This window comes from Amycolatopsis sp. NPDC050768 (assembly GCF_040654155.1).
Taxonomy (GTDB): Bacteria; Actinomycetota; Actinomycetes; order Mycobacteriales; family Pseudonocardiaceae; genus Amycolatopsis.
The window spans coordinates 111,179-166,768 of record NZ_JBFAHL010000013.1; the positions used below are offsets into that span (position 1 = coordinate 111,179).

Genomic DNA, 55,590 nt, shown 5'->3' on the forward strand with positions numbered 1-55,590 from the left:
CGCTGCCGACGGACGACTCCGGCAGCAGAACCGGCGGCGTCTGGTTCGGCTGCGGTTCGGCGCGCAGCATGTTCGTGCCCAGCGCCGTCAGCTTGTCCAGCAGCGCGGCCTGGCTGGAGGCGGGAATCCCCGTGACCACGATCATCGTCGCGATGCCGAGCGAAATCCCGAGCGCCGACAGCGCCGCGCGCAGCCGCCGAGTGCTGATCCCGAGCAGGCCGAGACGCAGGACGTCGCGCAGGCCCAGGCGCACCGGGCGCGTGTCGAGTGCCGTGCTCACGCGGCACTCACCACGAGGTCCTGCACGATCCGGCCGTCGCGGAACTCGATGCGCCGCGGCAGGCTCGCCGCGATGTCGCGGTCGTGCGTGATGATCGCGATGGTCGTTCCTTCGGCGTTGAGGCCGTGGAGCAACTCCAGGACGGCGTGGCCGTTGGCGGTGTCGAGCGCGCCCGTCGGCTCGTCGGCGAGCACGAGCGCGGGGTCGTTCACCACGGCCCGCGCGATGGCGACCCGCTGGCGTTCACCACCGGAAAGCTCGTGCGGCCGGTGGTCCACGCGGTGCGCGAGCCCGACCCGGCCCAAAGCCTCCAAAGCGAGGGGACGACGTTGCTTGCGCGGCACCCCGGCGTACAGCAGGCCGGTGGCCACGTTCTCCGCCGCGCTGAGGCCGTCGGTGAGGTGGAACTGCTGGAACACGAACCCGAGCCACCGCCCGCGCAGCGCGGACAGCCGCCGGTCGCTCAGCTGCGTCACATCCTGGCCGCCGAGCTCGACGGTGCCGGAAGTCGGGAGGTCGAGCGTGCCGACGATGTTCAGCAGCGTCGACTTGCCCGAACCGGACGGTCCCACGATCGCCAGCAGCTCACCCTCGGCGACGGCCAGCGACACGTCGTCGAGCGCCTTCACACCCCCGGGGTAGTGCTTGCTCACCCCGTGCAGAGCCAGCACCGGCGTCACGAGGTCGTCACCACCCGCAGGCCCTCGGTGATACCCGGGCCGCTGATCTCCACCTGGTCGCGGGCGAACATGCCCGTCTTCACCGGCACGAGCTTCCCGCCCTGCAGCTGCACGGCGTAGCCGCCTTCGCGCAAGGCGACCAGCGCACCGAGCGGCACGGCCAGCACGCCGGCGTGGGTCTCGGTGGCCACCTGGACCTGCACCGACGCCGAGTCGAGGTCGCCGACGTCCGAGGCGTTCACGGGCACCACGGTCACGTTGATCTTCGGCGGCCCCTGCGCCGGGTCGCCGCCCGACGGGTCGCCGCCGGTCACGGCGGTGCTCACCGAAGTGACCTTCGCCGGGATCTCCTTGCCGTCCGGGCGCACCATCGTCACGGCCATGCCGGTCTTGACCGAGCCGACCTCGGCCGCGTCCACAGGCGCGATCACGACCTTCGCCGTCGGCGTCGTGGTGAGCAGCGGGCCTGCGGCGGGGTCGCCGAGCTGGGCCGTCACGCTGTTCACGCGCGCCTCGCCGGGCAGCACCGCGACCTGGCCGACGTCGAGCGTGCCCGTGTCCGGCAGGCCGGCCTTCTTCTCCCACTTCTTCAGCGCGTCGGCGAACGTGAACTTCGCCTTCTGCGGATCCTTCGCGCGCGTGCCGACGGAGTAGCCGAGGCGGGCGAGGTTGTCGGCCACCGTGGCGACGTCCGGGCCGGTCAGGTCGGGGTTGTCGAGCTTGCGGAACAGCGGGGTGTCGCCGAAGAACACCGGCACTCGCACGCCGTTCACGGAGTACAGCGGCTTCCCGCGCTGGGCCACGGTGCCGACGTCCGGCAGCTGCGTGACCACGCCGGCGCCCGCGCCCTTGAGCGGCTCGGGCGTGCCGAAGCCGAGGGTGCCGGTGAACGTCCGGGTGTTCGACAGGTCGGTCCTGGCCACGGCGACGGTGGTCACGGCGGGCGGGGGAGCCGCGGCTTCCGCCGTGCCGCGGCCGTGGTCGATGGCCACGTACGCGCCGACGCCGAGCAGCACCACAACGGCGGCCGAGGCTGAGACGGCGATCGCGCGCCGCCGGGACTTACCGGCCACTGACGGCCTCCATCATCGTTTCTCCGCTTCCACTCACCCGGCGCGTCCGAAGTGGACTGATCCGGCGGGTCCGGAGGCCACTATCGCGGCGAATTGTCAGGAAGCCGTCAGGAAGCGGTGCTGATCCGGTGTTCCCGCGGCGCTGGGTCGCCTGCGTCGGCGGAGATCCTTATGCTCGCAGCATGTGCGCAGACATCGTGCTCGCGGAGGACGACCCGAAGCAAGCGGAGCTCGTCCGCCGCTACCTCGAGCGGGAACGCCACTCGGTGGTGGTCGTGCCCGACGGCCGCGAGACGCTCGACCTCGTCCGCCGCCGCCCGCCGGACCTGCTCGTGCTCGACGTCATGCTGCCCGGCATGGACGGGCTCGAGGTGTGCCGGATCCTGCGCGCGGAGTCCGACGTGCCCGTGCTGATGCTGACCGCACGGTCCACAGAGGACGATCTGCTGCGTGGTCTGGACCTCGGGGCCGACGACTACATCACCAAACCGTACAGCCCCCGCGAGCTGATGGCTCGGGTGCGGACTTTGTTGCGCCGCACCAAAACTGCCGTTCCCCCGGATGGCCCGCTGCGCGTCGGCGCGCTGACCGTGGACGTCGGCCGGCACGAGGTGGTCGTGTCCGGGCAGCTGATCGAGACCACTCCGGGTGAGTTCCGGCTGCTCGAGGTGATGGCCGCGCACCCGGACCAGGTGTTCACGCGCGGGCAGCTGCTGGAGCACTTGCACGGCTTCGACCGCTACATCACCCAGCGCGCGATCGACGTCCACGTGATGAACCTGCGCAAGAAGATCGAGGCGGCGCCGCGCAAACCCAAGCGGCTGCTGACCGTGTACGGCGTCGGCTACAAGCTTACGGCTGGGCCGCCCGATGCGGCGTAGCCTGCTGGTCCGCCTCATCGCGGTGTCGGCGCTGGTCGCGGTGTGCGCGATCGCGGCCACGGCGTGGCTCGCCGCGCGCACCACCACGGGCGCGATCCGGCAGGAGCAGGGCCAGGTCTTCGCCGACGACGGCACCATCTACCAGGGCCTGCTCGGCTACGCAGCCACGCACCCGAACTGGGACGGCGTCGGCAAGGTCGTGACCACCTACGCCGAGAGCACCGGCCGCCGCGTGGTGCTGGCGACCCCGCAGGGCAAGGTGATCGCGAGCTCCGACCCCGACCCCGGACGGTTGCCGCCGCAGCCTTCGGTGGTGGTCGACCCGTTGTCGGTCGATCCGGGGCTGGGCGTGCAGTCCACACCGGACCGGATCGACCCGGAGGCGGTGGGGCCGTATGCGTTGCCGCAGGACGAAAAGGCGAGGCTGACGGGCGTCGCGCAGCGCGTGCTGCGGTGCGTGCAAGAGCGCGGGAGCGTCGGCAGCATCGAGGTGTCGCCCGGTGGGCACCCGCGAGTGGTGGCCGACGACCCGTACGCGCTGACGCGGTGCAACGGCACGAGCCTCGAGCAACCCACCGACACCGAACAGGCCGCGCTCGACAAGCTGCAGGACCTCGTGAACGCCTGCCTCGGCCGCAGCGCGCAGAGCGCTCCGGCGGCGCAGCTGTCGCTGTCGTGGACGTTCATCGGGCCCGAGACCGGCGCGACAGACGCGACGGACACGACGGCGCAGAACTGCGTGACGTCCGCGCGTCATGAGCAGCTGGCGTCGTACGTCGCGCCCCCCGCGTGGCTCTACATCACGGAGAAGGGCAGTGACCAGCCGCCGAGCGGGTTCACGCTGTCGTCGGACAACCAGGTGCGCCTGGCCGAGGTGGCGGGCGCGATCCTCGTGCTCACGGTCGTGGCCACCGGGCTCGCGTCGATCCGGCTCATCCGGCCGCTGCACGCGCTCACGGGCGCCGCGCAGCGCATGGAGGCGGGCGAGGCCGGGGCGCGCGTGAAGGTCAAGGGCAAGGACGAGATCGCGCGGCTGGCGCGGGCGTTCAACGACATGTCCGAGGCGCGCGAGAAGCTGGAGATAGCGCGCAAGGCCATGGTCAGCGACATCGCGCACGAGCTGCGCACGCCGCTGTCCAACATCCGCGGCTGGCTGGAGGCCACGCAGGACGGCGTGAGCCGGCTCGACGACGAGCTCGTCGTGTCGCTGCTCGAAGAGGCGCTGCACCTGCAGCACATCGTCGACGACCTGCAGGACCTCGCCCTCGCCGACGCCGGCGCGCTGCGCGTGCACCCCGAGCCCATCGATGCCAACTCCCTGCTCACCCAGCTCGCCGCGGCCCACGCCGCCCGCGCCGACGCGGCGGGCGTTCAGCTGGTGGTGCGGTCGATGGCCGACCCGGCCGTCACGGCGGACCCCGTACGCCTGCGGCAGGCCATCGACAACCTCGTGTCCAACGCCGTCCGCCACACCCCCCGCGGCGGCTCCGTCACGGTCAGCGCCACGCGTGCCGATTCGGACGTCGTCTTCTCCGTGGCCGACACCGGCGTCGGCATCGCCGCCGACGATCTGCCCCACGTCTTCGACCGCTTCTGGCGCGCGGACAAGGCCCGCACCCGCGGCGCGAGCGGCGGCAGCGGCCTGGGCCTCGCCATCGTCCGCAACCTGGCGGCCGCCCACGGCGGCACGGTCTCCGTGCGCAGCACGCTGGGCGAGGGCTCGACGTTCACGCTGCGCTTCCCCGCCGCCGGCCCGCCCGAGTGAACCGCTCACCCGGGCGGCGGGCTTCGTGGCTCAGGCGGCGATGCCGAGGTCGCGGATCAGCTTCGCGACGTGACCGGTCGCGCGGACGTTGTAGAAGGCGTTCGCGATCTTGCCCTCCGCGTCGACGATGAAGGTCGAGCGGATCACGCCCTGGTAGACGCGGCCGTAGTTTTTCTTCTCGCCGAAGGCGCCCCATGCAGTGAGGACGTGCTTGTCCTCGTCGGAGAGCAGGGGGAAGGTCAGCTGCTCGTTCTCGACGAACTTCGCGAGCTTCGCCGGCTTGTCCGGGGAGATGCCGAGGACCTGGTAGCCGGCGTCGTTGAGCTGGGCGAGGCTGTCGCGGAAGTCGCAGGCCTGCTTGGTGCACCCGGGGGTGCCGGCGGCCGGGTAGAAGTACACGACGACGGCCTGGCCGCGGAAGTCGCTGAGGGAGACGCTCTTGCCCGTGCTGTCGGGCAGGGTGAAGTCGGGGGCGGCGTCGCCGGAGGAGAGTCGCTGCTCGGTCATGAACGCAGCGTACTGTGCCGATCGTTACCAATCCGACCACAGTCACGGCCGAATGGCTTCGTAGCAACGGTTACGTGCCGCGCGGGGGTCGGCCTGCTTTTGGCCGGATTAGTAATTCAGACGGCCCCGCAGTACGTGGCCACGGCGGGCTCGCTCGCGCTGGGTCGCAGCTGAACCGTGAGCTGCGTGGTGCCGTCGGGCACGGCGAACGCGAGCGTCAGCTGCGCGGAGCGGCCCTGCTGCAGGTCTTTGCCCGCGTCGGTGATGCCGCCGAGGCCCTGGGTGGCGTCGACGACCTGTTTGGTCGGGCGTCCGTCGATCATCGCGGCGACCGTGAAGCCGGAAAGCCGGTAGGAATCCGCGCCGTTGTTGGTGATCTCGATGCCGAACGACGCTGCACGCGAGCTGCGCGGGTACGCGGCGGGGCTGGGCTGGAACGACTGCGGGGCGGAAACCGAGATCGTGATGCCGCTGGCGAACCGGTGTTCCGCGCCGAACTGCAGGTCACGCGACGTCTGCGCGGCCGCGGCCTTCGCAGGGCCGCCACCACCGCCGAGCGTCGCTGTGCCTTCCTGCGCGTCGACCCCGCAGGCCGCCACCGCCATCAGCAAACAGGCGGAAAGCAACAGCTTGGGGGTGCGCGCGGGCGCCATCTCGGTTTACTCCAGTCGGGGCGGGGGCTCAGGCCGTTCGGCGTAGTGACCGAAGGCGACCCGCTCCACTGTCCCTGCATGTGCACGTGCGCGCGCACGAAGACGCGGACCTGGTGTACAGCCGTGGCCGATCCGTGACCGAAAGGGCACTCCGGGTGACAGTCGTCACCGATGTGCCACTTAAACGGCGAAGGCGAACAACAGGATGAAGATCGCCACGCCGGCGCCCCACGCGACCATCAGCCACCCGAAGTCACGCACCGGGTCGACCGCGCGGCTCTCCTCGCCCGGGATGTACACGCCGCGGTTTTCGAACCAGTCCGTCCACTTGCGCAGCAAGCGCAGCGGATTGCGTGACGGCACGACTCACCTCCCGGATCGGCTTCGCTCCTGCCAGCCTACGGGGGACTCGCCCACCCGGTGAAGGAGCGTCGAGCGTGCGGAAAAGCGTGATCCTGCTGGCTCTCACGACCGTGTTCGGCCTCGCGGCCGCCGTCCCGGCCGTCGCCGCGCCTGGTGTCGCCCCGCCGGGCACGGCGCCGCTCGACCACCCGGTGTGGGTGTGCCTGCCCGGCATGGCCGCGAACCCGTGCAACCAGAACCTGGCGGGTGACCCGCAGATCGCGACGCCCGGTGGCGGCTTCACCGTCGGCTACCCCGCGTCGCCGGGTCGGGTGACGTTCGACACCACTCGGGTGGAGTCGGGCGCGAGTGTGGTGGAACCGTTCGAGCCGCCGGCGGCCCCTCCGGTGGACTGCTTCTTCGTCTACCCGACCGTCGACCTGCTCTCGAATCCGACGCTGCAGATCGGCTCGCTGCCACCCGGCCCGGACGACGCCGCGCCCGCCGTGACCTACGCCCAGGTCGGTCCGTTGCTCAACCACTGCCGCGTGTTCGTGCCCGCGTACCGGCAGGCGCCGCTGGCCGCGCACATCGTCGGCGTGCTCACCGGAACGGCACCCGACTACGCGCTGGGCCTCGAAGACGTCGAACAGGCGTGGGACACGTACTGGCGCGACTACAACATCGACCCGGTCACGCACCGTCGCCGCGGGGTGGTCGTGATCGGCCACTCGCAGGGCGCCGCCGACGCGGCCTCGCTCTTGCGCGACCGCGTGGACGGCCACCCCGACGTGCAGCCCTCCTTGGTGAGCGCGCTGCTTCTCGGCGGCAACGTCCAGGTCCCCACCGACCGCCCGGCCGGCGGCGGCTCCGATCCGGACGCGGCTTTCCAGCACCTGCCCGTGTGCGCTCGCGCTTCGGCCGCGGCGCCCGTGCCGGTCGGCTGCGTGGCCGGTTACTCGTCGTACAAGCAACCGGCCGGAACGGTCCCGCCGCCCGGCTCCACCTTCGGCCTCTCTTCGACGCCCGGCCACCGCATCCTCTGCACCAACCCGGCCGCCCTGCTGACCGGCGCCGCGCCCGACGCGACGACCCCGCTCGACACCCGGCTCCCCACCCGGACTTTGGTGCAGGGCAACGCTCTTCTCCCCAACGGCCACCTCACCGCCGTCCTCCTCGGCACCTCGCTGCCGGTGTTCCCCACCGGCTTCGCCCGCTATCCCGACGAGTTCACCGGCGCGTGCGAGTTCCGCACCGTCCCCGGCGGCACCGCGTCCTGGCTCCAGCTCTCCGGCGGCGACGCCCTGGTGGGCCCTCCGAGCAGCGGCGGCCTCGGCCTCCATGTCGACGACTTCTCCCTGACGTTGGGCGACTTGACGGCTCTGGTCGACGCGCAAACGGCACAGTGGGAGGCGGTTTCGCGGTGAGACTTCCGCGAATCCGCCTGGCTGCAGGGGCAGGGTTTCGTTCGACCGAGAGGGTTCGGTCCCGCTCATGAGTCGGGCACGGCTGCTTCGTGCCTGCCTCGCGGAGCTCCTGCCTTCGGGCCGATGGGCGACGTCGGTGACTTGCTCGGCGAGACGTTGCCGGGCGGCTAGGCGAAGTCGGCCAGGCGTGCGGCGATGCGGGGCAGGTCGAGGTGGCCCTGGACGACGTCGTGGACGAAGGGTTCGGCGGCGTCCTCGTCGAGGGGCGTGCGGAGGGGTTTGTCGTTGAGGCCGAGGAAGAACCAGGTGGCGGTCCAGGCGAGGCGTTTGTTGCCGTCGATGAGGGGGTGGCCGCGGCCGAGCGACTCCATGAGCGCGGCGGCCTTCTCCCACACGCCGGGATAGGCGTCCTCGCCGAAGACCGACGTGCGCGGGCGCGCCGCGGCGGCCGCGAGGATGCCCGTGTCGCGCACCGCGAGCTCACCCCGCACCACCCGGCGCGCGACGACCATCAAGTCGTGGATCGTCAGGTACTCGGTCATCGCGCCAGCCGCTCGTTGAGGCCGGCGCTCGCTTCCAGCACGTGGTCGAGCACCGTCGCGCGCTGGCGGGCCCGCGAAGTCACGGCAGTCATCAGCGTCTCCCGCACGTACTCCTGAAGGCTCCGCCCCTCGGCGGCCGCCTGTCGCTCGAGCTCCCGCACCTCGCCGTCACTGAATTCGACGGGCAGCACCTGACCCATGTCCTGAACCTTAAGGCCTCACTCCGCTTGGCGAACCCCGGTTTTCCCGCCCCCGACCGGACATCGCTCAGTGGGGCGCCGGCGGATACGGCCCTGCCGGTGGGTACTGCTGCTGCGGAGCCCCCGGCGCATCGGAACCCGGCATCGGCTGTCCTGGCGGCATCGAACCCGGCCAAGGCTGTCCGGGCTGACCGTGCGCCGGGACGGCACCGGACCACGCCTGAGCGGGTGCCACAGACCCCTGCGACGCCGGCCCGGGCGGCGCTGCGCCGGCTTGCCAGGCTTGGCCGGGTTCACCGGCGCCCGGCCATTGTTGCGCGGGAACGGACCCTGGCATCGGCTGTCCGGGGTTCTGTCCTGGCACTGCGCTGCCCTGCCAGGCTTGGCCGGCCCCGCCAGCGCCCGGCCACTGCTGCCCGGGAACGGACCCTGGCATCGCCTGTCCAGGAACCTGCCCCGGCACCGCGCCGCCCTGCCAGGCTTGGCCGGGGTCAACGGCAGCAGGCCACTGCTGTCCGAGAGCTAGGCCCGACATCGCGGCTCCGGGAATCTGTCCCGGAACCGCGCCCTGCCAGGCTTGGCCGGCCCCGCCAGCGCCCGGCCACTGCTGCCCAGGCACCGGCCCGGCCATCCCCGGAACCCCTTGCCACTGCTGCCCAGGAACCGCCCCCGGCATCCCCGCACCCTGCCAACCGGCCGGCCCGCCGTATCCCGGCTGCCAACCCGGCCCACCGGCGAACCGCGGCATCACCTCCGGCAAAGCCACCGCCACCGCGGGCAGCCACAGCAGTACCGCGATCACCGCCGCCAAGCCGGCCGGCAGGAACACGTCCTCGAAAGCACTCGACCGCCGAATCCCCAAGAGCAGCATCGACCCGGGCACCGCGAGAACCACCTGCGCAACCGCACCCAGCATCAACACTCGAGCCACCCGTGGCCGTCGCGCGGCCAGCAGCGCCGCGCCCACGAGCACGCCGAGGCCGAGCAAAGCGATCACCAGGTGGAAATACGGGCCGGGATTCAGATCGAAACGCCGGCTCAGCTCAGCGACCTCATTCCACACCAGCAGCACTTCGCACACCCCGGCAACACCCGCGAGCACAAAAGCCAGCACGCGCCCCTGCGGCGTCGGTGAGTGAACCACGCCCGATCCCCCTCCGTCATCAACCGGACACGCACAGCATAGAGGCCACCCCCGACAATCCAGCGCGATCACGAGGCGGTCGCGGCCGGGAGAACTCTCGCCGCGGCCCGCCGGACGCCCGGAAGACGTCCCTACGCTGGGCGAGAACCGACCGGAAGGGCGCCGATGCAGATCGACCTCGTCGACGCCTGGGCGTGGTGGGCCGGCGGCGGCCCGGGCCTGCGCGAGGCGCACCTCTGGGGCCTCGCCGTGAAGTGGTGGGGGCTCCTGGGCAGTCTCGTCCTCCTGACTGTCACCATCGCCCTCGTCGCCGACGTCGCGAAAATCCCCGAGAAGCACCGCCGCAGAAGCCGGGCCACCAAGATCCTCCGACGGCTGACCGCGCTCGCCATCGCCGTCCTGGTCGTCGTCGGCGCCGTCAACGCCGTCCGCGAAGAAGCGCGCGACACCGGTACCTCGACGGCGACCGTCCTCCTCGCCGGCAACGACGGCATCGACTGGGCCGGCGCCCCACGCTGGTTCGTGCTTCTGTTCGCCGGCCTCGTCGTACTGGCACTCCTGTTGTGGCAAGGCCATCGCCTGAGAGACTGGGTGGGCAACACAGTCCAAAAAGGACTGACCGCGATCGCGACAAGGCTGGCGGCCGCGATCGTCGCACTGGCGGCGCTGAGTTTCGCCGTCCTGGCCGGCTGACTCACACCGGCGTCGGCCGCGTCACCCGCTTGCTCTCCTCCAGCAGCAGATCCAGCAGCGGGTTCGAGTTCTCCCGCAGCCAGATCAACGCCAGCCCCAACGGCGTCGCGTCCTCCAACGGCCGCCACACCAGCCGCGGGTACGGGAAGTACGCGGCCGTCGACGCGGGCGCGATCCACGACCCGCGCCCGGCCGCCACGTGGTGCAGGCACTCCTCCGGCGTCCGGCCCTGCGGCCCGTAGACCGCGCGGGTGCCGTCCGGCCGAGGGTCGATGAACCAGAACTTCACCACCGCCTCGGGCATCCCGTCGCGCGGCCCGACGATCGGCTCGCACGCCAGGTCGGACACCTTCAGCGACGCCCGCGTGGCGAGGCGGTGCCCCGGCGGCAGCGCGACCCAGCGTGGCTCGTCGAGCAGCCAGTGCGTGACGAAGCGGCGGTCGTCTCCGATGGGCAGCCACAGGAACGCGGCGTCGGCGGTGCCCGCGGCCAGGGCGTCGAGCTCGTCGGGCAGCGTGTGGACCGCGAGGGCGTCGACCTCCACGTCGGGCGCGACCCGGCGCAGCGACGACTCGACGTCCGGCAGGAAGTGCGCGGTGCTCTGCGCCTTGAACGCGATCCGCAGCCGCCCGGACAGTCCCGAGCCGACGAGCCGCGCTTCCGAGACCATCGCCGAACACGCGGTGAGCAGTTCGCGCCCCTGTTTCAGGAACACCTGCCCCGCCGCGGTGAGCTCGACGCCATTGGACCGGCGCCGGACCAGCGGGGTGCCGGCCACGCGCTCGAGCTGCCGGATCTGCCCGCTGACCGCCTGCTGGGTCATCATGAGCCGCCCGGCCGCGCGGGTCATGCTGCCCTCGTCGGCCACGGCTTCGAGGGCTTTGAGCAGGCGCAGATTCAGGTCCACCGCACGATCCTCGTCACAACGGTTCGTTGTGGCAACCACAAGGATCCGGTGTTTCCCTTTCCCGCACCCCGGCCGGACCATAGCTGTATTGACACAGGGGAGCACCTATGAATCTCAGCGGTAAAGTGGCCCTCGTCACGGGCTCGTCGAAAGGCCTGGGCAGGGCTATCGTGCTGCGGCTGGCGGAACAGGGCGCCGACGTGGTCATCAACTACTCCCGCGACGCGTCCGCCGCGGAAGAGGTGAAAAAGGCGGCCGAGGCCCACGGTGTGAAGGCACTGGTGCACGCCGCCGATGTGTCTCAGGTGGACGGAATCGTCGACCTTTACGACGCGGCCGTCGCCGAGTTCGGCAAGATCGACATCGTCGTCGCCAACGCGGGCATGGAAAAGGTCAACATCCCCGTCACGGACGTCACCGAAGAGGACTTCGACCTCCTCTTCCGGGTGAACACCAAGGGCCCGTACTTCGTGCTGCGAGAGGCCGCCCGCCGCATCGCCGACGGTGGCCGCATCATCACCATCTCGTCGAACACCACGACGGTTCCGCAGCTGGGCGTCGGCCTCTACGGCACCAGCAAAGTGGCCACCGGTTACCTCGTGAAGGTGCTCGCGATGGAGCTCGGCCCGCGCCGCGTCACCGTGAACACGGTGGTGCCCGGCCCGATCGACGGCGCGGGGATTTTCACGGACCCGGCCAACGACGATTACAAGCGCAGTTTGATCGAAATGGTCCCGATCGGGCGACTGGGCACCACGGAAGACGTCGCGGGTGTAACGGCATTTCTCGCCGGAGACGAAGCTGCGTTGATCACCGGACAGCAGCTCGTCTGCGACGGCGGAATGCACTGACCACCGAAAGGAATTGTGGGAAAATGACAGGGACAATGCGCGCGGCTCAGGTTCAGCAAGCGGGCGGCCCGTTCGTGCAGGTCGAACTGCCGATCCCCGAGCCGAAGCCCAACCAGGTGCGGGTGAAGGTGCACACGTGCGGCGTGTGCGGCGGTGAGATCATCCCCCGGATGGCCCTGTTCGGCACCAAGTTGCCGCGGGTGCCCGGGCACGAGATCGCGGGTGTCGTCGACGCGGTCGGCGACGCCGTGACCCTGTGGAAGGTCGGCGACAAGGTCGGGGTCGGCTGGTCCGGTGGCGTCGACTTCACGTGTGAGTACTGCCGCCGCGGTGACTTCGTCAACTGTGACAGCCGCACGATCACGGGCACGTCCTTCGACGGCGGTTACGCCGAGTACATGGTCGCCCCTGAGGACGCGGTCGCCCGTATCCCCGAAGGCCTCTCGTTCGAAGAGGCGTCGCCGCTGATGTGCGCCGGCATCACCGCCTTCAACGCGTTGCGCCATGCAAAGGCCGGCCCCGGCGATCTCGTCGCCGTGCAGGGTGTGGGCGGCGTCGGCCACCTCGCCGTCCAGTTCGCCAACAAAATGGGCTTCCGCACCGTCGCGATCAACCGCGGCCGCACCAAGGAAGAGCTGGCCCGCAAGCTCGGCGCGGACGAGTACATCGACAGCAACGAAGGCAGTGTCGGCGAGTCCCTGAAGAAGATGGGTGGCGCGTCGGTGATCCTCGGCACCGTCGACCGCGCCGAGATGCAGTCGGAGCTGATGAACGGCATCCGCCCCAACGGCCAGGTGATCGTGCTCGAAGGCCAGAACCCGATCCAGGTCACCGGCCACACGCTGGCGGACTACCGGCTGAATCTCTCCGGCTGGTACAGCGGCGTCGCCCGCGACAGCGAGGACACGCTGAACTTCTCCGTGCTGCGCGGCATCCGGCCGGTGTACGAGGTCTTCCCGCTGGAGAAGGCCGAGGAGGCCTACCAGCACATGCCGAAGGCCAACATCCGCGTCGTGCTCAAGATCGCGGACTGACGCCTCGGTCCGAAAACGCGCCCACTCTTCCCCCGGGGGTGGGCGCGTTTTCTCATGCCGGCCTTCTCATGTCAGCCGCAGTGCGACGCCGTCGAGCAGCGAGCGCAGGCCGAGCTCGAACAGCTCGTCGAGATCCAGGTCGTAGCCGTCCTCTTCCAACGTCGTCAGCATCCGCGTGAAGACGGGGTGGCGGCCGCCCGCCATGATCGCCGTGTGGCCGGGCGCCTGAGTGGCCAGCCACTCGTCCTCGGTCAGCCCGGACGTGCCGGCCGCGTGCCGCTCGCGTTCGAGGTGGATGGCGATGCCCTGGATGTAGCTGAAGAACAGCACGTGCAGGTCGCACAGCTGCGTCGCGGACAGGCCGAAGCCGTCGAGCGCCGAAAGCGCCTGCTCCGCGTGCGTGGCCAGGTTGGCCAGCGGCAACGGCCGCGTGATCGGCGACAGCTGCGCGAGCCACGGGTGCCGCCGGTACAGCGACCACAGTGTGCGCCCGGTGAGCTCGAGCCGCGCTCGCCAGTCGCCTGAAAGGCGCGCGGGGTAACCGCGTTCGCCGAACGCCGCGTCGGCCATGAGCAGTACCAGCTCGTCGCGCCCGGCGACGTAGCGGTACGGCGCCATCGCCGCGACACCGAGCCGCGCCGCCACTCCCCGCATGGACAGCGCGGCCAGCCCCTCCTCATCGGCGATCGTGATGGCCGTCCGCACGACCCGCTCGCGCGAGAGGCCCGGCGGCCGCGGGCGGGCCTTCGGCTCGGCCTTCCGGCCTGCGACGACGGTTCCGGACCGCGGTTCGGCTCGCACCAGCCCTTCCTGGCCGAGCGCGGCGAGCGCCTTGGCCGCGGTGGCCGTCGCGACGCCCCACTCGACGGCGATCCGGCGTGTCGACGGCACCTTCGCGCCCGGCACGAGCTCCCCGTCGGTGATCCGGCGGCGCAGCTCCGCGGCGATCTCCAGGTAGCGCTGCTCGGCCATCCCCGGCTCCGATCTGTACCAGTACAGCTGACCATTTGTACTAGGTCAGTTTTGGCATGGTTGCCTGGCCGAAGCCAGTGTGTGGTCCGTGAGGATACGACGAACACCTGGAGGAAACCATGCGTAACGTCCTCGTCTCCGGCGCCGGCATCGGCGGCCCGACGCTGGCCTACTGGCTCCACCGGGCCGGGTTCTCCGTGACCGTGGTCGAGCGCTCGCCCGGCCTGCGGGAGGGCGGGCAGGCGGTCGACGTGCGCGGGGTGGCGCTCGACGTGGTCGACCGGATGGGGCTCGGCGAGCAGGTGCGCGCGATGCGGACGCGGATGCGCGGAATGTCCGTGGTGGACGGTTCCGGCACCGAGCTGTTCCGCTCGGAGGAGCACACCTACAGCAGCGGCCGCCTGGACAGCCCCGACGTGGAGCTGGTCCGCGATGACCTGGTTTCCCTGCTGTACAAGGCAACCGAGCACGACGTCGAGTACATCTTCGACGATTCCGTCACCGCACTGGACCAGGACGAGCACGGCGTGCGCGTGGAGTTCGAGCGCGGCGGCTTCCGCACGTTCGACCTCGTCGTCGGCGCCGACGGTCTGCACTCCGCCATCCGGCGGCTGGCGTTCGGCCCGGAGGAGCGGTTCGCGCAGCACCTCGGGCAGTACCTGGCGATCTTCCCGGCGCCCAACGTCCTCGGCCTCGACAACTGGCAGGTCTGGTTCCGCGACGCGGAGACCGGCGGCGCCGTCTATCCGGTGCGGGACAACACCGAACTGCGGGTCACGCTCGGGTTCGGTTCGCCGCCGCTGTCGTACGACCACCGCGATGTTTTGGCGCAGAAGGAAATTGTCGCGAAGCAGCTGGCCGGCACGGGCTGGGAGGTGCCGCGTCTGCTGTCTGAAATGGCCGGTGCGCCCCACTTCTACTTCGACGCGATGCAGCAGATCCACCTCGACTCTTGGAGTGCCGGCCGGGTGACGCTGCTCGGGGACGCGGGCTACTGCGCGTCGCCGCTCTCGGGCCAGGGCACCAGCCTCGCGCTCGTCGGTGCGTACGTGCTCGCCGACGAGCTCGCCCGCCACGACGACCACACAGCCGCGTTCGCCGCCTACGAGACCCGGTTGCGGCCGTTCGTCGCCGCGAACCAGGCGCTGGCGACGGAGAACCCCGGCGGTCCGGCGGCCGAGGAGTCGGTGGATCGCGCCAAAAACGCGATCAGTCTCACGTACTGTGCCGATCGTTACTAATCCGACCACAGTCACGGCCGAATGGCTTCGCAGCAACGGTTACGTGGCGCGTGGGGGTCGGCCTGCTTTTGGCCGGATCAGTAACACCGACGACGCCGGCAGAGCTTGGTCCGGCGTTCAGCCTCCCCATGTCGGTGCGTCAGATCGGCGTTACCCGAACGGGTGAAGGTTTGAGGGTTCAGCTTCTCGAATGGAGGAACCCGATGGTCGACGAGCCCTGCCGGCACGATGGATTGCACCGAAGGGCGTTTTTCGGGCTCGCCGCGGGGGCGGTGGCGGCTCCGGCGCTGGCCACGTTGCTCGGCGCCGCGCCGGCGGGCGCCACGCCCGGCCGGCCGGGCCGCAAGTTCACGTTCGCCGCCGTGTCGGACACGCACGTGAACACCACGAGCCCTCAGTCGACCACCTGGCTCACGCAGGTGTACGCCTCGATAGCGCGCCGTGACCCCGACCTCGTGCTGCACTGCGGCGACATCACCGACACCGGCCTGCCCGACGAGTACGAGCAGTACGGCAAGGTGCTGCCCGCCGCGCTGCGCGGGAAGATCCACTACTCGCCGGGAAACCACGAGACGCGGTGGGACCCGTCGGCCAAGGAGGAGTTCCACAGCCACTTCGGCCCGACGCCGTACTCGTTCGACGCCGGCGGTGTCCACTTCGTCGGCTTCGACCCGACGCAGGTGCTGCAGGAGCCCGGGCACTACGGGCGCGCCGGCCTCGACTGGCTCGAGCGCGACCTGAGCCGCGTGCACCGGGACACGCCGGTGGTGCTGTTCCAGCACTTCCCGTTCGGCAACCAGTTCTACTACGTCGACGACCAGCCGGCGGTGCTCGACGTGCTGGCGGAGCACAACCTGCGCGGTGTCATCGCGGGCCACGTGCACCGCGAGGACGTCACCCGGTTCAACGGGCTCACGCAGGTGACGCTGAACGCCGTGCGCAACGGCCCGATCTACTACTGGGCCGAGAAAACGACGGCCGCCGACGGCACCGCCGTGCTCGACGTGCGGCGGGTCACCGTCGCTGCGGACGGGACCGACACCGAGGCGCCGTTCGCGACCGTGCCGCTGACCGGCGGCGGGCAGGGTCGCGAGCAGCGGCCGCGATACGTCCACGTGGGCAAGGTTTCCGGCGGCTCGCTGCCGGTCGAGGTGCGCGCGTCGGCCACGCCGCAGGTCGGCGTGCAGCCGTACCCGCAGGCTGTATTCGGCGGCACGAGCCCCGGCGCGTGGCAGCCGCTCGCGGGTTCGGGCGACCGCTGGACCGGCAGCGTCGACGTCTCGGCGCTGGCGCCGGGGCGGCAGCGGCTTCAGGTGCGCGTGAACGCGGCCGACGGCAGCTGGTGGGAGCAGGTCGCGCTGTTCACGGTGCCCGCGGTGGCCGGCGACCCCGTCGACCGGTGGCAGCAGCAGCTCTCGGGTTCGGTGCAGGGCGGCGTGACCCTCGCGGACGCGCGCAGCGGCCTGGTGCTCGCCGCTTCGTCGGCTGGTGAGGTGACCGCGTTGCGGCGCGGCGGCCACCGTGAGTGGCGTACGCAGCTCGGCCCGGTGTACCGGCGTCCGGCGGTACACGGGACGCTGGCTTTCGTCCCTTCGGCCGACCACCACCTGTACGCGCTGGATGTCCGGAATGGACGGCGGGTGTGGGCGTTCGACGCCAAGGCTCCGGTCGTCAGCGCGCCACTGGTCTCCACTGTGGACGGAAACGAACAGATCGTGTTCTCCGCCGGACAGGCGTTGTTCGCGGTCGGGACCGACGGCCGCCGCCGCTGGTCCGTGCCCGCGCGCGGGTTCTCGTCCGGTCAGGCCGCGAGCGACGGCGAGCGCGTGTACACCTCGGCGGCCGACGGTTACGCGCGGGCACACGACGCGCGGACAGGCAAGGAATTGTGGGCTTACCAGATGGTGTCCGGTGTCGAGAACCGGGTCGCGCTGTACAGCGGGTGGGACGCCGTGGTGGCGCTCGGGGGTGACGTGGTCGTCCTGGCCACGGTTTCGAGTGCGATCGCGCTCGACCGGGCCACGGGTGCGCTGCGCTGGACGGTGGCCGGGAGCGCGATGTACGCGCCCGCGCTGATCGTCGGCACCAGTGTGCTGCTGACCACGGAGTGGGGTGTGCTGACCCGCGTGGACCTCGCCACGGGGAAACCGTTGTGGACGACGAACCTCGCGCTGCGCGTGTTCAACGCCGGTGTCGCGATCAGCGACGGCACGGCGTGGGTCCTGACCGTCGACGGCAAGGTGATCGGCGTGCGGCTCGCCGACGGCGCCCGGCTGGGCTGGCTGCAGCAGAGCCTCGTCTACACCTTCGGCCGCCCGGTGATCGACGGCCGCACCCTCGTGGTCGGCGATCAGAACGGTGTCGTGCACGGGATTTCCCTCCCCTGAATTCCCTTGAGTTCCACCGCGCCGAACCATCGGCGCCGGTGCCCGGAAGAAGGACAGAGATGGGCCTCACCCGAAGACAGTTCATGGTGGCGGGCGGCGCGATCGCGGCGTCCGGCCTCGTGGCCACGCCGGCCGTCGCTGCGACCCAGGGACTCCCGCTCGGCGGGTTTCCCTTCGGCAGTGGCGAACCGAAGGGCCAGTGGCTCGTCGGCGACACGCACGTGCACGACGACCACTCGGCCGACGGCAGCCTGCCGCGCCAGACGTCGAAGCAGGCGATGCCGGGCAACCTGCCCGTCGGCGACCAGATCGGCCAGGCCGAGAAGACCGGGCTGGATTTCCTGCCGCTGACCGACCACCGCACGTACGACCAGCACTGGGATCCACAGTGGACGTCGGAACGACTGCTGCTGATTCCCGGCGAAGAGGCCAACGGCTCGCCGCACGCGATCGTGCTCGGCGCGGTGGACAACGTCGTCGACGGTGCGAACCCGCCCGGCTCGGCGGCGTTCCGGCACGTGCAGCAGTCCATTTGGGACGCTCGTTCGCAGGACGCGGTGTGGCACATCGCGCACCCCGACGACGGTGAGTACACCCGTGCGGCGGGGCCGAACGACAACGCCAGCGTGCAGGGCATCCACAACATCGAGGTGCTCAACGTCTCGACGAACCCCGACGCGCAGATGGACTTCGCCGAGACGCGCTGGAACCGCGGTTACGTCACCGGCGTCACCGCCGCCAGCGACTGCCACTTCCGTGAGCTGTGGGACATTGCAGGCCCCGGCCAGCCGGCCACGCGCGTGTTCGCCGGCGACCGCAGCGTCCGCTCGATCCTCGACGCGCTGAAGGCCGGCCGGACCACGGTGTCCTCCGGCGTGTCGGGACCGTTCGTGACGATCGAAGCCGACCTCGACGGCGACGGCCGGTTCGAGGCCATCGGCGGCGACGAGACGGTGGTCGGTTCGCGGAAGCTGCCGCGGCGCGCGGCGCTGCGCGTCCGGGTCCGCCAGGGCGCCGGGACACACCTGCTCGTGTACGGCACGCCGGGCCGCTCGGCCAAGGCCCTGCTGGACACCACCGTGCGCGGCAACGACGACACCCGCACTCTGCCGTTGACCCTGTCCGGCGACCACGTGTGGTTCCGCGCCGAGGTGCGCTCGCCCGGCAGCGCGTCCGGCGCCGACGCCGACCCGACGCTGCCCGACCAGCTGCGCGCGGCGACGTCACCCGTGTTCGTCTCCGTCGGCCGCGTGGCCACGCCCGCGCCGGAGATCCCGTTGCCCGCCATGCAATCCGGGCACGACAACGCGACCGCGGTGCTCGGCGGGACCGGTGAGTTCACGGGGTTCGCCGACGTCGCGGTCGCCGGCAACGACGTGCACGTGGTCGCGCAGCGGCATTCCGACGGCCGCAGCCGGATCGTTTACAAGCGCGTGGACCGGCGCGGCTTCGGTCTCTTCGAGGTCGAGCTCTCCAGCGGTTCGGGCACGGCCACGGCGCCGCGCGTCGCCGCTTCCGGGCGCGACGTGTGGGTGGTCTGGCAGGACGAGCGCGGCCACGAGCAGCCCCACCGTCCCGCGATCTACCTGCGCCACAGCAGCACCGGCGGCCTGCTGTTCGGCCCTGCCGTGCGGCTCGACGCCGGCACCGGCCGCGCCGTGCACCCGGCGATCGCGCTGCTTTCCGGCGGACAGCCCGTCGTCACCTGGGCCGACAACACCGCCGGCGCGTTCGACGTCTACGCCCAGGTGGTCGGCGTCGACCGCAAGCCGGTCAACCTCTCGGCCGCGGGCAAGACGGTCAGCGCCGGCAACCGCGCCGTCGACGCCCGCTCGCCGCGCTACCCGGCCTCGGTGTTCCCGACCGTCGCGGTGGGCCACGGCGACCGCATTCTCGTTGCGTGGCAAGACGACCGCTTCGACCCGGATCCACTGTGGACGGGCCACACTCCGCCCGCAGGCCAGGCCGCGTCCGGCGGCACGGACCCGGACAACTGGCAGATCCTCGCCACCACCCGCGCGGGCACCCGCGGCGGCTGGGGCGCTTCGGCCCAGGTCAGCGCCGCCACCGACCGCGCCGACCGCCACCCGAGCGCGGCCGTCGACCACTCGGGCGCCTTCGTCGTCGCCTGGGACAGCGGCGCTTTGCAGAGCTCGGGAGCGAACCTGTCCCTGCGCTCGGCCCGCTCCGCCGACGGCCGCACCTGGTCGGCCGGCACGCCGTTCGCCCTCGAGTCGGCGGCGATGAGCCAGCGCCCGCGTCTGAGCCACGACCCGGACGGCACCGTCCGCGCCGTCTGGTACGACTCCCGCGCCACGGACTGGCGCTGGAAGGTCTTCACGGCGCGCCTCACGCCGGCCGGCTGGTCGGCTCCGGTACAGCTCACGAAAGCGGGCAACGCGACCTACCCCGCGGTGTCCGCGGGCCTCGTGGCTTTCGTCACGGACCGTAACGCTGTTCGGGGTCAACGCGACACTACGCAGCAGATTTACGTCGTGGACACGGGTGGCCACTGACGTGGTTGCCTGCCCGGCCGCCGTCCGACGGCGGCCGGGTCTGCCACGTCATCCTCGCCGAGCGAGGGGGAGGGGTTCCCTTGTGGTTCTGACGAGACGCGATCAGTCGGCGTGAGTCGCGTTTCCCGGCGGCCCGGTCTGCCGCCGGGATCAGTACCGGACGCGAGTACGCCAGTGCCGCCCGCGTCGCCGGGTCCGCGAGTGCCGCCCGGTCCAAGGGCTGTCGGCGACGTCCAGGCGCCGAGCGGCGAACGCGTCCGCGCCGAGACCCATCAGCACCGGGTACGTGATCTGTCCGTGGAGCGCCTCGGTGTCGCGCACCCGGCCTTCTTCGCGGAACCCGAGCCTGGCGTGCAACGCGAGCGAGGCGAAGTTGCGGCCGTGGACACTGACCTCGCACTTGCGGTAGCCGGCCGGCCCGAACATCGCGGCGAGCAGCGTGGTGACGGCGTCTTCGGCGTACCCGCACCGCCGGTGCTGCGCGCCGATCCCGACGCCGTAGCTGAACCGGCTCGCCGCGGGGTCCGTCCGGACCCAGATCGACCCGACGAGCGCCCGGCCGTGCAGCGTCTCGATCGCCAGGTGGCGATCCCCGCCGGACCCGGCCACCTCCGCCCGGTGCGTCGCCCAGTGCCGGTAACCACCGCCACCGTCGCGATCGAACCCGACCAGGGCCCGCCGGTCGTCGGGGCGGATCTCGCGCAACCGCACCTGCCGGCCGACCCAGTTCTCGCGCACAGCGGCGCGGCTGCCGGACAGCACCGGACGGGCGAGGTTCACGGTCATCGGTACGGCACGGTACCGGGTTGCTCATCGGCGTCTCGAAGGGCCGGCCGCCCGGCGCCCGGGATGGGGAGGTCGGCGTCGCGCAGACCGATCCCGGGCCGCCAGCCCAGGCGGCGCGAGATGCTGAACGCACTGGCGAGCACAGGCGCGACGACCGTGGCCAGGTCGAGCGAGCCCGTGCGCACGACGACCGAGAGCGCCGCGACGACCCGGCCGTGGCCGTCGGTGATGCGGGCGCCCACCGAGTCCGCGTCCTCGGTCATCTCGCCGCGCACCATGGCGCTTCCGGACCGCCGGCACGCCGTCAGCTCGGCCCGCAGGTCCGCCGGGTCGGTCACGGTCCGCGCGGTGAACCGCGCCGGCCCGGCCGCGAGGTAGGCCTCGATCAGCGTCCGGCCGGCGTGCGCGAGCAGCACCTTGCCGACGGCCGAGCTGTGCAGCGGCAACCGGCCGCCGACGTGGGAGGCCAAGTCGACGGCGTCGCGCGCGGAGAAGCGCTCGATCACCACGGCCTCGTGCCCCTCGAGGACGGCGAGCTGCACGTGCTGGTGGAGCGCGGCGTGCAGGTCCTCCAGGAACGGCAGCGCGACCGTGCGCAGCGGAACCGACAGCGGCGCGAGTGTGCCCAGCTGCCACAGGCGCAGGCCGACGGTGAACCGGCCGTCCGGGGTGCGGTCGAGGGCGCCGGCCCTGAGGAGCTCGTGGACGAGCCGCCGGACCGTCGCGTGCGGGAGCCCGGTGCGGCGGGTCAGGTCGGCGAGGGTCAGTGCGCTGTCCTCGGGCGTGAAGGTGAACAGCACCTGCAACAGCCGCGAGCTGACGCTTCGGCCGGGCTCGTTCGTGCGCGGCATGGTGCTCGCAGCCTACGTCGATGTCCATTGGATGAACATCGACGTTCCTCGACGGCCTAGCGTGCGGTCATGCTCATCGACACCCAACGAAGGAGGCAACGCCGGTGCCTGAACTGCGAATCGCCGTCGTCGGAGGGGGAATCGGGGGACTGGCCGCCGCCGCGTTCCTCGGCCGGGCGGGGCTCGCGTGCACGGTCTACGAGCAGGCCGCCGAGCTCGGCGAGGTCGGGGCGGGACTCGTCGCCGGCCCGAACCTCGTGCGCCTGCTGCGCCGTCTCGGTGTCCTGGACGAACTGCTCGCGCGAGCCGTGGCGATCGACGTCGGGTGGGAGTTCCGCCGCTGGGCGGACGGGACCGTGCTGTCGGCGGAGAACCTCGCCGAGTCGTGCGAAAAGCTCTACGGCGAGCGCACATACACGGTGCACCGCGCCGACTTGCTGAGCGTCGTCCGGGCCGCGGTGGCGCCGGACGTGCTCCGGCTCGGCGCGAAGTGCGTGGGCGTCGAGATCGCCGACGACGGCGCGGTCCTGTCGTTCGCCGACGGCACCGCTACGACCGCCGACGTCGTGATCGGTGCCGACGGCGTGCACTCGACCATCCGCAACGCCTTGCTCGGGCCGTCACCCGCGACGTTCTCGGGACACTGCGCCTTCCGCGCCCTCGTGCCGGCCGCCGACGCGCCCGCGTTCGCGCTGCGCAACGCCCACACGCTCTGGCTCGGCCCCGACCACCACCTCGTCCACTACCCGATCTCGGCGGGCAGGCTGATCAACATCGTCGCGTTCGCCCCGGCCGGTGAGGACGTCGTCGAATCCTGGAGCGCCACCGCGACCCACGAGGAGTTCGCCGCCGAGTTCGAGGGCTGGGACCCGCGGCTGCGCGAGCTGATCGACGCGGCCGGCACCCCGGGCCGCTGGGCACTGCTCGACCGCGCCCCGCTCGCGCAGTGGAGCCACGGCCCGGTGACCCTGCTCGGCGACGCCGCGCACCCGATGTTCCCGTTCTTCGCCCAGGGCGCCGCGCAGGCGGTCGAAGACGCGGCCGCTCTCGCGCTGTGCCTGGCGGCCGATGCCACCGCACCGGCCCGCGCGTTGCGCCGCTACGAGTCCGCCCGCCGCGCCCGCACCGCCCGGCTCCAGACGGCGTCGCACGAGCGCGCCCACCTCAACCACCTGCCCGACGGGCCGGACCAGCAAGCCCGCGACGCGTCGTTGTCCGCTCAGGATCCGCTGGCCGCCAACGCTTGGATCTACGGCCACGACGCGGAACTTGTGCCCTGACCCTCCTTTGTGGAGGCTTGAGGCGCGGGTGCGCGCGGGTCGGCCCATGCTCTGTTCAGGAACGCCGGACCGGCCCTCGACAACGCGAAGCGGCGCGGCACCGCCGAGTGTGAGCTCCTCGGCTTCGCGCTCCCGTACCTCGGCTGCTCAGCGCAGCACGGCCGCCAGCAGGTCGGCCCCCAGCGCCGTCAGATCGGGGAGGTTGAGGGTGTAGCGGACGTAACGACCGTGCCGGCGGGTCGTGAGCAGGCCCGCGCGACGCAGGACGGCGAGGTGGCGGGAGACCTCCGGAGGAGAAAGCTCCCAGGCGTGGGCCAGCTCGCCGGTGGTGTGCGGGCCGCGGGCCAGGGTGCGCAGCAGCCGCAGCCGTACCGGATGCGCGAGTGCCTCCAGCCGTAGGGTGACCGTTTCCAGCGATACCGGCTCCGATGGGCTCGCCTCGGCCACGGGGTACTGCACCACCGGCTGCCATCCGGGCGCGTGGATCGCCACCAGGTGCGGGCGGCCGAAGACGCTGGGGAGGAAGGTGATCCCAGTGCCGTGGGCGGTGGTCGTCTTGTCCTGCAGTTTGTCCACGATGATGCAGTTGCCGTCCGGTGCCAGGGTCACGGCGCCGGAGACCGACGCGAGTGCCGCCCCGATGCCCTGGCGCTTCAGCAGGTCGTTCTTCAGGCGCAGGTCGCTGGCGAGCCGCGCGGTGATGCCCGTCCAGGCGGCGTCGAAGAAGGCTTCGCCGCACTGTTCGAGGGTGTGGCGCACCCGCGCCCGGACGGCTGTGGGGTCCGCGAGAAGCCGTTCCGCGAAGGCCTCTTGGAGCGCGCCGCGGGCCTGGGCGCGGTCCAGGGCTTGCCGTCGCGCCGTCGCGTCGGCAAGCGGTGACGGCGCGGCGAAGTGGACCCGGTTGCTGCCGCACGTGGTGATGAGCGCGGCGTTCACATAGGTTTCGTCGTCGATCCGGTCCACCTCGTCCAGCTCCTCGGCGAGGGTCGGCCGGGGGCGAGCGGGGACCAGGAAGTCGGCTCGTGAGGAACGCCAGAGGAATTCCGCCTCCCTGAGCCGCTCGGCCAGCTCCGGCCGCAGCCCAGCCCAGACGTCCGCGGCCCAGCCGGCGAGCCGCGGGTGATGCCCGGGTTCGGCCAGCACGTGCAGCATCGCGGTCAGCTCGGCCAGCGGGGAGGCAGCGAACCGCAGTCGCCCGGACGGCAGACCTCCGATGTCGATCCTCAACGTCATCCCCCCATCATCGCTGGTCGGATGGCCGGCGACCGAGTCGATTGACGGTGTCCGTCAACCGACGTGGCGAGCTGGAAGACGCGACGCACCGTTGACGCCATGGGAACCACCACCAAGATCCAGCCGCGTGCCCTCGTCCGGGCTTCCGGAGGCCCCCGCTACGCCGTCGCCCTGGCCGTGGACGCGCTCGGCACCGGCTTGCTGCGGCCCTTTCTGCTGCTCTACGGGGTGACGGTGCTCAGGCTCTCCCCGCCCGTCACCGGCATCGCCATGACGGTCGGCGCCGTCGCGGGTCTGGTGTGCATGCCCGCTGTCGGCCGCTGGCTGGACCGGGGTGCCCGCAGCACGGTCGTGGCAGCGTCGATGCTGGTGCGGGTGCTGGGCGTGGCGCTGCTGCTGGCCGCCCCGGCGGGGCACGTCTGGCTGTTCGCGACGGCGGCGCTCTTCCTCGGCATCGGCAACCAGGCGTGGCCGGCCGCCCACGCGGCCCTGGTGGCCACGGTCGCCCACGGCCGGGAACGGGACGCGGCGCTTGCGGGAGGCCGCGCCCTGCGCAACGCCGGCCTGGGCGTGGGCGGCCTCCTCGCCACCGCCTGCCTGACGGGCGGCACCAACGCACTGCAAGCGCTGGCAGCCGTCACCGGGCTCGCCTATCTCGCCGCGGCAGCCTTGGCCTGGTCGGTCCACCTGCGCACACATCCGGCCGCTGATCCGGCCGAGGACAGGGCCGGCGAGCCCGCACCTCGGATGCGCGCGTTGCTGGCCGCCAACGTGGTCTACGTCTTCTGCCTCAACGTCCCCGAAATCGCGCTGCCGCTGGTCCTGGTGACAAAGCTGCACGCATCCCCGGTGTGGTCGGCAGCCATCTTCGTGGCCAACACGGTGCTGGTGGTCGCCCTGCAGGTTCCGGTCACCGTCCTGCTGTCCCGCTTCCCCAGGCGGACCGTGCTGACTCTCGCCGGCGTGGTACTCACGGCGTCCTACCTCGGCTTCCTCGCGGCCACCTCACTGGGACACGGCTGGGGCGCCCCTGCCATCGCCGCGGTGTCCGTGGTCTGCACCATCGGCGAGATCATCTATGCCGGCAGCGCCACCGCGCTCGTCACCGCCCTCGCCCCGGCCCCTGTCCTGGGACGCGCCCTCGCCCGCTTCCAGCTCTCCACGGGCTTCGGCCTCGCCGTCTCCCCGGCGGCCATCACCGCGCTCGCCTCCCACGGCTCGGCCGCCCTCTGGAGCAGCCTCTCCGCCGCGACGCTCCTCTCCGCCTCCGCCGTTGCGACCGAGAAGGATCGCAGGAGTGGGTTGTAAGTGGTGGCGGGGCGCCACCGCCGTAGCCGAAGCCGGTGTTGGACGGTGGCTTCGGAACCGGGTCGGTGCGCAGTCCGCCGTCGGACATAGGAGTGAGCGCGAGCAGGGTGGTTGCCGAGGCGTAACGACGGCGCTGTCTTCGGCGACTCTGTACGGTCGGGCGCCTAGAGCGAAGCAGGGGTGGGACCTCGACGTTTCCAGTCGGTGGGGGAGACGAGATGACCGATGGACTGGTGCTGCCAAGCGGATCCGGGCAGTCGATCACTTCCGCTGGGATGACACTCAAAGTCGGTGCCGACCAGTCGGCCCGGTGGTCGGTGTTCGAAGCGGACGTCGGGCCGGGGTTCGACGTGGGCGCGCACCGGCACGGTGAGGCCGAAGAGCTGTTCTACATCATCGAGGGCGAACTCGACCTGCTCGCATTCGAGCCGCGAATTCGCACCGCGGGCGACTGGCAACGCTGGGAGTCCGCCGGCGGCCAACGAGTCGTTCGGGGCGGTCCGGGCAGCCTGATGTACGTGCCCGCCGGCTGTCCGCACGCCTTCGCCAACCCCTGCCCGGCACCAGCCAGGATGCTCTTCCTCGTCACGCCGGCCGGCCACGAGCGGTACCTGCGCGAACTCGCCGAGCTACTCACCGCCGACGGGCCTCCCGACCAGCCCGCCATCGCAGCGCTGCGGTTCCGCCACGACATCGAGCAGCTCACCCCACTCAAACCAGGCCGAGCTTAAGAACAGTGCCGCCCGACCGAGTCCGGCACGGGCGGCTTTGGCCCGTTGCAGCCGTTCGACCGAACCCGCGGTATTCGTCAGGCTCCGCCAGGCCCGGGACCAGCCGCAGGAATCATTACCTGCCAGGTAATCGACTGGCCTCTCGGCTTCAGCGAACATTGGGTCATAAACCAATGGTGAGGAGCTGAAAATGCCTTTCTTCGACGTCGGTGACGGGACCCGCCTGTCATACGAGGATTACGGTGCGGGCGCGCCGATGGTGTTCGTCTCCAGCTGGGTTCTGAACGCCGGAATGTGGGAGTATCAGGTCCCGTTCTTCGTGGAACAGGGATTCCGGTGTGTCCTGCTGGACCGGCGGGGGCATGGCCGCTCCGACCGCCCCTCCTCCGGCTACGACGCGGACACCGGCGCCGACGATCTGGCCGCTCTGATCGAGCATCTGGACCTGCGCGGCATCACGCTCGTCGCCCACTCGGCCGGCGGTGGCGAGGCCGCACGCTATCTGTCCCGGCACGGTGAGGAGCGGGTCTCCCGTGTCGCGTTCCTGGCGTCGACGTTGCCGTACCTCAAATTGACCGAGGACAATCCCGAGGGAATTCCCGAGGCGCTCAATGAGGCGACGCTGGCACAGTTGCGCAAGGACCGGCCGAAGTGGTTCGCCGATCGAGCGCAGGGGTATTTCGCCACGCATCTGGGCAACGACGTCTCACCGGCACTGATCGAGCATGAGATCCGGCGCTGCCTGTCGCCATCGCCGTTCGCGACGGCCGCGATGTTCAACTCGAACTTCCACACCGATTTCCGCCCTGACCTGCGTCACATCACCATTCCGACGCTGGTTGTGCACGGAGTGGCCGACCAGTCCGCACCCATCGACGTCACCGGCCGTCGTACCCGGAAACTGGTGCCCCATGCCGTCTACCGGGAATATCCCACTGCCGGGCACGGCCTGTACGTCACCCACGCTGAACAACTCAACGCCGATATCTTGGAGTTCATCAAGAGCTGAGATGGTTTCCCTGCCGCGTGCGAGTACAACGCGGCCAAGCTCGCGGCGGCCGACGAGCCCTCGGATGCGCTCAAGGGTGCAACCACGCGACGATCGCGACCGCACCCTCCGAGATTCTCGATTCCGGTGCGGAAGTCGGGACGCTGTCAGCAGCGGCGCGCGCGCTCCGAGCCGTCGACGGGCGCGATGCGGTCCACCAGTGGGCCGCCGGCCCGTAGCAGTGCCTGAAGTGTTTCCAGCGGCTCGGGGACGAGGCTGTACCAGCTCCACGTGCCTCGGCGTTCGCGGGTGAGGATGCCCGCGGACACGAGGACGCGCAGGTGATGGCTCAGCGTCGGCTGGGGCATGTCGAACTCTTCGGCGAGGTCGCAGAAGCAGGCTTCGCCGCCGGGTGAATGGCGGATGAGGGACACCAGCCGGATGCGCAGCGGGTCGGCGAGGGCTTTGAAGAGCTTGGCCGCGTCGCTGGCGTCGGTTTCGGCGACGACGGCGGCGGGCTCGGCGAGCAGAAGGGTGACCGGGACCGGGGTCCGGTGCTCGACCGTCATGCGCCCTCCCGTCGTGTCGTGCGTGTCTCCCATCTGACCATACCGCGTGGATTGACAAAGTTCGATCCAATCGCGTTCACTTGGATCGAGATAAGTCAATCCAAGGAGAGCGTCATGGTGCAGCCTGCTCGGGGCCTGCCCGCGCACGAGGCGGACGCCCAGGTCGAGCGGATCGTGGACGAGCTGGCCGACCGATTCCGCGGGACGTTCGCGCGGGAAATGGTCGCCCGGTTCGTGCACGAGTCGTACACGTTGCTGGAGGCGACGGCGACGGTGCAGACCCATCTGCCGACGCTCACGGCCCGGTTCGCGCGGGAGCGGCTGCTGGATCGTGGGCGCGCGACGGGTTTGGTGCGGGTCGAGGTGCCGCAGGTGTTGTTCGTGTGTGTGCACAACGCAGGCCGTTCGCAGATGGCGGCAGCGCTGCTGGATCACCACGCGTTCGGGCGGGTGTCGGTGCGCTCGGCCGGCTCACGGCCGTCGCGCGGAATTCCCGAGGTGGTCACGGAGGCGATGGCCGAGCTGGACATCTCGCTGACGTGCGCGTACCCGAAGCCGCTGACCGACGAGGTGGTCCGCGCGGCCGACGTGGTGGTCACGATGGGCTGCGGCGACGCGTGCCCGATCTACCCGAGCCGGCGCTACCTCGACTGGGATGTGCCAGATCCGGACGGGCAGCCGTTGGCGGTGGTGCGCCACATCCGCGACGGGCTCGATGCCCGCGTGCGCGGACTGCTCGGCGAGCTGTCGTCTTGACGTTCCCTTGTGCTGAAAGGAAAAACACGGTGACCCGAGTGCCCGAAGTGTTGTTCGTGTGTGTGCACAATGCCGGCCGTTCGCAGATGGCGGCGGCGCTGCTGCAGCACCACGCCCTGGGCCGGGTCGCGGTCCGCTCGGCGGGCTCGGAGCCGGCGGACAAGGTCAACCCGGCCGCCGCGCAGGCGTTGGCCGAGTGGGGGCTGGACATCGCCGCCGAGATCCCGACGAAGCTGTCCACAGAGGACGTCGAGGCGTCTGACGTGGTGATCACCATGGGCTGCGGCGACACGTGCCCGGTGTTCCCTGGCAAGCGCTACGAGGACTGGCCGCTGGACGACCCGGCCGGCCGGGGCGTGGACGCCGTGCGCCCGATCCGCGACGAGATCGACCGCCGTGTCCGCGCCTTGATGGCCGAACTGCTCGACGCCTGACATCCCCGTCCCGACTTCTGGAGGCCCGGTCCGTGACCCAGACCGCTGACAACACAACAACACCGGCCGAGGGCGATGTCCTGCGCCAACTGTCCTTTCTGGACCGTTTCCTGCCCGTGTGGATCATCGTCGCGATGGCGCTCGGGCTGCTGCTGGGCAGTGTGATTCCCGGCCTGCAAGGCGTGCTGGACGCGGTGAAGATCGGGCAGGTGTCGCTGCCGATCGCGCTCGGGCTGCTGCTGATGATGTACCCGGTGCTGGCGAAGGTCCGCTACGACAAGGTCGGTACCGTCACGCGTGACAAGCGCACGATGGTGCTCTCCCTGCTGCTGAACTGGATTCTGGGTCCGGCGCTGATGTTCGCGCTGGCCTGGCTACTGCTGCCGGACCTGCCCGAGTACCGCACCGGGCTGATCATCGTCGGCCTCGCCCGATGCATCGCCATGGTCATCATCTGGAACGACCTCGCCTGCGGCGACCGCGAAGCCGCCGCGGTGCTGGTGGCGCTCAACTCGGTGTTCCAGGTGATCATGTTCGGGGTACTGGGCTGGTTCTACCTCGACCTGCTGCCCGGCTGGCTGGGCCTGCAAAGTCAGAGCATCTCGTTCTCTCCGTGGGAGATCGCGCTGTCGGTGGTGATCTTCCTCGGGATCCCGCTTGCCGCCGGTTACCTGTCCCGCCGCATCGGGGAACGGACCAAGGGCCGCACCTGGTACGAAGGCAAGTACCTGCCCAAGGTCGGGCCGATCGCGCTGTACGGGCTGCTGTTCACCATCGTCATGCTCTTCGCGCTGCAGGGCGACAACATCACCTCGCGCCCGCTGGACGTCGCGCGAATCGCGCTGCCGCTGCTGGCCTACTTCGCGATCATGTGGGGCGGCGGCTACCTGCTGGGCAAAGCTGCGGGGCTCTCGTATTCGCGCACGACGACGCTGGCGTTCACCGCCGCGGGCAACAACTTCGAGCTCGCCATCGCCGTCGCGATCGGGGTGTTCGGGGTGACCTCGGGGCAGGCGCTGGCCGGGGTGGTCGGGCCGTTGATCGAAGTACCGGTGCTCGTCGGCCTTGTGTACGTGAGCCTGTGGCTGCGCCGGCGCTGGGCCGATCCGACCCCGCAGGCTGAAGGAGAACACCCATGACCCGCGTGCTGGTGATCGGCGGCAGCGATGCCGGGATCAGCGCGGGTCTGCGCATCCAGGAACTGGACACGAACGTGCGGCCCACGCTCGTGGTGGCCGACGCCTACCCGAACTTCTCCATCTGCGGCATCCCCTACCACGTCTCCGGCGAGGTCCCCGACTGGCGCGCTCTCGCGCACCGCACCCGCGCCGACCTCGAAACCGCGGGTCTGGGCCTGCGGCTGAACACCCGCGCGACCCGCATCGACCCGTTCGCCCGCACCGTCACCGTCGTGGACCACGACGGCCGCCACCAACTGCCCTACGACGAGCTGATCATCGGCACCGGCGCGGTCCCGATCCGTCCACGCATCGAAGGGATCGACACGCTCGGCCCAGCTGACGGGGTGCACCTGCTGCACACCATGGAGGACACCTTCACCCTCACCGACACCCTGGCCCGTCAGCCGGAGTCGGCCGTGGTTGTCGGTGCCGGCTACGTCGGCTTGGAGATGGTCGATGCACTGCGCGCCCGCGGAATCGCGGTCACCCTGGTCGAAACGCTTCCCGAAGTTCTGTCCACTGTGGACTCCGAGTTGGGTGCTCTTGTGCGCGCCGAACTTCGGGCCCACGACGTCGACGTGCACACCGGAACCACGGTGCACCGCGTCGAACGGCACGCGGGCCGATTGCGGGTGCACGGCAGCGACGGCTTCATCCGCACCACCGACGTGGTGCTGGTGGTCGTCGGCGTCCACCCGGACACCGCGCTCGCCGAAACTGCCGGAGTCAAGCTCGGCGTGCGGGGCGCGATCGCCGTCGACCGCTGGATGCGCGCCACCGTCGACCACATCTTCGCCGCCGGCGACTGCGTGCAGACCTACCACCGCCTCCTCGGCACCGACACCTACCTGCCGTTGGGCACCACCGCGCACAAACAAGGCCGTGTCGCCGGGGAAAACGCACTCGGCGCCGCCCGCCGGTTCGCCGGCTCGTTGGGCACGCAGGTGGTGAAGGTGTTCGACCTCGCGATCGCCCGCACCGGCGTCCGCGACCGCGACGCCGTCGGCTTCCGCCCCGTCACCCACGAGACGGTCGCCGACGACCACAAGGCCTACTACCCCGGCTCCCGCCCGATCCACCTGCGCATCACCGGCGACGCGACGACCGGCCGGCTGCTGGGCGCACAGCTGGTCGGGCACCGCGACAGCTCGGTGCACAAACGCGTCGACGTCCTCGCCACGGCGATCCACCACGGCATGACCGTCAGCGACGTCGAAGACCTCGACCTTTCCTACACCCCGCCCCTGGGTAGCCCGTACGACGCGGTCCAGGTCGCCACCCACGCCTGGACCCAGCAGCACGGCGACTGACAACGCCTTGCGAAGATCACCTGATGCCCGACTCGACGCCTCCGCCCACCGCCTCCGGCGCGCCGTTGGCGAAGGCGCCGCTGTCGGCCGAGCACGCCGTAGACCTGGCGACCGGGTTCAAGGCCCTGGGCGACCCGGTTCGGCTGCGGCTGCTGTCGCTGATCTGCGCGTCGAATGGCGATACGTCCGTGAGTGATCTGGCTGCGGCGTTCACGCTGTCCGGGCTGACGATCTCGCACCACCTGAAGGTGCTGCGCGAAGCCGGCCTGATCGAGGCGTCGCGCCGCGGCACCTCGATCCACTACCGGCCGCGAGGCGCGGCGCTGGACGGATTGGCCGGCCGGCTGGCAGCACCTGGATCCTGAGAGATCAGGGAGTTCTCCGAGCCGGGGTGGCTGCGAGGGCCAGGACAGCCGCGGCGACGTTCACCGCGGCGAGGACGAGGAACGCCGGGGTGTAGCCGCCGAACAGGGTGGCGAGGCCGGCGCCGGCGAACGGGGCCAGGGCCATGGTGATGGTCATCGGCGCCGAGAGCAGCCCGTTGAGGCGGCCGTAGTGCGTGGCGCCCCACCGGTCGGTTATCGCGGTGGCTTGCAGCAGGGTGAAGATCCCGCGCGCCATGCCCGCCACGATCGCGGCCGCGATGAGCGCGGCGGTGGAGGTGAGCACGCTGAGCAGGGCGGTGGTCAGGGAGGTCGCCAGCAGGATCAGCGCGGTGCGGGTCCGAACGCTGGTGCGCCGGGTGAGGGTGGCGTAGCCGAGCCGGCCCAGCACCTGCCCGGCGCCGCCGAGGCCGAGCGCGAGCGCCGCGGTGCCGACGCTGACGCCACGTTCGGTCAGCAGCGGCACCAGGTTGACCACGACGGCGAACACCGAGAACGTCGCCAGGCTCATCGCCACCACCAGCGTGCGGAACGCCCCGCTGCGCGCGACCTGTGAAGGATCGGCGTGCTGACGCTGCTCGGTGTGGTGCTCGGCGTGTGGCCAGGGCCCGCGCAACCCCCAGAAGTGCCCGGGAACCGTGATCACCGCCAGGATTACCAGCAGCACGAGATAGGTCCGGCGCCAATCCAGATCTGCCGCGAGCAGCGCGGTCAACGGGGCGAATACGGTGCTGGCCAGTCCGCCGGCCAGCGTCAGCACGGTCAGCGCCGACACCCGCCGCGGCCCGTACCAACGGGTCAGGGCGGCGAAGGCGGGCGCGTAGAGCACTGCGCTCATCGAAGCCCCGACCACGGCCCACGCGACGATGAACCACGCCAGCGACTGCGCGGTCGCGACCGCGATCACCGCCGGAACCGCGAGCAGGGAGCCCGCGGTCATCACCGCCCGCGGGCCCCGCCGGTCCAGCCACCGCCCGACCGGGATCCCCGCCAGCGCCGACACCAGCTGCGCCCCCGAGAGCGCGGCGATCACCGCCGTGGTCGGCCACCCCGTGTCGCGGGCGATATCCGGGGCGAGCACCGGGAACGCGTAGTAGAGGATGCCCCAGCTGGTGATCTCGGTCAGGCACAAGACCGCCAGCACGCGGCGCAGTCCCGACGCCGGCAACGTGCCCGGGTGCGTGGTGGACTCGGTCGTCACCGGGTTCAGTTCCCGCGCGCGGGCGGCGCCGAGAGCGTCAGCACCTCCGGCTCTGCCGGACCGCAGCAGCCACCAGCGGCGGAATCCTCATCGTCGAACAGCCCGGCGCCGCCGCACACCCCGGTTTCGGCCAGGATCAGCTCCACCCGCGCGGCGGCCTCGTGGTCCCCGGCCAGCTCGGCGGCGATGCTGCGGACCTGCTCGTAGCCGGTCTGGGCGAGGAACGTCGGCGCGCGGCCGTAGCTCTTCATCCCGGCCAGGTAGAAATCCTGCTCCGGGTGCGCGAGTTCCTTGGCGCCGTGTGGGTAGACGGTGCCGCACGAGTGCACGTTCGGATCCACCAACGGCGCCAGCCGCACCGGTGCCTGCAACGTCGGGTCCAGCTCCAGCCGGATCTCCGAAAGCCACGCCAGCTGCGGACGGAACCCGGTCAGCGTCACGACTTCGTCCACCTCCTCGAGCCGCTGCCCGGCCGCCGACACCAGCGTCAGCCGGCCCGCGGCGTCGCGCTCGACGGTCTCGGTGCGGAACCCGGTCACCACCGTGATCAGCCCCGCCTCCACCGCGGCCTGCGCGCGTTTCCCCAGCGCGCCCCGCGCCGGCAACTGGTCCGCTTCACCGCCGCCGAAGGTGTTCCCGATTCCACCACGTCGCAGCACCCAGCTGATCCGCGTCGAGGAGTCCTGCTCGGTCAGCCCGGACAATGCCACCAACGCTGTCAGCGCGGAATGCCCGCTGCCGGCCACCACGATGTGCCGACCGGCATAGCGGTCACGCGTCGCCGTATCACCCAGATCCGGGACGCGGTAGACGATCCGGTCCGCCGCCGCGGCCTCACCGATCGCCGGCAACCCTTCACCGCCCAGCGGATTCACGCCCACCCACGTGCCGGACGCGTCGATCACCGCCCGCGCGAAGACGCGCTCCTCGGCGCCGTCGGCTGCCCGCACGTGCACCGAGAACGGCTCGGCGTCGCGACCGCTGTCGACAACTCGATCCCGGCCACGGCGCGCGACGCCCACGACTTCGGCGCCGAACCGCACCCGCCCACCGAGCGCGTCGGCGAGCGGCCGCAAGTACGACTCGGCCCACTCGTGGCCGGTCGGGTAACCGCTGCTGTCCGGGCGAATCCAGCCGGTGGGTTCCAGCAGCCGGCCCGCCGCCGGGTCGACCAGCTCCGACCACGACGAGAACAACCGCACGTGGCGCCACGCCGCGACCGCCGCCCCCGCACGATCCCCCCGCTCCAGCACGAGCGGCTCCAGCCCCCGCTCCAACAGCTGCGCCGCGGCCGCGAGCCCCACCGGGCCCGCGCCGACCACCACCACCGGCAACTCGCTCATCCCCACCACGCTCCATCGATCGGGCTCGATTAATACGGTTCGGACTGTATCGACGCGAATCGATGGATGCAACCATCGATTCGGATCGATACACTGGCGGGCATGCCGATCGCGCTGCCCCGGGCCCAGGTCCTGCCCACTACGGACGCCGCCACCTACGCCGAGTGGTTCGCCTGCCTGGCCGAACCCGTGCGCGTGCGGCTGCTGCACGCCGTGGCGACCACCCCGCGCGGCCTGACAGTCGGCGCACTCACCGAGATCCTCGGCACCAGCCAATCCACCACGTCCCACCACGTGCGCAAGCTGGCCGACGTCGGGTTCGTGCACCTGGAGAAGATCGGCACCGCCACCGTCGTCACCGTCAACGAAGCCTGCTGCTCCGGCCTCCCGCACGCCGCCGACGCCGTCATGGGCCTGCTCGGCCCCCGCCCCTGCTGCCCTGACGACATCCCGGCCGACGTCACCGTCCGCGCCCTCGAACCCGGCGACTGGGCCGCCGTGCGCCGCATCTACGGCGAAGGCCTCGCCACCGGCATCGCCACCTTCGACACCACCGTCCCCACGCGCGCGAGTCTTGACGCGAAGTGGCTGCCCGAGCACCGCTGGATCGCCGAAGCCGACGGCCAGGTCGTCGGCTGGACCGCCGCCAGCCCTGTGTCGTCGCGGGAGTGCTACGCCGGCGTCGCCGAAACGTCGGTCTACGTCGCCGAAACCCACCGCGGCCGCGGCGTCGGGAAAGCCCTGCTGCGCAAGCAAGTCATGGCCGCCGACGACGCCGGCATCTGGACCCTGCAAACGTCGGTCTTCACCGAGAACCGCGCCAGCCTCGCCCTGCACCACTCGGCCGGCTACCGCACCGTCGGCATCCGCGAACGCATCGCCCAGCGCGACGGCAAATGGCACGACACCGTCTTCCTCGAACGCCGCAGCCCCGTCAGCTGACCAGCCCACCACCGCCGTCGGCGACGCCCACAACACTGTCGTGTCGACGGGGGCGCGTCTTGAGCACGACTGTCCAAAGCGGCAGGTGTTCGGGTGTTTCGGGGGAGTGGGCCTAGCGCAACACAATCCGAACTCTTCGGTCCTGGTCGAGGGGTCGGCGATTGTCATCAAGCCGGTCGGAATCCCGACCAGGGGAAGCCAGTCCGACGCTGTGCGCAGCGTGAGGTGAAGCAGCGTCTCGACTGTGGCCACGTCGGCTCTGCGTTGGCATCAGGGACTGTTGCCGCTGGTCCGGATGGCGTCGACGTGCGATTACCAGGTCTCCAGCCAGTCGGTGTACCAGCTGCGGAAGTTGGGGCTTTCCGGTACGAAGCCGCCCCAGTCCGGATCGGTCTGCCAGACTTCGCCGGCGAGTGGGCCGTTGAGGATAAGCCGGGAGAACATGCCGCCGCCCTGTTCGGCCAGCACGAGCGTGCCTGGGGTCAGCGCATCGACGGCGGTTGCGTTGATGGGGCCGGGCCGGGGTTCGGTGAGCGGGAATGGCTTGGCGAGCCGGCCCGGCAGCCGGTCTTGGTCCCACTCGTCGTCGACGGCCCATTCGTCGCCGGCTTCCGGGCGGAGGACGGTCAATGGCATCAAGCCGTGGTGGGGCCCGGCGGGGCCATTGCCTACCACTGAGACGAAGGACCGGTACTCGACCGGTAGATCGATGCCGTGAGATTCCTCGAACGCTCGGATCTGTACTTCCGGAAGGGGAGGTGCCAACTCGTACCGGTGTGTGCTCGCCCCGAACCGATCCCTCCCTGGGGCACGAACTGCCATCGCCCGTAGCCGTGCGCGTACGCCGATCGCGTCCCAGCCCGCCATCCAGCGACCGTAACAACACGCCCGTTTCCCATCCGCCACACTGCCGCGATGCGCGCGTCGACACGGACTGATCTGGATCGTCGGCACGTGGACGGCTTGGGTCTCAGCGAAGCTCAGGCGCACGCCTCCGTCGGCTGGGTGCCCGTCGGGACCGCGCGTCAAAGCACAGCGAGCCGGTCTACCAGCAGTTCCACCCTCGGCTCGGTGCCCTCCGGCGGCAGCCGTCCCGCTCGGGTCAGGGTGGCCAGCCCGTGCAGGGCCGCCCAGAACGCCTCGGTGAACAGTCCAGGGTGGACGCCGTCCCCGGCGACCTTGCCGAGAGTCTCCAGCAGAGTGGCGAAGGCGTCCTTCAGCGGCTCCGGGGTGTCCTCGTTCGCGAACATCAGGCCGCCGTCGAGCTGGAACATGGAGTCGTAGACCGCCGGGTTGTGCTCGGCGAAGTCGAGGTAGGCGCGGGCGAGTGCGGTGACCCGGGCGCGCGGGCCGTCCGCGGCGGAGGTCGCGGCCCGCAGCGCCGCGGCCATCTCGGTGGCTCCCTCGAGGGCGACGGCGCCGATGATCTCGCGCTTGCCGCGGAAATGGCTGTAGAGGACGGGCTGGCTGTACTCGATGCGCTCGGCGAGCAGGCGGGTGGTGACCGCGTCCCAGCCCTGCTGCTCGGCGAGTTCGCGGGCCGTCGCCACGATGAGGCGTTCGCGATCCGCCCGTTCGCGTTGCTTGCGTTCCTGTACCGACATGGTTGAAGTCTAGCACCGCTAGACAATCGAGCGGCAGTAGTACTAGCGTTGCCTCAGCAGCTAGCAACACTAGATTTTCTGGAGGGACATCATGCTCGGCACGCTCGAGGTCGTCACCATCGTGGTGGTCGGGGTGATGGTGGGGGTGGAATTCTCCGTCGCCTTCGTCATGAACCGGATCTTCAGCGGACTCCCCGACGACAGCAACCAGGCCGCCCGCTCCCACGGGGGCCGGATGCTCGGCGCGCTCATGCCGTTCTGGTACATCGGCTCGCTGGTCCTGAGCGCGGTCTGGGCCATTACCGGATGGCAGCACCCTGGAACCGGTCTCGTCGTCATCGCCGCCGCGCTGCTGATCGTGAGCGTGATCATGTCGCTGCTGCTGCTCGTCCCGATCAACAATCGGGGCAAGACGTGGACCGCTGACAACCGGCCCGCCGACTGGAAGCAGCAGATGGACCGCTGGGACCGCTACCACTACGTCCGCGTCACCGTCATCATCGCCGCCTTCGCCCTGCTGGTCGCCGCTCTCACCTGAGCCTGCGGGCTCACCCGCCCGGTTAACCCCAGGACGCGGGCGCCGGCGACACCCACTGACCGATGATAGAGAGAGGAAGTGCCGAGAATGGCCAAGCTGCAGAGCCTGGACCCGAATACGCCGATGTTCGCGCAGTTCAAGGAGAAGACCGGACCCATCGTCCTGGTCAACACCTTCTTCGTTCCGAAGGAGGGGGCTGAAGCGTTCTTGGCCCTCTTTCGGAGGCAGGCGGAGTTCATGAAGGCTCAGCCGGGATTCGTCTCCCTGCAGATGCACAAGGGAACGGCGGACAGTCGACTTCTGATGAACGTCGCGGCCTGGGAGTCGACCGAGGCTCTCGCCACGGCGTTCGGCAGCCCCGAATTCCAGCGCATGGCGGCGGAGTTCCCAGACGACATCGTGTCGTACCCGCACATCTTCGAGCAGATCGACGTATGACACGGCAGTTGTAGCCGGGGGAGGGCAGCCGGGAGAAGCCCTGCCTTCTCCCGGGCAGTCACGCATCCATGCACCATGCCGGGTCGCCGACCCCCTGGCACTGTCCTGACACGGAATACCCCTTACCCGCCCTCGCCTTCCCGGGGAACCAGCACGTGGTGGTGAGGTGTGCCGCGTGCGCGGTCACCTGTGCGCGGTGCTGGGCTGCGCTGTCCGATGGGGAATTGAACCCCTGCGTTGCCCGCCACGCGCCAGGAGCCGGATTGGCCGCCGGCCCTCGGCTTGTGCTCGCTTTCCCCGGGCGGTTACCTGCTTCCGTGCCGCCGGTCAGTGGAGGAGGTCGGCCTCCCAGTTGGTGCGCTGGATGTCGATGTCGAGGTGGCGCAGCTCGAGCGCGACGCGGTCGGCCTGCTCACGCAGCTCGGCCACCGAGAGGGCGGCCAGCTGCCTCAGCTCGGACCGCAGCTGGCGCCCCATAGTCTGCCCGCGCCCCGCTGCGGCGTCGGCCGCCCCGGTGAGCACGGAGTGGCGCAGGCGCAGCATGTCGCGGCGGGCGAGGGCGTCGGTGACGGTGCCGTCGCCGAGCGGGGTCTGCGCGTTGGTCCGGTTGATGCGGCGGATCAACGCCTCGAGTTCGGTGAGGACGGTCCCGGCCTCGGTGAGCAGCTCGGCCGCGTCCTCGGACGGTGGCTCGCCTTCCTGGTAGCGGGCGTTCGCGACGATCCGCGTGCGCAGCTGCTCGATCCGCTTTGCCGCGTCGGCACGCAGCGCCAGTGCCTCCGCGAGCTTCATCTCCTCGCTCATGCCGCGAGAGTAACGGCGATCAACTTCGGTTCCTACTCTGGCCTGGCGTCATCGGGTTCACTCTGCTCCCTCGGCGGGCCGGCCGGACTCCCCTCCCAAGGCAGGGGCCCTGTCATCGGGCCCATGCAGGCCCACTCGGGCCTGCGTTCCCGGGCCGCGGCAGCCGCGACGGATGTGGACCCGGTGATTGCCGGGGGGTGAGGAGGACGATGATGCGCGTGACGCAGAGAAACCCAGTGCTCAAACTCGCCGACCTCCGCCAGACCTGTTCCCTGCTGCTGGACGAGATACAGCGCCGATTCGGCGATCAGATCAACCTGGCTGACGTGCCCATCGACTACTACTGGAACGTGGACCTGGCCGCCGCGTTCGACATCCACCAAGGTCCCGAAGCGCACCTCGACTGCGGCCAGAGCAGCGACGACTTTGCCGAAGTGACAGCCGCGGCCCAGCGCGGACCACAAGACGTGATCGCGCTTTGGCACGACCTCGACCACCTGGCCGGAGTCCTGCGGCTGCTGGCATTCCTCGACCTACCCACCAGGCCTGCTCGGTGAGTCGGCCCCGTGGATGTGTCCGTAGCCGATCCGCATGGTCCAGACCGTAAACCCCGAGAACGTGACATTGGCGCGGACAGCGTGCCGCAGTAACGTTTCCCGGCTGCGCGCGCGACCTCAATACGGCAAAGCCGACACGAAGGGGACGTGATGCGAGCTCTTGTAATGGCCGGTGTCGCCGGTCTGCTGCCCTTGACCCTCACCACGCCGGCGGCGGCGTCCGGCGTGCCGGAGCAGTGGTCGACCGGACCGTTCACCGCGCAGGTCGCGGTCAGGGCCGGGGACGTCAACGGCGACGGCAAGGACGACCTCGCCGGCTTCAACGCCTTCCAGAACGCGTGCTACGTGAAGCTGTCGACCGGCTCGGGCTTCCAGCCGCAGCAGGATTGGAGCCTGTGCGCGAATAGCCTCGACGACAGTCCGTACTACGGATACTTCCTCGGCGACGTGGACAACGACGGCCGCGCGGACGCCATCACGGTCCGGCCGCACACGATTGCGACCCCGAGCGTGCGGGGCATCTTCGTGGCGAGGTCGCGCATCTACTACCCCGGCGACGAACGGTTCGAGTTCCCCACACAGTGGCTGGACAACAACATCGCCGGCGACCAGGCGAACCTGACGGCGGACCTGGACGGCGACGGGGACACCGACGTGATCGGCTTGTCCGCCGGGACCCCAGCACTGGCGGCCAGGTCGAACGGCACCACGATGCTGCCATTGACAGCGTGGGGTCCGGACACCCTCCGCGGAGAGAAGGCGACACTGGCGGCGGACGCGACCGGTGACGGCCTGGCCGATTGCATCCTCGTCGACTCGGGCGGTACGCGCGTGGTGCCGGCCACCACCGAGACCCGCTGGTTCGTCACCTCGCCGCAGCAGTGGTCGACCGCGCCGTTCCACGGCACCAAGAAAACCTTCACCGGGGACATCGATGCCGACGGCAAGGCCGACCTCATCGCCGTCAACGACACCGACGTGCAGGTAATGCGCTCCACCGGTGCAGGCTATTCCGCGCCCGAAGTGTGGTACGCGGGCTCGTTCTCCGGCACCAGGGACACCCTCACGGCCGATGTGGACGGTGACGGCGATACCGACCTCGTCGCGGTGAACGACACCGACATCTGGGTGTTGCGTTCGCAGTAGGACTCAGGAGTCCAGCACGACATCCGACGCCTATGCCGTGGGCCGAGTCAGGCTTGTCGGGTGTGGCCTTCGTGTTGTGTCACACTTCGCGAGTTGCGATCGGTAACCCCTTCGAGCCGTAAATCCGCAGGTCAAGAGGCTCGAAGGGGCTACCGATGCTTCGGGGTTGTGGGGCCGGAGAGACTCGAACTCTCACTGGCACGGACCTAAACCGTGTGCCTCTGCCAATTGGGCTACGGCCCCGCGAAAGCCTGGTGAATCGTAGCGCGCGGCACGTTCGGGGTGGCTCGGCGTGGCCAGTGGCCGTGAGGGGGGTGTCGTCCTCTAACGTGGGCGCCTACAGTCCGACGCGGCGAGGAGGGCACGTGGCTCGCGACCCCGAGACCATCGAGCGTGAGATCGAGCAGGCCAGGACGGCGCTGACGGCGACGCTCGACCAGCTGGGCACCAAGGCCAACCCCCAGAAGCTCGCGGACCAAGCCAAGAACGGCATCCGCGCGAAGCTGGACAACCCCAAGGTCAAGTACCCGCTCATCGGCGTCGGGGCGTTGATCCTGGCGCTGCTGGTCCGCAAGCTGTTCCGCTGATCCACCGATACGTCTGAGCGGGCCCGGAGACGGGTCCGCTCAGACGTATGCAGGTATGAAAGATCGACAAAGCGACAACTGGCCCGGCGTGAAGGAACGGCGGTGTCAGGCGCGCGGGGAGACCGTCGGCTTCGAGGTGGGGACGGCGGGCGTCTCCTCGGCCTTGCGGTCCTCGACTTCCTTCGGCAGCTGCTTGCTCGGCGGAAGCTGAGGCTTGGCCGCAGCGGGAACGCCAGCCGAGGAGGAAGCACCAGCCGAGGCCGAAGCGGCGGCAACAGCCGGCTTCGAAGATCCCGACGGCGGCACCTCCAGCGGCTCGATGTCCGGCAGGGTGAGCCGCGCGGTCATGTAGGAGCTGGTGAACTCCAGGGCGCTCCCGTTGAGCAGGTGCACGACCGTGGGTCGCCCGTCCGGGGCGAGCTCGTCGACGAGCTGGTCCGCGCGGTCACGCGCGGCGATGATGCCCGGCGCTTTCGCGGTCCGTGCCCCGCCGCGGCCGCTGACGGTGATCGTCCAGTCGTCGTTTTCGTGCGCGTACGTCGCTGTGATCGTCTCCACTACCTCACCCCTCTCGCCATCAGCATGCGTCACTGGCCGAGACTCGGCCACCGCACACTCATGACGTGATTTCTGCGCCCCCGCGCAACCCGCGACTGTCCATCAGTCTTTCTACAGGGTTCTCGATACCGTAAAGAAACTCTGTGTCACAAGACACGGGAGGGGATTCGCACTGAGTGACGACCGAATGGCCTAGCGCGCGTGCATTTTCACGCGCACCTCAGCGGGCGCGCGGTGACAGTCCGGACCAGAGCATGTTCATGGCGTAGTCGGTCGCCATCTCGGGTGTCACGTCCGGGAAGCGCTCGCACCAGATCGCGAGACGCTCGCACGCGCCGACCACGAACTCGGCCGACGCTTCGGCGCGCAGCTCGTCCGAGTCGTCGAAGTGGCCGCTCATCAACGCCGCGATCAGGTCCGTCTGCTGCCGCCGTGTCTGCTCGATCTCGTCGGCCGCAGGTGTGCCGATCAGTGCCATCTCGTGCCGCAGCAGCGACCAGGCCTCCCGGCGGTCGCGGATGAAGACGAAAAACGCCAGCAGCCCGCGGCGCAGCGCGTCCTCGGCGGAAACCGCGCCCACTGTCGCCTGTTCGGTCACCTCGCGCAGCGCCGCCCGCGACTGCCGGATGCATGCCAGCAGCAGGCCTTCCTTGGAGTGGAAGTACTCGTACAGCATCGGCTTCGACACACCCACGAGCTCGGCGATCTCGTCCATCGACGCCGCACCGTAGCCGCGCTCGGTGAACACTCGTTCGGCGACCTCGATCATCTGCCGTTCGCGCTCGGCCCGGGGCACGCGCTTGCGTTTCGCGGTGGTCACGAGAACACTCTACCGGCGGTAACCTACTCTAAGTAGGATGGACTTCGAGTAACACTAAACGGGAGGGCGCATGGGCAACCGCACCGAGACCGGGGTGATCGTGGTCGGGACCGGGTTCTCCGGCCTGGGCATGGCCATCCAGCTGCGCAAGGACGGCCGCGAAGACTTCGTGATCCTCGAGAAGGCCGACGACGTCGGCGGGACCTGGCGCGACAACAGCTATCCCGGCTGCGCCTGCGACATCCCGTCGCACATGTACTCGTTCTCCTTCGAGCAGAACCCCGGCTGGTCGCGCGCCTACTCGCCGCAGCCCGAGATCTGGAGCTACCTGCGCGGCGTCACGGAGAAGTACGGTCTGCGCCGCTTCTTGCGCTTCGGCCAGGAGATGACCGGCGCACGCTGGGACGCCGACGAGAACCGCTGGCACGTCACCACCAAGTCGGGCGACGAGTTCGTCGCCAAGGCCCTGGTCGCGGGCGTCGGCGCGCTGCACCGGCCGCAGATCCCGCGCCTGCCCGGCATCGAGAACTTCGCCGGGCCGGCGTTCCACTCCGCGCAGTGGGACCACGGCGTCGACCTCACCGGCAAGCGCGTCGCCGTGGTCGGCACGGGCGCGAGCGCGGTGCAGTTCGTGCCACAGATCGTCGGGCAGGTCGAGAACCTGACGCTCTTCCAGCGCACCCCGCCGTGGGTGATGCCGAAAGCCGACCACGACATGCCCGGCTGGGCCCGCGGCCTGTTCAAGGCGGTCCCGCTCGCGCAGCGCGCCTATCGCGACGTCCTGTACTGGATGCTCGAGGCCCGCGCCATCGGCTTCAACGGCCAGCCGTGGGTGATGCAGCTCGGCCAGCGGATCGCCAAGCGCAACATCGACCAGGCCGTGGCCGACCCGGCTCTGCGCGCGAAGCTGACACCCGACTACACCATGGGCTGCAAGCGCGTCCTGATCTCCAACGACTACTACCCGGCCCTGGCCAGGGACAACGTGGACTTGGTCACCGAGGGTGTCACCGAGGTCCGCGAGCACAGCGTGGTCGACGCCGCCGGCGTGGAGCACGAGGTCGACGTGATCATCTACGGCACCGGCTTCCACGTCACCGACGCGTTCGACACGCTGGAGATCGTCGGCCGCGACGGGCGCAACCTCGCCAAGGAGTGGGCGGCCGAGGGGATGCGCACGCACCTCGGCATCACAGTCAACGGGTTCCCGAACCTGTTCTTCCTGCTCGGCCCGAACACCGGACTCGGCCACAACTCCGTGGTGTTCATGATCGAGTCCCAGATCTCCTACATCGCGCAGGCGCTGCGACTGGCGGGCGACCGCGCGATCGACCCGCGGCCACAGGCGCAGGAGGCGTTCAACACCGACGTGCAGCGCAAGCTCGCGAAGGGGATCTGGACGCAGGGCGGCTGCAAGAGCTGGTACCTCGACGCGAAGGGCGTGAACCGCACGATCTGGCCCGGCTTCACGTGGCGGTACTGGCTCGACACGCGCACGGTCCGCCGGGAGGACTACGAGCTGCTGGGCTGACAAGGCAGGGCACAAAAGGGGTACGAAGGGGACTTTCGCGGCAGGGGAGGAGGCGCGAAAGTCCCCTTCGTAGCTTGTGGGGAGGGCAGGAGGGCGCGCCGAACAAGCCCACGGACGGCGGTGGGCGTGCTCGGGTCAGGGATGAGGGGGCGGGGGCTTTCGCGACCCTCGACAACGCGAAAGCCCCCGGCCGGGACCGGCGAAACGGCCCGGGTCAGCTCCGCCCGTGGCTCAGGCGGGTGCGAGTTTGCGCAGATGGCTGATCAGGTCGACGACCTGCAGGTCGCACAGCTCGGCCATCCGCTCGAGCGCGGCCAGGTCGAGCGACACCTCGGCCGGGCCCGAGCTCACCGTGGTCGCGCCGGCTCCCGGATCGCCGCGGCGCAGCCGGTCCTCGGCCCAGCGGCGCAGCGGCAGCAGCTCGGGCGAGGCCTCGGCCACCACTCGCCGCAGGTCCACCCGCACGCGTCCGGGCTCTTCCACGAACACGCGCCGGTGGACCTTGGCCAGCAGGTCCTGGGGCAGCTCGTCCATCGCGACGCACAACTCGACCAGGCGCACCACAGAACACTGCCGCGTGCCCAGCTCGTACGTCGCCAGCGTCTGCAGGGAGATCTCACTCTGCAGATGCGTGTTCAGCTCCTTGCGCGTCCAGCCTCGCCTGCGCCGGAGCTTGCGGAGCTCGTCACCGAGTATCCGCTGGTAGTGCTCAGCGTCGATCACCACTTCCTCGTCCCCTGCCCTGCTCACGCTCTCACACGCGGCGTCCGCTCTCGTGACTGCGAACGCGTGCGCGTCTCACGTGTATGAAAGTGGGCAGTGCGCTTTTCCTTACGCGGTTTCGGGCAAGTCTTTGGTGACGATTTCGCAGACTGCTCCGAACGGAGGAACCGCGGTGCGCTGAACAGGTCAGTTGACGCAGGGAACGCCGTCGGCCGTGATCGGCTTCTGGTCGTCGCCGGCGGCCGGCGGGGGTGCCGGGGTCGACGCGGGCGCGTTGGCCGAGCCGGCCGGCGCACCGGAGCCGGCGTTGTCGGCGCTCGGCTGGTAGTCCGAGCCGAGGAACACCATCACGTGACCGGCGCCGACGCTCTTGTCCTCCTGCACCGTGGCCTTGGTGCCGAGCGCGTCGGCCACGGCGTTACCGGAGTCCTCGCCGCCGGAGGGCACCCAGATCACGGTGGTCTTGCGCGAGGTCGCGTTGGCCGTGTCGCCCGCGGTGAAGCCCTTGCCGGTGAGCTGCTTCGACACGCTCGCGGCCAGGCCCGTGCGGCCCGAAGCGTTGCGGACGTCGACGGTGGTGCCCTTGTTCGCGTCGTTCGCCGGCGGCGCCTGTTCTTGTTGACCCGCCTGCTGGCCGGGCTGCGGACCGGCGAGGCCCTGCACGAACATCTTCACGGCCTGCGGGTCGACCTTGATGGCGTCGCCGTCGCTGGGCGTCTTGTACGCGACGTTCTCCACCGGGATCGTGCGGAACTCGAGCTGTCCGCCGGTGAGGCCCTTCATCTGCTGGGCGAAGCTGAAGATGTCCCAGTTCTGGTTGAGGACCACCGACTTCTTGATGGCGTCGATGAGCGCGTTGAGCTTGCCCGGGTTGGTGAGCGTGCCGGCCGAGAGCACCTTGCGCGCCATCCCGGCCATGAACACCTGCTGGCGCACCACCCGGTCGAGGTCACCGCGCGGCAGGCCGTGGCGCTGCCGGACGAACTCCAGCGCCTGCACCCCGGAGATCGTGTGAACGCCCTTGGTGAACTTCGCGCCGGAGTAGGAGTCGTCGACGTTGTTGTTGAGGCACACGTCGACGCCACCGATGGCCTGCGTGATCTCGCTGAAGCCGAGCAGGTTGATCGCCGCGTAGTTGTCGATCGTCGAGCCGGTGAGCGCCTCGACGGTGGTGATGAGCTCCTTCGCGCCGGCCTGGTTGGCCTTGACGTCGAGCTCCTTCGGGTCCGTCACGCCCTGCTGCTGCAGGTCCTTGCGCGCCTGCAGCATCGCGCGGGGGTACGCGGAGTTGATCTTGTGCTCGCCGAAGCCGGGGATGTTCACGTACGAGTCGCGCGGCAGCGAGATCGCGACGGCCTTGCTGCCGTCGTTCGGGATGTGCACGAAGATCAGCGAGTCGGTGTTGAGCTCGCCGTCGGCCTCGCCCGCGTGTAGTTGGGCGAGCAGCTGCGGGGAGAGCGGGTTGCCCTGTGCGTCGGTGCGGCTGTCGAGACCGACCATCAGGATGTCGCGCGCGCCGTCGGCGGGCTGGTCACCGCCTGACTGAGGATTGATCACGTCGGCGTAGTTCAGGCCGTTGACCAGGCCCTGCAGCGACGCCCACGCGTAGCCGGTGAAGGCCATGACCAGCAGCGACACCACGGCGAGGGTGATCTTCGCGCCGCGGTGCGAGCCGCGCCGGCTCGAGCGCCGCGGCGGCGGGCCGGACCGGCGCTGCGGCGGACGCGACGGGCGGTGCTCGGCGTCGCGGGGGCCGCGCGGCTCGGCGCGGTCACGGGCGGGAGGCGGCACCCGGCGTCCGCTCGCGCGCCCCGGCGGGTCCTGCCAGGGGCGGGCGGGGCGTCGGTCGCCTTGCCCGTTCCGAGGCGGGTGATCCACGCGGTCCGCTCCTTCTGCTCGTCCTTCTGCCTGTCACTGTCCGGTTCCCCGGACCTTGAAGACGCATGGTGCCGGGACGGGGTTGCGGCGGGTTCGCACCTCCCCCGGCCGGTGTGGCCTGCACCACCCATGGTCCGCCAAACCGGGCGCGTTCGCCTGGCCGGTTGTGTGCGTGTCGCGTTTCGAGTTTCTCGTCAAGAAGTCGCGCTCGCAGCGCGGCGCCGGGGAACCAGGCACGAACCGGCCGCGACCAGCGCAAACACCGCCGTCGCCGCGTGCAGGACCACGGTCGGCGGGCCGGCCGACGAGACCATCAGCGCCGGGCCACAGGCGAGCGCGCAGACGAACCACGTGCCCGCCGACGCGGTGGCGCCCGTGCGGACGGTGTGCAGCAGGAGCACGCCGAGAAGCAGGTGCACGAGGCTCTGCACCGGGTCGAGGTGCAGGCCGAGGAAATCGGCGTCGGCGGCGACGTCGCCGAAGCGGGCCAGCGCGAGCCCGAAGACGCCGAGTGTCGCGAAGCCGATGCCGAGCGCGGCGGCCGCTCTCGTGAGCAGCACCGGCCGCCAGCCGGTGGCCGTGCGGGGTCTCGGCGGGGGCGGCGCGGGTTCGCCGTGGCCGCGCGGGTGGCGTTCGAACCACCAGAACACGCACCCCGCCGGCACGAGCAGCAGCGCGATCGCCATCGCGGTGCGCGGCTTCACGAGCCAACTCAGCCCGTCGGCGATCGGGCCCGGCAGGTAGACGACGGCGACGAGCAGCAGCATCGCCGCCAGGAACGCCAGGTACAGGCTCATCGGCGCCCGCAGCACGAACCCGGTCGCGCGGCTGACCCGCGGCCGCGCCGCGACGCGCACCAGCCGTCCGCCGAGCAGGCCCGCCAAGCCGAGCTGGGTCACGCCGAGCAGCAGGACCTCCCACGGCGGCGCTGACAACGCGGCGGGCGCGCCCGGGCTACCCAGCAGGATCGGCGACGCGCCGAGCGCGAAGGTGGCCACGGCCAGCGCGCCCACCCCGGCCACGGCGGCGCCTGCCAGTACCGGCCGGGGGAGCCGCACCCCGTCGGCGTGGGCGAACGCGACCTGCTGGGCCAGCAGCGCGAGCGCCAGGGTGGCGCCGTAACCGGGCAGCGGCGAGCCGGACCAGGCCGCGACGGCCTCGCCCGCGACGACGAGCGCAAGCAGGCCGGCCACCGACCACAGCCCGGCGCGGCGGTGCAGCGCGAGCAGCGCGGGCGCGCAGACGATCGTCAGCAGGTACACGCCCAGCAGCCACAGCGGGTGCAGCGCGATCCGCATGACCGTCGCGTTCGTGCCTGCGGGGATGCCGAGCAGCTCCAGCGCCAGCGGGACGAGCAGGGCGACCACAGCGAAGATCAACGCGGGGCGGAGCAGCGGGCTCGCGCGCTCGGCGAGGTAGTGGCGGTAGCCGCGGTCGCGTTCGGCCAGCCAGCCGGTGACGTTCGCGTAGCCGCCCGCGAAGAACAGCAGCGGGGTGAGCTGCGCGAGCCACGTCAGCGGCCACCACGCGGACTCGGGCGCGCCCGCCCAGTCGGCCAGCGCCGTCGCCGATTCGCCGAGCACGAGCAGCACGGCCGAGGCAGCGCCGAGCACGGCCCAGCGCGTGGGAGGACCGGTCGCGGCGCGAGCGGGTCGCGGGGTGGCGCGCCGGGCCGTGTGCCAGCCGCGCAGCCGGAACACGAGCAGGCAGCCGATCACGAGGACGCCGGCGACCATCGGCCCGATCGGGTCGGCGACCGGCGGTCCCCACCGCTGGTGCCACGAGTTCACGACGAGCCCGGCGGAGTAGAGCGTGGCGACGACCTGGCAGGTGCCCGGCGAGCCCATCGGGTTCACCACGCACGCGTGGTGCATGTCCTGCGACAGCCGCGCGTCGAGTGAGGCCCGCACGCTCTGGTCGAGCGGGTGGCCCTTCTTGTCCGCGTAGCGCAGCAGGTCGTAGCCCAGGTCGTGGGCCTTGCACGGCACCGCGTAGTCCCACTTGGTGTTGTCGTCGCCCCAAGGGGTGGAGCACCCGCCGTCGACGTGGACGGCGCGAACGGTCCCGTCGCGCGCCGCCAGCGCACCCGGCGTCACGCCGCTGACGGCGGTGAAGTCCTCGGGCAGGAGCGCCAGCGCGGTGGGCTGCGGGCCGGGGTGGGTCAGCGCGGCGATGGCGTTCTGCGCGGCCAGCACGTCGCCGGTCGGCGGTCCCTGGTCCGGCGGTGACGCCGGGCGCGAGGCGATGAGCCCGAAGCCGAAGACGACGAAGAGCACCAGCAGCAGCCAGCCCGACGTCGACCAGGGACGGCGGGCGCGAGCGGCGGCCGGAGGACGGTCGTCGGAGGCGGGCATGCGCTCAAGGGTGCCAGCCCCGCCCGTGCGGCGGCATGGGGATGACCCCCGGAAGGGGTGGGGATCTCCCCGGGTTCGGGCCGGGCACCATATTTCAGGGGATGGTGAATTGCATCACAGTCCCTTTTTCGCGACTTTCGGTCACGGAGAGCGAGCTCTGACTGAATTCGCCGTCCGTTTTCGGGGGGTCGCCGGTCCAACGCGATTAATCGCAATTGGTGGCGGGCGGCGATTTCGCTCAGGCCACGCGCGGCGGCGGATCCGCGTCGGCGAACCGGACTTGATTCCGGCCGCCTTCCTTCGCGGTATACACGGCGGCGTCGGCCGCGTGCAGCAACTGTTCCACCGTCGATCCGTTCGGCCCGAGCAGTGCCACTCCGATCGAGGTGGTCCGACCGGTGATGCGGGCGCGCCCGCCGCGTTTGTCGGTGGTCACGATCTGCTGTTCGGCGATCGCGAGACGGATCCGTTCGGCCGCGACCTTGGCGGCCGTTTGGTCCACGTCCGGCAGCAGGATCAGGAATTCCTCGCCGCCGAAGCGGCCGATGATGTCCCTGGGACGCGTGATGTCGTCCAAGGTCTGGGCCACGGTGCGCAGGACGTCGTCGCCCGCGGGGTGGCCGTAGGTGTCGTTGATCCACTTGAAATGGTCCAGATCGATCATCAGCAGCGCCAGCATTTCGTTGCTGCGTGCGGCTCGCGTCAAGGCGCGGTCGGCTGATTCGGACCACCCGCGCACGTTGAAGATGCCGGTCTTCGGGTCCGTGCGCGCCTCGGACTGCAGCTGGTTGATCTCGGCGAGCCGGTTGCCCAGCACGGTGATGAGCACCAGGATCACGATCGCCGGTGGGAAGTTCACCAGGAGGATCGTGGCGATCGTGCCGAGACCGATTGTCGAGAGCTCCAGCAGGTTGTCATCCTTGGTGCCCAGCACGTTGCTCAGCGTCGGGGCGGAAGTTCCGCCCAGTGCGAGCAAGCTGCCGATGACGATCGCCTGCAGCGCCGCGTAACAGAAGCCGACCAGCATGAGGATGCCGAAGAGCCTCAGTGAATTGCCCGGGGAGAGGTTCTCGAGCTCCGCCGAGGCGAAAGTCTGGTAGAGCTGGTGCGCCGCCAAGGCCGACACGGCGTGCGTGAACGAGGTGAACACGAACTTGTGCGGAGGCCGCCGCGAGTTGAACCACCGCTGCCCGCGGACGATGACGATCAGCAGCAGTGTCAAGTGGATCGGCAGCAGCAGTGCGCCGGGGAACACCCAGATCCCCGACAGGTCGATGTGGACGGCCGTCACGCGGTTGCGCCGCCGCTCCTCCTGCCGGCGCGTGAGCTGGATGTGCACCGTGGCGCACACGGCGAGGATGCCGAACCGGGCCCAGTCCAGAGCCGTGGTGGGCCCGCCGGTGACGATCCCGTACGTCAGCAGGCCGACGGCAAGCGCTTCCCAGGAAAGCAGGAAAACGATCATCGGCCGCGGCTTGGTCCACAGATCCCACGACCGCACGGGATTGCCGGAAATCAACTCACCGAGCCGTTTGCCGACACCCTGCGATCGCGCGGTTGCTTTTTGTGTAGCACTGTGTGCATCCCCGGAAGAATCTTGGGACTTCGGTGCGTGATCATGGGAGGGTGTGGGTACCCCGCGATTGGAGTCCGTCGGTTCACCGTGCGCGTGTCCGTTCTCGGGCATCGGGCTCGGCCTCCTCCGGTCTCTCGGGTGGTGCGGGTCTGGTGGTATCCACTGTGGTGCTGTTATCGCTTACCGGTATCATCGCACTCACCGACTTCCCGGCGGTGGGCCCTCCGCGAGGGCTGAATTCGTGTTCCGTCCAACCGTGTGCCTCTTACCCGGAGGTGCCTTCCCCCGATGGCTGGTGAACCCTGAATGCGAATTGCAACGCCAGTCGCTGAGCCGTGCCCTCCAGGAGGTGTTTTCCCGATGCGTGACCGCGAAGCCTGAATCGTTCTTGTCTGTTTGCCCGGAAATTGTCAGTGCACTCAGTTCGAGGAGGTGTCCGACCGTGCGTGACCGCGAGGCGTGATTCCGGTGACCGGCAACCAAGAGTTCGTGACAGCGTGAGCAAAGGAGAGTCGCGATGCGTGACCGCGAAGCCTGAGAACAAGACGCTCCCCGAGACTTCGATCCGGAGGTCAGAACCGGATCGCCCCGGCCGGTGAACGAGCCGGCCACGACTCAGAGCCCGGTATCGGCTGCGACCGCGTGCCGCACCCGGGTCCATGAGAAGGCGGTGGGGATGGCCAGCGCCACGCCGAGCAGACCGGCGAGCGCGATGGCGGTGACCGCGGACCCGGTCACCTGGGCAACCACCCCACCCAGCGCGACCCCGACTCCCTGCGCGACCCGCAGCCCGGTGCGGTAGAGCCCGCCGGCGCCGCCGCGCAGCTCGTTCGGCACCCAGGTGGCGAACGTCGCGGTGACCGTGATGATGTACGCGCCCATCGCACCCGCCAGTGCGAGGAGCACGAGAGCCAGCGCCAGGTTCGGCTGGAGCAGGAACAGCGCGAGCAGGGCCAGCGACGTCGTCGCGAGGATGCCCAGCAGACGCAGCCTGACCTGGGCGGACGCGAACTTCGAGAGCAAGTAGGCACCGGCCACGAACCCCAGCGGGTCGGCAGCCAGCAGCCAGCCGACGGCCGTGGACGACGCGCCGAGCTGCTCCGCCAGCGGAGCCGCGAGCCCTTCGGGGACCACCGCGAGCCCGACCAGCCACGACAGCGCGATCAGGACCCGCAGCCTGCGCTGTCCGAACACGAACCGCGTGGCCCCGAACCACGTCGTCTGCTCGCCGCCCGCGGCCGGGCGATCGTGCACCCACACGCGCACGATGAGCGAGGCAACGGCGAAGCTCACGGCGTCGATCGCCAGCGCCCACGACGTGCCCACGAACGTCACCAGGAGGCCGCCGCCCGCGAGCCCCACCAGCATCACCGTGTTGGTGGTGATCCCGCGCAGGTCCTGGCTGCGCAGGTAGATTTCATCGTCGGTGAACACTTCGCGCGTGATGGCGTTCTGCGCGGCGTTGGCGGGTGACGCGGCCAGCTGCACGGCCACGAGCAGGCTGCACAGCACGGCCAGTGGCATGCCCGGCAGGCTCATCAGCCCCACGAGCACCGCCTGCACCGCGGCGCTCACGCTCAGCACCGCGCGGCGCCGGTAGCGGTCGGCGAGGAAGGACAGCCCGAGCCCGCCGGCCAGCGCGGGGAGGAACGTGAGGGCGTAGACGACGGCGGCCCAGAGGGCCGAGCCGGTGCGGTTGTAGACGAGGATGGCGAGCGCCACCTTCGCCAGCTGGTCGCCCGCGCTCGAAATGGCCTCGGCCGCCCACAGAACGCGGTACTCGACGTTCCGCAGTGGCGCCGTCAGCCGTGGCGTGGCGTGGGTCGTCACAGGGTGACCACTTCCCCCTCCCCGATCGGGTGAACGTGTCCGGTGGGCATTCTGCCTGGACTGTGACGGCGACCCCGAGGGAGTCACAGTTCCCGGCAGCGGGACAACAATCAGTATGCCGCTGATTACGCGCGGGCGAACAGTAGAACCAGCGTTCTCCCGGGTTGGGCTGTTCAAGGGGGCCCGGACCAGGTCGGGCGGAACCCATTCCCGGTCGGTGCTGACCAGTCCGGAGGTACCGGAGGACTGATCGTGCGTAACTCGCTCGTCGCATGACGGACACCGTTCGTCGCCGTCGCCCTGTATCCCGTGCCGAATGGCCCAACACTGGAAATGAGCCCGGCGGAGCGACCCCTCGCCCCGCCGGTGCCTGGCAGTGGGGAGATAGTCATGGACAGGCTCATGCAGGACAAGGCCGTGGTCGTCACAGGCGCAGGCCGGGGACTCGGCGAGGCGTTCGCCGTGCACGTGGCCCGCGCGGGCGGGGCCGTGGTGGTCAACGACGTCGACGCCGGGCTCGCCGAGCGCACGGCCGAGACGATCCGGCAGCACGGCGGCCGGGCCGTCGCGAGTGGACACAGCGTGGCCGACCCGGCGCAGGCCCAGGCGATCGTGGACCTGTGCGTGGGTGAGTTCGGGCGGATCGACGGCCTGGTCAACAATGCCGGGCTCAACTACGAGTCCCTGCCGTGGGACGACAGCGTCGACCAGGCCAGGGAGCTGGTCGAGGTCAACGTCCTGGGCGTGATGTACACGGGGCTGGCGGCGATCAAGGCGATGGTCGCCGGGGGGATTCACGGGTCCATCGTGAATATTTCGTCGGGCGCTTCGCTGGGGCAGCGCAAGCTCGGCGTGTACGCGGCTTCGAAGGGCGCGGTTGCTTCGTTGACGTATTCGTGGGCCCTGGACCTGGAGGAGCACGGGATCCGGGCCAACGCGGTCTGCCCGGTGGCGCACACGCGGATGGTGTGGAAGTCGGAGCGGGCGTTGCGGGCTTGTCCGCCGGAGCGGACGCCGTCCCGGATCGCGCCGGTGGTGTTGTTCCTGCTCGGGGATGGGTCGGCGGGGATCACCGGGCAGATGATCCGGTGCAACGGGCCACAGCTGCATGTGATGGGGCAGCCGTTCCTGAAGCAGCCGATCCTCGAGCGGCAGGTGTGGGACACGGAGACAGTGCAGAACGCCTTTGACGAGGTGTTTTCGGCGCACCTGGAGAACTACGGGCTCGAGAAGCGCGTGCCACCGCGGTTGAGAAAGTGGAAGGACAGCAGCCGGATCGCCTGACGACCCACCCCGGGCGGTGCTCATCCGAACCGCCCGGGGCCGGGGATCAGGACGCCGGGGTGGTGGCGGCGTAGAGGTCCTTGATCGCGGCGTCGTAGCGCTCGTTGATGACGCGGCGCTTGAGCTTCAGCGTGGGCGTGAGCTCGCCGGTTTCGGGCGTCCACGCCTGCGTGATCAGGTGGTAGCGCTTGATCTGCTCGATGCGCGCCAGGCGGCTGTTGGCGGATTCCACCGCGCGTTCGATCTCGGCGAGCACCTGGTCGTGGGCAGCCAGCTCGTCGATGCCCGACGCCTCGATGCCGTGGGCCGTGGCCCAGCCGGGGGCGATCTCGTCGTCGAGGACGATCAGGGCGGTGACGTACGGGCGGTCGTCGCCGATGGCGACGGCCTGGCCGATGAGCGGGTGTTCCTTGAGCAGGCCCTCGATGCGGGTGGGGGCGATGTTCTTGCCGCTCGAGGTGATGATCAGTTCCTTCTTGCGGTCGGTGATCCGCACGAAACCGTCTTCGTCGATGGTGCCGATGTCGCCGGTGGCGTACCAGCCGTCGGCGTCGGTGGCGTCGGCGATGGAGCCGTCTTCCTGCAGGTAGCCGAGAAACACGATGGGGCCGCGCACGAGCAGCTCGCCGTCTTCGGCCACCTTCACCTCGACGCCCTCGAGCGGCTTGCCGACGGTGCCCGCGCGGAAGCCGCCGGCGCTGTTCGACGTGGCCGCGCCGGTCGTCTCGGACAGGCCCCAGACCTCCTGGATCTCCACGCCGAGGCCGGCGATGAAGTACAGGACCTCCACTGGCAGGGCCGCCGCGCCACTGGAGGCGACGAGCACCTTGTCCAGACCGAGCAGCGCGCGCACGGGGGCGAGCACGGCCTCGTCGGTCTTCGCGATGCGCTCGGCGAGCTCGGCCGGCACCTCCTTGCCGTCGGAGCGCAGCTTGTAGCCCTCCTGCAGCAGGGCGTTGGCCGAGAGCAGCGCCTCGCGCCGGTCCTCGGGTACGCCGCCGAGCATGTTCTTCATGCCCGCCACCATCTTTTCCCACACGCGCGGCACGCCGAAGAAGCTCTCCGGGTGCACCTGCCCGAGCGCGGCGACGACACCGGCGGCGTCGGCGACGGTGTGCACGTGGCCCGCCCACAGCAGCGGCAGGTAGATCGACAGCTCGCGCTCGGCGATGTGCGCCAGCGGCAGGTAGGCGATGTTCTTGGCGTGCATGGGCGCGTCGTGCAGGTTCTGCACCGCGAGTCCTTCGTGGACGGCGTTGCGGTGCGACAGCACGACACCCTTGGGGTCGCCGGTGGTGCCGGAGGTGTAGATCATCGCGAGCGGGTCGTCCGGCTGGATCGCCTGCCACGCGGCTTCGAACGCGGCGGGGTCTTCGGCGAGCGCCGCGCGTCCGGCCGCGCGCACTTCTGTGAACGAAACGAACCTTTCGTCGCCGGCCGGGATGGCGGCCGCGTCCATCACGACGACGTGGCGCAGTGCGGGGAGATCGTCGAGCACCGGCAGCCAGCGCTCCAGCTCACCCGCGCCGCCGAGGACGACCACGGGCGCGGCGCTGTGGAGGGCGACGTAACGGATCTGGTCCGGGCTCAGCGTCGCGTATGCGGTGCACGGGATCGCGGCCAGGTGCACGGCGGCGAGGTCGGCGACCAGGTGGTCGGGACTGCTCGCAGCCATGATCAGCATGCGGTCGCGCTTGCCGAGGTCGAGCCCGGCCAGGCCGCGCGAGAACTCGGCGATCGCGGTGCGGAACTCGCTCCAGCTCAGCGTCGGGTGACCCTCGAGGTCGAGCGAGGTGACGGCGGGGTGATCGCCGTACTCGGTGGCGTTGTGGTGCAGCAGGCGGGGGATCGTCTGACCCTCGGCCTGTGCGGCTGCGGACTGCGGGGTGGTCAACGCTGGCCCTCCTCCAGTGGTGCGGATGACCGACCACTGTAGGGGCTCCCGGCCGGTGTGGATAGAGAATCGCGGCC

54 protein-coding genes and 1 tRNA gene (1 of these 55 running past the window's edge) are annotated in these 55,590 nt (G+C 70.4%); 26 read left to right on the forward strand and 29 right to left on the reverse strand.

The genetic code is table 11. The annotated features are described in order from the left end of the window. The 3 genes in view from AB0H62_RS32955 to AB0H62_RS32965 are tightly spaced (each overlapping or abutting the next) and all read right to left on the reverse strand, a layout consistent with a single transcriptional unit that may run on beyond the window. Positions 1-280: the 5' end (the start) of an ABC transporter permease gene (locus AB0H62_RS32955; RefSeq protein WP_354872484.1), read on the reverse strand. The gene continues 932 nt to the left of window position 1, outside the view; only the first 280 of its 1,212 coding nucleotides appear in the window; the start codon lies at positions 278-280; the stop codon falls past the left edge of the window. After that, the gene (locus tag AB0H62_RS32960; protein WP_360590424.1) at positions 277-960 is read right to left on the reverse strand and encodes an ABC transporter ATP-binding protein; all 684 of its coding nucleotides are present in this window, start codon (positions 958-960) and stop codon (positions 277-279) included. Before AB0H62_RS32960 ends, AB0H62_RS32955 begins: the two co-directional genes overlap by 4 nt. Continuing rightward, positions 957-2,033, reverse strand: a complete 1,077-nt coding sequence (locus AB0H62_RS32965; protein WP_360590426.1) for a peptidoglycan-binding protein — start codon at positions 2,031-2,033, stop codon at positions 957-959. Before AB0H62_RS32965 ends, AB0H62_RS32960 begins: the two co-directional genes overlap by 4 nt. A gap of 182 nt (positions 2,034-2,215) precedes the next feature. Between AB0H62_RS32965 and AB0H62_RS32970 the strand changes: the two genes are divergently transcribed. Both AB0H62_RS32970 and AB0H62_RS32975 read left to right on the forward strand, forming a co-directional pair. Then, on the forward strand, positions 2,216-2,914 hold the full coding sequence (locus tag AB0H62_RS32970) for a response regulator transcription factor (protein ID WP_360590428.1): 699 nt from the start codon (positions 2,216-2,218) through the stop codon (positions 2,912-2,914). Next, entirely contained in the window at positions 2,904-4,679 is a 1,776-nt protein-coding gene (locus AB0H62_RS32975; RefSeq protein ID WP_360590430.1) for a HAMP domain-containing sensor histidine kinase, read from the forward strand. Before AB0H62_RS32970 ends, AB0H62_RS32975 begins: the two co-directional genes overlap by 11 nt. 30 nt (positions 4,680-4,709) lie before the next feature. On the opposite strand, the gene bcp is transcribed toward AB0H62_RS32975, so the two are convergent. From bcp to AB0H62_RS32990, 3 genes are all read right to left on the reverse strand, one after another. Then, positions 4,710-5,186: a thioredoxin-dependent thiol peroxidase gene (gene bcp / locus AB0H62_RS32980; protein WP_360590432.1), complete on the reverse strand. Its 477-nt coding sequence runs from the start codon at positions 5,184-5,186 to the stop codon at positions 4,710-4,712. A gap of 116 nt (positions 5,187-5,302) precedes the next feature. Then, the gene (locus AB0H62_RS32985; protein WP_360590434.1) at positions 5,303-5,839 is read right to left on the reverse strand and encodes a hypothetical protein; all 537 of its coding nucleotides are present in this window, start codon (positions 5,837-5,839) and stop codon (positions 5,303-5,305) included. Between the two features lie 180 nt (positions 5,840-6,019). After that, the gene (locus AB0H62_RS32990; protein ID WP_220243744.1) at positions 6,020-6,202 is read right to left on the reverse strand and encodes a hypothetical protein; all 183 of its coding nucleotides are present in this window, start codon (positions 6,200-6,202) and stop codon (positions 6,020-6,022) included. 74 nt (positions 6,203-6,276) lie between these two features. Between AB0H62_RS32990 and AB0H62_RS32995 the strand changes: the two genes are divergently transcribed. Next, on the forward strand, positions 6,277-7,608 hold the full coding sequence (locus AB0H62_RS32995; RefSeq protein WP_360590436.1) for a DUF3089 domain-containing protein: 1,332 nt from the start codon (positions 6,277-6,279) through the stop codon (positions 7,606-7,608). A 167-nt stretch (positions 7,609-7,775) separates the two neighbouring features. On the opposite strand, the gene AB0H62_RS33000 is transcribed toward AB0H62_RS32995, so the two are convergent. From AB0H62_RS33000 to AB0H62_RS33010, 3 genes are all read right to left on the reverse strand, one after another. Next, positions 7,776-8,150: a Fic family protein gene (locus tag AB0H62_RS33000; protein WP_220243742.1), complete on the reverse strand. Its 375-nt coding sequence runs from the start codon at positions 8,148-8,150 to the stop codon at positions 7,776-7,778. Continuing rightward, entirely contained in the window at positions 8,147-8,350 is a 204-nt protein-coding gene (locus AB0H62_RS33005) for a hypothetical protein (RefSeq protein ID WP_220243741.1), read from the reverse strand. Before AB0H62_RS33005 ends, AB0H62_RS33000 begins: the two co-directional genes overlap by 4 nt. A 67-nt stretch (positions 8,351-8,417) precedes the next feature. Next, entirely contained in the window at positions 8,418-9,494 is a 1,077-nt protein-coding gene (locus tag AB0H62_RS33010) for a hypothetical protein (protein ID WP_360590438.1), read from the reverse strand. 165 nt (positions 9,495-9,659) lie between these two features. Here AB0H62_RS33010 and AB0H62_RS33015 point away from each other — a divergent pair, with 165 nt between their 5' ends. After that, a complete protein-coding gene (locus AB0H62_RS33015; RefSeq protein WP_360590440.1) occupies positions 9,660-10,187 on the forward strand; it encodes a hypothetical protein in 528 nt (175 codons plus the stop codon). 1 nt (position 10,188) lies between these two features. Here AB0H62_RS33015 and AB0H62_RS33020 read toward each other — a convergent pair whose 3' ends face one another. Continuing rightward, the gene (locus AB0H62_RS33020) at positions 10,189-11,094 is read right to left on the reverse strand and encodes a LysR family transcriptional regulator (protein WP_220243739.1); all 906 of its coding nucleotides are present in this window, start codon (positions 11,092-11,094) and stop codon (positions 10,189-10,191) included. A gap of 107 nt (positions 11,095-11,201) precedes the next feature. Between AB0H62_RS33020 and AB0H62_RS33025 the strand changes: the two genes are divergently transcribed. Together AB0H62_RS33025 and AB0H62_RS33030 are read left to right on the forward strand one after the other, a co-directional pair. Beyond that, positions 11,202-11,945: an SDR family oxidoreductase gene (locus tag AB0H62_RS33025; RefSeq protein WP_360590442.1), complete on the forward strand. Its 744-nt coding sequence runs from the start codon at positions 11,202-11,204 to the stop codon at positions 11,943-11,945. A gap of 23 nt (positions 11,946-11,968) precedes the next feature. Then, a complete protein-coding gene (locus AB0H62_RS33030) occupies positions 11,969-12,979 on the forward strand; it encodes an alcohol dehydrogenase catalytic domain-containing protein (RefSeq protein WP_255638403.1) in 1,011 nt (336 codons plus the stop codon). Positions 12,980-13,045: 66 nt separating this feature from the next. On the opposite strand, the gene AB0H62_RS33035 is transcribed toward AB0H62_RS33030, so the two are convergent. Further along, positions 13,046-13,951: a TetR/AcrR family transcriptional regulator C-terminal domain-containing protein gene (locus tag AB0H62_RS33035; RefSeq protein WP_220243737.1), complete on the reverse strand. Its 906-nt coding sequence runs from the start codon at positions 13,949-13,951 to the stop codon at positions 13,046-13,048. A gap of 119 nt (positions 13,952-14,070) precedes the next feature. Between AB0H62_RS33035 and AB0H62_RS33040 the strand changes: the two genes are divergently transcribed. The 3 genes from AB0H62_RS33040 (at position 14,071) to AB0H62_RS33050 (ending at position 20,095) form a co-directional block, all read left to right on the forward strand. Continuing rightward, a complete protein-coding gene (locus tag AB0H62_RS33040) occupies positions 14,071-15,192 on the forward strand; it encodes an FAD-dependent monooxygenase (protein ID WP_220243736.1) in 1,122 nt (373 codons plus the stop codon). A gap of 203 nt (positions 15,193-15,395) precedes the next feature. Beyond that, entirely contained in the window at positions 15,396-17,579 is a 2,184-nt protein-coding gene (locus AB0H62_RS33045) for a PQQ-binding-like beta-propeller repeat protein (RefSeq protein WP_360590445.1), read from the forward strand. Between the two features lie 59 nt (positions 17,580-17,638). Continuing rightward, the gene (locus AB0H62_RS33050; RefSeq protein WP_360590447.1) at positions 17,639-20,095 is read left to right on the forward strand and encodes a CehA/McbA family metallohydrolase; all 2,457 of its coding nucleotides are present in this window, start codon (positions 17,639-17,641) and stop codon (positions 20,093-20,095) included. A 150-nt stretch (positions 20,096-20,245) separates the two neighbouring features. On the opposite strand, the gene AB0H62_RS33055 is transcribed toward AB0H62_RS33050, so the two are convergent. Both AB0H62_RS33055 and AB0H62_RS33060 read right to left on the reverse strand, forming a co-directional pair. Beyond that, positions 20,246-20,806, reverse strand: a complete 561-nt coding sequence (locus AB0H62_RS33055; protein WP_360590630.1) for a GNAT family protein — start codon at positions 20,804-20,806, stop codon at positions 20,246-20,248. 71 nt (positions 20,807-20,877) lie between these two features. Next, complete coding sequence (locus tag AB0H62_RS33060; RefSeq protein WP_360590449.1) at positions 20,878-21,732, reverse strand: IclR family transcriptional regulator; 855 nt, start codon at positions 21,730-21,732, stop codon at positions 20,878-20,880. Positions 21,733-21,836: 104 nt separating this feature from the next. Between AB0H62_RS33060 and AB0H62_RS33065 the strand changes: the two genes are divergently transcribed. Further along, positions 21,837-23,012, forward strand: coding sequence for an FAD-dependent monooxygenase (locus AB0H62_RS33065; protein WP_360590451.1), 1,176 nt, complete (start codon positions 21,837-21,839; stop codon positions 23,010-23,012). 147 nt (positions 23,013-23,159) lie between these two features. Here the strand turns inward: AB0H62_RS33065 and AB0H62_RS33070 are convergent, their stop codons facing one another. Continuing rightward, positions 23,160-24,245: a helix-turn-helix domain-containing protein gene (locus tag AB0H62_RS33070; RefSeq protein ID WP_360590453.1), complete on the reverse strand. Its 1,086-nt coding sequence runs from the start codon at positions 24,243-24,245 to the stop codon at positions 23,160-23,162. A 99-nt stretch (positions 24,246-24,344) separates the two neighbouring features. On the opposite strand from AB0H62_RS33070, the gene AB0H62_RS33075 reads away from it, so the two are divergent. From AB0H62_RS33075 to AB0H62_RS33085, 3 genes are all read left to right on the forward strand, one after another. Then, entirely contained in the window at positions 24,345-25,553 is a 1,209-nt protein-coding gene (locus AB0H62_RS33075; protein ID WP_220243729.1) for an MFS transporter, read from the forward strand. A 275-nt stretch (positions 25,554-25,828) separates the two neighbouring features. Next, the gene (locus tag AB0H62_RS33080) at positions 25,829-26,284 is read left to right on the forward strand and encodes a cupin domain-containing protein (RefSeq protein WP_360590455.1); all 456 of its coding nucleotides are present in this window, start codon (positions 25,829-25,831) and stop codon (positions 26,282-26,284) included. 190 nt (positions 26,285-26,474) lie between these two features. Then, a complete protein-coding gene (locus AB0H62_RS33085) occupies positions 26,475-27,293 on the forward strand; it encodes an alpha/beta hydrolase (RefSeq protein WP_360590457.1) in 819 nt (272 codons plus the stop codon). Between the two features lie 146 nt (positions 27,294-27,439). Here the strand turns inward: AB0H62_RS33085 and AB0H62_RS33090 are convergent, their stop codons facing one another. Further along, positions 27,440-27,841: a metalloregulator ArsR/SmtB family transcription factor gene (locus AB0H62_RS33090; protein ID WP_360590459.1), complete on the reverse strand. Its 402-nt coding sequence runs from the start codon at positions 27,839-27,841 to the stop codon at positions 27,440-27,442. 114 nt (positions 27,842-27,955) lie between these two features. Here AB0H62_RS33090 and AB0H62_RS33095 point away from each other — a divergent pair, with 114 nt between their 5' ends. The 5 genes from AB0H62_RS33095 to AB0H62_RS33115 are packed head-to-tail and all read left to right on the forward strand — an operon-like array spanning position 27,956 to position 31,887. Next, on the forward strand, positions 27,956-28,597 hold the full coding sequence (locus AB0H62_RS33095) for an arsenate reductase ArsC (protein ID WP_255638401.1): 642 nt from the start codon (positions 27,956-27,958) through the stop codon (positions 28,595-28,597). 29 nt (positions 28,598-28,626) lie between these two features. Further along, positions 28,627-29,031 (forward strand): arsenate reductase ArsC, encoded by a 405-nt coding sequence (locus tag AB0H62_RS33100; RefSeq protein ID WP_360590461.1) that lies wholly within the window; start codon positions 28,627-28,629, stop codon positions 29,029-29,031. Positions 29,032-29,063: 32 nt separating this feature from the next. Then, positions 29,064-30,170, forward strand: a complete 1,107-nt coding sequence (gene arsB / locus AB0H62_RS33105; protein ID WP_304504309.1) for an ACR3 family arsenite efflux transporter — start codon at positions 29,064-29,066, stop codon at positions 30,168-30,170. After that, positions 30,167-31,522, forward strand: coding sequence for an FAD-dependent oxidoreductase (locus AB0H62_RS33110; RefSeq protein ID WP_360590463.1), 1,356 nt, complete (start codon positions 30,167-30,169; stop codon positions 31,520-31,522). Before arsB ends, AB0H62_RS33110 begins: the two co-directional genes overlap by 4 nt. 23 nt (positions 31,523-31,545) lie before the next feature. Continuing rightward, the gene (locus AB0H62_RS33115; RefSeq protein ID WP_360590465.1) at positions 31,546-31,887 is read left to right on the forward strand and encodes a metalloregulator ArsR/SmtB family transcription factor; all 342 of its coding nucleotides are present in this window, start codon (positions 31,546-31,548) and stop codon (positions 31,885-31,887) included. A gap of 4 nt (positions 31,888-31,891) precedes the next feature. Here the strand turns inward: AB0H62_RS33115 and AB0H62_RS33120 are convergent, their stop codons facing one another. Then, positions 31,892-33,106, reverse strand: a complete 1,215-nt coding sequence (locus AB0H62_RS33120; RefSeq protein WP_360590467.1) for an MFS transporter — start codon at positions 33,104-33,106, stop codon at positions 31,892-31,894. A 5-nt stretch (positions 33,107-33,111) separates the two neighbouring features. Continuing rightward, a complete protein-coding gene (locus AB0H62_RS33125) occupies positions 33,112-34,449 on the reverse strand; it encodes an FAD-dependent oxidoreductase (RefSeq protein WP_360590468.1) in 1,338 nt (445 codons plus the stop codon). Between the two features lie 102 nt (positions 34,450-34,551). Between AB0H62_RS33125 and AB0H62_RS33130 the strand changes: the two genes are divergently transcribed. After that, positions 34,552-35,391, forward strand: coding sequence for a GNAT family N-acetyltransferase (locus AB0H62_RS33130; protein WP_360590470.1), 840 nt, complete (start codon positions 34,552-34,554; stop codon positions 35,389-35,391). 312 nt (positions 35,392-35,703) lie between these two features. Here the strand turns inward: AB0H62_RS33130 and AB0H62_RS33135 are convergent, their stop codons facing one another. Beyond that, positions 35,704-36,027 carry a hypothetical protein gene (locus tag AB0H62_RS33135; RefSeq protein ID WP_360590472.1) on the reverse strand — a complete coding sequence of 108 codons (324 nt, stop codon included), beginning with the start codon at positions 36,025-36,027 and terminating at the stop codon, positions 35,704-35,706. A 389-nt stretch (positions 36,028-36,416) separates the two neighbouring features. After that, positions 36,417-36,995, reverse strand: coding sequence for a TetR/AcrR family transcriptional regulator (locus AB0H62_RS33140; RefSeq protein WP_360590474.1), 579 nt, complete (start codon positions 36,993-36,995; stop codon positions 36,417-36,419). Positions 36,996-37,086: 91 nt separating this feature from the next. Here AB0H62_RS33140 and AB0H62_RS33145 point away from each other — a divergent pair, with 91 nt between their 5' ends. Continuing rightward, the gene (locus AB0H62_RS33145; RefSeq protein WP_360590476.1) at positions 37,087-37,533 is read left to right on the forward strand and encodes a DUF1772 domain-containing protein; all 447 of its coding nucleotides are present in this window, start codon (positions 37,087-37,089) and stop codon (positions 37,531-37,533) included. A gap of 87 nt (positions 37,534-37,620) precedes the next feature. Then, a complete protein-coding gene (locus tag AB0H62_RS33150; protein WP_220243718.1) occupies positions 37,621-37,971 on the forward strand; it encodes an antibiotic biosynthesis monooxygenase family protein in 351 nt (116 codons plus the stop codon). A gap of 327 nt (positions 37,972-38,298) precedes the next feature. Here AB0H62_RS33150 and AB0H62_RS33155 read toward each other — a convergent pair whose 3' ends face one another. Then, complete coding sequence (locus AB0H62_RS33155; protein ID WP_360590478.1) at positions 38,299-38,775, reverse strand: DIP1984 family protein; 477 nt, start codon at positions 38,773-38,775, stop codon at positions 38,299-38,301. 212 nt (positions 38,776-38,987) lie between these two features. Here AB0H62_RS33155 and AB0H62_RS33160 point away from each other — a divergent pair, with 212 nt between their 5' ends. Beyond that, positions 38,988-39,332 (forward strand): hypothetical protein, encoded by a 345-nt coding sequence (locus AB0H62_RS33160; RefSeq protein ID WP_360590480.1) that lies wholly within the window; start codon positions 38,988-38,990, stop codon positions 39,330-39,332. A gap of 150 nt (positions 39,333-39,482) precedes the next feature. Beyond that, the gene (locus AB0H62_RS33165) at positions 39,483-40,478 is read left to right on the forward strand and encodes a VCBS repeat-containing protein (protein WP_360590482.1); all 996 of its coding nucleotides are present in this window, start codon (positions 39,483-39,485) and stop codon (positions 40,476-40,478) included. A gap of 169 nt (positions 40,479-40,647) precedes the next feature. Here AB0H62_RS33165 and AB0H62_RS33170 read toward each other — a convergent pair. Then, positions 40,648-40,721 (reverse strand) — tRNA-Leu (locus tag AB0H62_RS33170). 122 nt (positions 40,722-40,843) lie between these two features. Here AB0H62_RS33170 and AB0H62_RS33175 point away from each other — a divergent pair. Beyond that, positions 40,844-41,065, forward strand: a complete 222-nt coding sequence (locus AB0H62_RS33175) for a DUF3618 domain-containing protein (protein WP_220243712.1) — start codon at positions 40,844-40,846, stop codon at positions 41,063-41,065. A gap of 105 nt (positions 41,066-41,170) precedes the next feature. Here AB0H62_RS33175 and AB0H62_RS33180 read toward each other — a convergent pair whose 3' ends face one another. After that, on the reverse strand, positions 41,171-41,623 hold the full coding sequence (locus AB0H62_RS33180; RefSeq protein WP_360590484.1) for a hypothetical protein: 453 nt from the start codon (positions 41,621-41,623) through the stop codon (positions 41,171-41,173). A 220-nt stretch (positions 41,624-41,843) separates the two neighbouring features. Beyond that, positions 41,844-42,443, reverse strand: coding sequence for a TetR/AcrR family transcriptional regulator (locus AB0H62_RS33185; protein WP_255638397.1), 600 nt, complete (start codon positions 42,441-42,443; stop codon positions 41,844-41,846). A 70-nt stretch (positions 42,444-42,513) separates the two neighbouring features. On the opposite strand from AB0H62_RS33185, the gene AB0H62_RS33190 reads away from it, so the two are divergent. Beyond that, positions 42,514-43,974, forward strand: a complete 1,461-nt coding sequence (locus tag AB0H62_RS33190; protein WP_360590487.1) for an NAD(P)/FAD-dependent oxidoreductase — start codon at positions 42,514-42,516, stop codon at positions 43,972-43,974. Between the two features lie 231 nt (positions 43,975-44,205). Here AB0H62_RS33190 and AB0H62_RS33195 read toward each other — a convergent pair whose 3' ends face one another. The 5 genes from AB0H62_RS33195 to AB0H62_RS33215 all read right to left on the reverse strand — a co-directional run bounded on the left by AB0H62_RS33195 (position 44,206) and on the right by AB0H62_RS33215 (position 52,335). Continuing rightward, on the reverse strand, positions 44,206-44,700 hold the full coding sequence (locus AB0H62_RS33195; protein WP_220247062.1) for a helix-turn-helix domain-containing protein: 495 nt from the start codon (positions 44,698-44,700) through the stop codon (positions 44,206-44,208). A 183-nt stretch (positions 44,701-44,883) separates the two neighbouring features. Beyond that, positions 44,884-46,320, reverse strand: coding sequence for an LCP family protein (locus AB0H62_RS33200; RefSeq protein ID WP_360590632.1), 1,437 nt, complete (start codon positions 46,318-46,320; stop codon positions 44,884-44,886). A gap of 449 nt (positions 46,321-46,769) precedes the next feature. Further along, the gene (locus AB0H62_RS33205; RefSeq protein WP_360590489.1) at positions 46,770-48,929 is read right to left on the reverse strand and encodes a phospholipase; all 2,160 of its coding nucleotides are present in this window, start codon (positions 48,927-48,929) and stop codon (positions 46,770-46,772) included. 238 nt (positions 48,930-49,167) lie between these two features. Beyond that, complete coding sequence (locus tag AB0H62_RS33210; RefSeq protein ID WP_220243708.1) at positions 49,168-50,394, reverse strand: GGDEF domain-containing protein; 1,227 nt, start codon at positions 50,392-50,394, stop codon at positions 49,168-49,170. Positions 50,395-51,120: 726 nt separating this feature from the next. Then, positions 51,121-52,335, reverse strand: a complete 1,215-nt coding sequence (locus AB0H62_RS33215) for an MFS transporter (protein WP_255638396.1) — start codon at positions 52,333-52,335, stop codon at positions 51,121-51,123. A gap of 390 nt (positions 52,336-52,725) precedes the next feature. Here AB0H62_RS33215 and AB0H62_RS33220 point away from each other — a divergent pair, with 390 nt between their 5' ends. After that, positions 52,726-53,619: an SDR family oxidoreductase gene (locus AB0H62_RS33220; RefSeq protein ID WP_360590492.1), complete on the forward strand. Its 894-nt coding sequence runs from the start codon at positions 52,726-52,728 to the stop codon at positions 53,617-53,619. Positions 53,620-53,665: 46 nt separating this feature from the next. On the opposite strand, the gene AB0H62_RS33225 is transcribed toward AB0H62_RS33220, so the two are convergent. Further along, the gene (locus AB0H62_RS33225) at positions 53,666-55,513 is read right to left on the reverse strand and encodes an AMP-dependent synthetase/ligase (protein ID WP_360590494.1); all 1,848 of its coding nucleotides are present in this window, start codon (positions 55,511-55,513) and stop codon (positions 53,666-53,668) included. Positions 55,514-55,590 lie beyond the last annotated feature (77 nt).

What these genes read in the sequence shown, in the direction of transcription:
- AB0H62_RS33205 (WP_360590489.1), bottom strand. Translation starts at nt 48,929, where the DNA reads ATGCCCGCCTCCGACGACCGTCCTCCGGCCGCCGCTCGCGCCCGCCGT.
- AB0H62_RS32975 (WP_360590430.1), top strand. Translation starts at nt 2,904, where the DNA reads ATGCGGCGTAGCCTGCTGGTCCGCCTCATCGCGGTGTCGGCGCTGGTC.
- AB0H62_RS33090 (WP_360590459.1), bottom strand. Translation starts at nt 27,841, where the DNA reads ATGACGGTCGAGCACCGGACCCCGGTCCCGGTCACCCTTCTGCTCGCC.
- AB0H62_RS33005 (WP_220243741.1), bottom strand. Translation starts at nt 8,350, where the DNA reads ATGGGTCAGGTGCTGCCCGTCGAATTCAGTGACGGCGAGGTGCGGGAG.
- AB0H62_RS33150 (WP_220243718.1), top strand. Translation starts at nt 37,621, where the DNA reads ATGGCCAAGCTGCAGAGCCTGGACCCGAATACGCCGATGTTCGCGCAG.
- AB0H62_RS33125 (WP_360590468.1), bottom strand. Translation starts at nt 34,449, where the DNA reads ATGAGCGAGTTGCCGGTGGTGGTGGTCGGCGCGGGCCCGGTGGGGCTC.
- AB0H62_RS33050 (WP_360590447.1), top strand. Translation starts at nt 17,639, where the DNA reads ATGGGCCTCACCCGAAGACAGTTCATGGTGGCGGGCGGCGCGATCGCG.
- AB0H62_RS33130 (WP_360590470.1), top strand. Translation starts at nt 34,552, where the DNA reads ATGCCGATCGCGCTGCCCCGGGCCCAGGTCCTGCCCACTACGGACGCC.
- AB0H62_RS33040 (WP_220243736.1), top strand. Translation starts at nt 14,071, where the DNA reads ATGCGTAACGTCCTCGTCTCCGGCGCCGGCATCGGCGGCCCGACGCTG.
- AB0H62_RS33085 (WP_360590457.1), top strand. Translation starts at nt 26,475, where the DNA reads ATGCCTTTCTTCGACGTCGGTGACGGGACCCGCCTGTCATACGAGGAT.
- AB0H62_RS33220 (WP_360590492.1), top strand. Translation starts at nt 52,726, where the DNA reads ATGGACAGGCTCATGCAGGACAAGGCCGTGGTCGTCACAGGCGCAGGC.
- AB0H62_RS33075 (WP_220243729.1), top strand. Translation starts at nt 24,345, where the DNA reads ATGGGAACCACCACCAAGATCCAGCCGCGTGCCCTCGTCCGGGCTTCC.
- AB0H62_RS33035 (WP_220243737.1), bottom strand. Translation starts at nt 13,951, where the DNA reads ATGGCCGAGCAGCGCTACCTGGAGATCGCCGCGGAGCTGCGCCGCCGG.
- AB0H62_RS33080 (WP_360590455.1), top strand. Translation starts at nt 25,829, where the DNA reads ATGACACTCAAAGTCGGTGCCGACCAGTCGGCCCGGTGGTCGGTGTTC.
- AB0H62_RS33115 (WP_360590465.1), top strand. Translation starts at nt 31,546, where the DNA reads ATGCCCGACTCGACGCCTCCGCCCACCGCCTCCGGCGCGCCGTTGGCG.
- AB0H62_RS33060 (WP_360590449.1), bottom strand. Translation starts at nt 21,732, where the DNA reads ATGCCGCGCACGAACGAGCCCGGCCGAAGCGTCAGCTCGCGGCTGTTG.
- AB0H62_RS33015 (WP_360590440.1), top strand. Translation starts at nt 9,660, where the DNA reads ATGCAGATCGACCTCGTCGACGCCTGGGCGTGGTGGGCCGGCGGCGGC.
- bcp (WP_360590432.1), bottom strand. Translation starts at nt 5,186, where the DNA reads ATGACCGAGCAGCGACTCTCCTCCGGCGACGCCGCCCCCGACTTCACC.
- AB0H62_RS33095 (WP_255638401.1), top strand. Translation starts at nt 27,956, where the DNA reads ATGGTGCAGCCTGCTCGGGGCCTGCCCGCGCACGAGGCGGACGCCCAG.
- AB0H62_RS33025 (WP_360590442.1), top strand. Translation starts at nt 11,202, where the DNA reads ATGAATCTCAGCGGTAAAGTGGCCCTCGTCACGGGCTCGTCGAAAGGC.
- AB0H62_RS32985 (WP_360590434.1), bottom strand. Translation starts at nt 5,839, where the DNA reads ATGGCGCCCGCGCGCACCCCCAAGCTGTTGCTTTCCGCCTGTTTGCTG.
- AB0H62_RS33145 (WP_360590476.1), top strand. Translation starts at nt 37,087, where the DNA reads ATGCTCGGCACGCTCGAGGTCGTCACCATCGTGGTGGTCGGGGTGATG.
- AB0H62_RS33160 (WP_360590480.1), top strand. Translation starts at nt 38,988, where the DNA reads ATGCGCGTGACGCAGAGAAACCCAGTGCTCAAACTCGCCGACCTCCGC.
- AB0H62_RS33210 (WP_220243708.1), bottom strand. Translation starts at nt 50,394, where the DNA reads ATGATCGTTTTCCTGCTTTCCTGGGAAGCGCTTGCCGTCGGCCTGCTG.
- AB0H62_RS33030 (WP_255638403.1), top strand. Translation starts at nt 11,969, where the DNA reads ATGACAGGGACAATGCGCGCGGCTCAGGTTCAGCAAGCGGGCGGCCCG.
- AB0H62_RS33140 (WP_360590474.1), bottom strand. Translation starts at nt 36,995, where the DNA reads ATGTCGGTACAGGAACGCAAGCAACGCGAACGGGCGGATCGCGAACGC.
- AB0H62_RS32970 (WP_360590428.1), top strand. Translation starts at nt 2,216, where the DNA reads ATGTGCGCAGACATCGTGCTCGCGGAGGACGACCCGAAGCAAGCGGAG.
- AB0H62_RS33070 (WP_360590453.1), bottom strand. Translation starts at nt 24,245, where the DNA reads ATGACGTTGAGGATCGACATCGGAGGTCTGCCGTCCGGGCGACTGCGG.
- AB0H62_RS33135 (WP_360590472.1), bottom strand. Translation starts at nt 36,027, where the DNA reads ATGCCATTGACCGTCCTCCGCCCGGAAGCCGGCGACGAATGGGCCGTC.
- AB0H62_RS33110 (WP_360590463.1), top strand. Translation starts at nt 30,167, where the DNA reads ATGACCCGCGTGCTGGTGATCGGCGGCAGCGATGCCGGGATCAGCGCG.
- AB0H62_RS33045 (WP_360590445.1), top strand. Translation starts at nt 15,396, where the DNA reads ATGGTCGACGAGCCCTGCCGGCACGATGGATTGCACCGAAGGGCGTTT.
- AB0H62_RS33000 (WP_220243742.1), bottom strand. Translation starts at nt 8,150, where the DNA reads ATGACCGAGTACCTGACGATCCACGACTTGATGGTCGTCGCGCGCCGG.
- AB0H62_RS33155 (WP_360590478.1), bottom strand. Translation starts at nt 38,775, where the DNA reads ATGAGCGAGGAGATGAAGCTCGCGGAGGCACTGGCGCTGCGTGCCGAC.
- AB0H62_RS33200 (WP_360590632.1), bottom strand. Translation starts at nt 46,320, where the DNA reads ATGGCCTTCACCGGCTACGCGTGGGCGTCGCTGCAGGGCCTGGTCAAC.
- AB0H62_RS33165 (WP_360590482.1), top strand. Translation starts at nt 39,483, where the DNA reads ATGCGAGCTCTTGTAATGGCCGGTGTCGCCGGTCTGCTGCCCTTGACC.
- AB0H62_RS33190 (WP_360590487.1), top strand. Translation starts at nt 42,514, where the DNA reads ATGGGCAACCGCACCGAGACCGGGGTGATCGTGGTCGGGACCGGGTTC.